The organism is Streptomyces sp. NPDC079020 (assembly GCF_044542225.1).
Taxonomy (GTDB): Bacteria; Actinomycetota; Actinomycetes; order Streptomycetales; family Streptomycetaceae; genus Streptomyces.
The window spans coordinates 452589-495199 of sequence record NZ_JBITUB010000005.1 but is presented as its reverse complement, the minus strand read 5'-3'; the positions used below and the strand labels follow the sequence as shown (position 1 = coordinate 495199).

Below are 42611 nucleotides of genomic sequence, written 5' to 3'. Positions count from 1 at the left end.
GGCACCACACACAGCACCACAACAGCACCACCCACAGCACCACCCCGGCCGGGGCCGCACGGTGACACCCACCGCGCGGCCCCGACCCATTCCCGACACCATTGACGCAGGTTCTACGGCCTTATAACTTCACTATGCGGATTCTTGATTCCGTGAAGCGGAAGATGCGAGAGTGTGGAGGGTACGGGAATGGGTCAGCAGGAGCAGGTGGCAACGAGCCTCGCCGGTACGGTCAGCGAGGCCATCAGCGCCTCCCTCACGGCGGTGGACGCGGAACTCGCCCGCCGCTATCCGGGGGACCCCGGTACCCGCCAGCCCGTGCACACCGTCTACGTCCCCGCCGACGTGTTCACCGCGGGCACCATCCGCTCCTGGGGCGGCCGGGCGCTGGCGGCCCTCGACACCCACGCTCCCGACGCCCCCTCCTTCGCCGCCGTCCTCGGCATTCCCGAGGAACTGGCCGGGCCCGTCCACGACCGCGTACGCGCCAAGCTGGAGCGCGAGCCCGTGGAGGACCTGCGCATCGACTTCGAGGACGGCTACGGTCCGCGCTCCGACGCCGAGGAGGACGAGGCCGCGGCCCGCGCCGCACAGCTCGTCTCGCAGGCGTACGCGGACGGCACCGCGGCCCCGTACACGGGCATCCGGATGAAGTGCATGGAGGCCGCCGTACGGGACCGCGGAATCCGTACCACGGACGTGTTCCTCACCGGACTGATGCGGGCCGGCGGGCTCCCCGACGGGCTCGTGCTGACGCTGCCGAAGGTGACGTACCCGGAACAGGTCACCGCGTTCGTCCACCTCCTCGAAGCCTTCGAGGAGGCCCATGGCCTCGACGCCGGCCGGCTCGGGTTCGAGATCCAGATCGAGACCAGTCAGTCGATCCTCGCCTCCGACGGCACGGCGGCCGTGGCCCGCATGATCGACGCCGCTCAGGGCCGGGCGACCGGTCTGCACTACGGCACCTTCGACTACAGCGCCTGCGTCGGCGTCAGCGCCGCGTACCAGGCCAGTGACCACCCGGCCGCCGACCACGCCAAGGCCGTCATGCAGGTCGCCGCCGCGGGCACCGGTGTGCGCGTCTGCGACGGCTCCACCAACGTTTTGCCCGTCGGGCCCACCTCTCAGGTCCACGACGCCTGGCGGCTCCACTACGGACTCACCCGCCGCGCCCTGGCCCGCGCCTACTACCAGGGCTGGGACATGCACCCGGGGCATCTGCCCACCCGTTACGCGGCCGTCTACACCTTCTACCGCGAGGGCCTGGAACAGGCGGCGGCCCGTCTCGCCGCGTACGTCGCCAGGGCGGGCGGTGACGTCATGGACGAACCGGCCACCGCCAAGGCGCTCAGCGGCTACCTGCTGCGCGGCATCGACTGCGGCGCCCTGGACACCGCCGAGGTCACCCGGCTCACCGGTCTCGCCCGCGCGGACCTCGACGCCTTCGCCTCGCCGCGCCGGGGCGGGCTGACGGTCACCGCGCCCTGAGGGCTGTCCCGCAGGCGTCTTCCGGAAGGGTGCCGGACGGCGCCGGGCGGCGGCCGGTGGTGCCGGGCGGCCTCAGGCGGGCGGGAGTTCGCCGGAGCCGCGGGCGATGAGCGTCGTCGGGAGCTCCACCCGGACCGGGGCGTGGTCGACGCCGTCCAGACGGCGGAACAGATGCTCGGCGGCGGTGCGGCCCACCGCCGCCGCGTCCTGCGAGATGACGGTGATGCCGAGCAGATCGGCCAGCTCGATGTCGTCGAAGCCGACCAGGGCCACGGGGCGTTCCCGCTCCGCCAGGACGCGTACCGCGGTCACCGTCACCCGGTTGTTGCCCGCGAACAGCGCGGTGACCGGTTCCGGTCCGGCGAGCATCCTCTCGGCCGCCGCCCGGACCCGCCCGGGGTCGGTGGAGCCGAGCGAGACCCAGCCGTCCCCGACCTCGATGCCCGCGTCCGCCATCGCCGCGTGGTAACCGCGCAGCCGCTCGGTGGCCGTGTGGATACGGGGCTGGTCGCCGATGAAGCCGATCCTCCGGTGGCCGTGCGCGATCAGATGGGCGACGCCTTCGCGGGAGCCGCCGAAGCTGTCCGAGAGGACCATGTCGGCGTTGATCCGGCCCGCCGGGCGGTCCACGAAGACCGTGGCGATGCCCGCCTTCATCTCCGGCTCCAGATAGCGGTGGTCATCGCCCGCGGGGATCACGATCAGTCCGTCCACCCGGCGGGCGCACAGCGCGAGGACGAGTTCCTGCTCGCGCTCGGGGTCCTCGGCGCTCGAACCGTTGATCAGGAGCGCGCCGTGTGCGCGGGCCACCTCCTCCACCGCGCGGCTCAGCGGGCCGTAGAAGGGGTCGGCGAGGTCTTCCAGGACCAGGCCGATGGAGGCGGTGCGTCCCTTGCGCAGCACGCGCGCGCTGTCGTTGCGGCGGAAGCCGAGGGCGTCGATCGCCTCCTGGACCCGGCGTTCGGTGTCGGGGGTGACACCCGGCTCACTGTTCACCACCCGCGAGACCGTCTTGAGGCCCACTCCGGCGCGGGCCGCCACGTCCTTCATGGTCGGCCGGTTGCCGTAGCGGGGCTCGGAGTGACGGGTGGTCTCGGCCACGTGCGCTGTCCTGTCGTCGATGAGGTCGGGTCCGGCGGGTCCGGGCGGTCCCGTGAACGGTGCCGGGAAGAGCCGGAAGGCTGTGGCGTCGAGCATAGGCCCTGGACAACGTTGTCAGAAGAATGGAGACTGTGCGGACCATCGACTGAACCCGCAGGTCCCGCCCCTTCACTTCACCCGGAGAGCCCACACCGATGCATACCGACCTCGTCGCCGCGCTCGACATCGGAGGCACCAAGATCGCCGGTGCGCTGGTGGACGGCGGCGGAACCCTTCTCGTACGGGCGCAACGGCCGACGCCCGCCCGGCAGGACGCCGGGACGGTGATGGATGCCGTCGGCGAGGTGCTGTCCGAACTGATGGCGTCGCCGCTGTGGAGCAGGGCGGCCTCCGTCGGCATCGGCAGCGCGGGTCCCGTGGATGCCTCGGCCGGTACGGTGAGCCCGGTCAACGTCCCGTGCTGGCGGGACTTTCCGCTGGTGGAGCGGGTGCACAGGGCGACGGGGGGACTGGCCGTCACACTCGTGGGCGACGGGGTGGCGATGACGGCGGCCGAGCACTGGCTCGGTGCGGCGCGCGGCTACGACAACGCGCTCTGCCTCGTCGTGTCCACAGGCGTCGGCGGTGGTCTGGTCCTCGGCGGCAGACTGCACCCGGGCCCCACCGGCAACGCCGGTCACATCGGTCACCTCAGCGTGGACCTGGACGGCGACCCGTGCCCGTGCGGCTCCCGCGGCTGCGTCGAACGCCTCGCCAGCGGGCCGAACATCGCCCGCCGGGCCCTGGAGAGCGGCTGGAGCCCGGGACCGGACGGTGATGCCACGGCCGCCGCCGTGGCCGCTGCCGCCCGTGCCGGGGACCCGGTCGCCATCGCCTCGTACGAACGGGCGGCCCAGGCGCTGGCCGCCGGGATCGCCGCGACCGCCACGCTCGTCGAGATCGGGATCGCGGTGATCGGCGGAGGCGTGGCCGGTGCGGGAGACGTGCTCTTCGCACCGCTGCGCCGGTCCCTGCGCGACTACGCCACCCTCTCGTTCGTCCGTCAGCTCGTGGTGGCGCCCGCCGTGATGGGTACGGACGCGGGGCTGGTGGGAGCGGCGGCCGCCGCCGCGACGGCGGCGCGGCGGCCGACGGCCCCCTGACTTCCAGGGGGTGCCCGGTTCGTCAGGCCGGACACCCCCTGGACGATTCCCGGCGGCACCGCGGGCGGCCGGCGGGTCGTCTCCGGCGGGGCCCGTCCCCGGCGCCGGCCCCGGTCTTCCGCCCATGGCCACGGGCCCCGACGGCGCCCGGCCGCCCGCCGCTACGGCGCCCGGGGAGCCGGGCCTCGTACAGTGGTATGCCCGGCGACGGGCATCCGGCCGCCAGGTCCCGGCAACGGCATCGCCACATCGGGGTTTCCGCAGCAGGGTGTTGCGGGCAAGCCACAGGGGGCTACGGAAGAGGGGGAACCGTGATCGTCTGGGTCAACGGTGCGTTCAGTGCGGGCAAGACGAGCGCCGCGTGCGAACTGATCGATCTGATCCCGAACAGCACGTTGTACGACCCCGAGCTGACCGGCGCCGGGCTGCGCGGCCTGCTGCCCCAGAAGAAGCTGGCCGAGGTGAGCGACTTCCAGGACCTGCCGATCTGGCGGCGGCTGGTGGTGGACACGGCGGCCGCGTTGCTCGCCGAGGTGCCAGGGGTGCTCGTGGTGCCGATGACGCTCCTGCGTCAGGAGTACCGCGACGAGATCTTCGGCGGGTTCGCCTCCCGGCGCATTCCCGTGTGCCATGTACTGCTCTCACCTGAGGAAACGATCCTGCGAAGCCGGATCGCGGACCGGGAGGTGGTGCCGGCCGACCCCGAGCACAGCGAACGCGTCCGACGGTGGGCGTACGAGCACATCGATCCCTATCTGGCGGCCCTCGACTGGATCGCGGCGGACGCCCACGCGATCGACACCAGCGCGCTCACCCCGTACGAGACGGCCGAGCGGATCGCCGAGGCGGTACGCACCGGGGCGGCCGGGGCGTGCGAGATCGTCCAGACCCCCGATCCGACCGCGGAGACCGTCGCGTCCGGAGTCCTGCTCTTCGACGAACAGGACCGTGTCCTGCTCGTCGATCCCACCTACAAGCCGGGCTGGGAGTTCCCCGGCGGAGTGGTGGAGGCGGGGGAGGCTCCGGCGCGGGCGGGGATGCGGGAGGTCGCGGAGGAGATAGGGATCCGGCTGGACCGGGTGCCGAAGCTCCTGGTGGTCGACTGGGAGTCGCCGAAGCCGCCCGGCTACGGGGGGCTGCGCTTCCTCTTCGACGGCGGCCTGCTGCGCGGTGAGGACGCCGAGCATCTGCTGCTTCCGGGGTCGGAGCTGCGAGGCTGGCGGTTCGTCACCGAGGCGGAGGCGGCGACGATGCTGCCGCCCACCCGCTACGAGCGGCTGCGCTGGGCGCTGCGGGCGCGCGAACGGTCGGTCGTGCTCAATCTGGAGGCCGGCGTGCCGGTGGGCTGAGGGGCCGGTGGGCCGAGGGGCCGGGGCGCGGTGAGCGCACCCCGGCCCCTCGGCCGGACACGAAGGGCCCTAACTCTTCTTGGACTCCGCGTAGTTGCGCAGGAACAGCGCCTCGGCCACCGAGAGGCGTTCCAGTTCCTCCGGCGACACACTCTCGTTCACCGCGTGGATCTGGGCCTCGGGCTCACTGAGACCGATCAGCAGGATCTCCGCCTCCGGGTACAGGCCCGCGAGCGTGTTGCACAGCGGGATCGAGCCGCCCATGCCGGATGACTGCATCTCCTCGCCCGGGTACGCGACCCGCATGGCATCGGCCATCGAGGTGTACGCCGGGCTCGTGATGTCGGCGCGGAACGGCTGGCCCTGGCCCACCCGCTCCACCGAGACCCTCGCTCCCCAGGGGGCGTGGGACTCCAGATGGGCGGTCAGCAGCTTCGTCGCCTCGGCGGCGTCCTGGCCGGGCGGCACCCGCAGGCTCACCTGCGCGCGGGCGCTCGCCTGCAGGGACGGCGTGGCACCGACCACCGGCGGGCAGTCGATGCCGATGACCGTGACGGCGGGACGCGCCCAGATCCGGTCCGCGACACTCCCCGTACCGATCAGTTCCACACCGTCCAGGACCTTCGCGTCCTTGCGGAACTCCGCCTCCGGGTACTGCAGCCCCTCCCACTCCGTGTCCGTGGTGAGACCGTCGACCGTCGTCGTGCCGTCCTCGGCGCGCAGCGAGGCCAGCAGCTGGATCATGGCCGCCAGCGCGTCCGGGGCCGCCCCGCCGAACTGCCCCGAGTGCAGGTTCCCTTCGAGCGTGTCGAGCGTCACCCGCAGCATCGTCATCCCGCGCAGCGTCGCGGTGACGGTCGGCAGCCCGACACGGAAGTTACCGGTGTCGCCGATGACGATCGTGTCGGCGGCCAGCAGTTCGGGGTGCGCCTCCGCGTACCGCTCCAGGCCGCCGGTGCCCTGCTCCTCCGAACCCTCGGCGATCACCTTCACGGAGACCGGCACGCCGCCGTTGGCCTTCAGCGCACGCAGCGCGAGCAGGTGCATGATGAACCCGCCCTTGCAGTCGGCCGCGCCCCGGCCGAACCAGCGGCCGTCGCGCTCCGTCAGCTCGAACGGCGGGGAGAGCCAGGCGGACTCGTCCAGCGGCGGCTGCACGTCGTAGTGCGCGTAGAGCAGCACGGTCGGCGCACCGGCCGGGCCGGGCAGGAAGCCGTAGACGGACTGGGTTCCGTCGGGGGTGTCGAGCAGGGCGACGTCCTGGAAGTCCTCGGCGCGCAGTGCCGAGGCGACCCATTCGGCCGCCCCTTCGCACTCGCTCTTCGGGAACTGGGCGGGGTCCGCCACCGACCGGAACGCCACCAGCTCGGCCAGCTCCGCCCTGGCGCGGGGCATCAGCGAGGCGACGGTCTCGGAAATCGGACGGGCGGTCATGGGCACGCTCCTCGTGGGTGCGACGTTATGAAGACGGCGCGTTGTGTACGCGACCGTGGGCGACGCCTTTTGTCCGGCGTTGTTCGTACGACGAAATCATGGCCGATCCTCCCACAGAGGGGCTTGGCCGAATCGCGCCGTAGGATGCCGTGAGCAGCTTGGGGCCACTGGTTGATCGGGAGCAGAAGCACATCGTGAGCAGCGAGAACGCAGACGCCGGACGTGAGTCGGAAGAGCCGTCCATTTCGGAGGAATCGTCCGTTCCGGAGGAGTCGTCCGTGTGGGACGTCGTCGTGGTCGGCGCGGGTCCGGCCGGAGCATCGGCGGCATACGCGGCCGCTGTCGCGGGCCGACGGGTGCTGCTGCTGGAGAAGGCGGAACTGCCCCGCTACAAGACGTGCGGCGGCGGAATCATCGGGTACTCCCGCGATTCGCTGCCCCCGGGCTTCGAACTGCCCCTCAGGGACCGCATCCACGCGGTGACGTTCTCGCTCAACGGGAAGCTGTCACGTACACGTCGGTCCAAGCGCATGCTCTTCGGGCTCATCAACCGCTCCGAGTTCGACGCGGGTCTGGTCGAGGAGGCGCAGAAGGCCGGCGCCGAACTGCGCACCGGAGTCGCGGTGGCGCGGGTGGAGCAGCACGGTCCCGCCGTCCCCGACCGGCGCACCGTCGCCGTGGTGCTCTCCGGGGGCGAGACCGTTCTCGCGCGGGCCGTCGTCGGCGCGGACGGCAGCGCGGGCCGGATAGGAGCTCATGTCGGGGTCAAGCTCGACCAGGTGGACCTCGGGCTGGAGGCGGAGATCCCCGTCCCGGCGACGGTGGCGGAGGACTGGGCGGGGCGGGTGCTCATCGACTGGGGCCCGCTGCCCGGGAGTTACGGCTGGGTGTTCCCCAAGGGCGACACCCTGACCGTCGGGGTGATCTCGGCGCGCGGTGACGGTGCGGGGACCAAGCGGTATCTGGAGGACTTCATCGCCCGGCTCGGTCTCGCCGGGTTCGAGCCGAAGATCTCCTCCGGCCATCTGACCCGCTGCCGCAGCGACGACTCCCCGCTCTCGCGCGGCCGGGTCGTGGTGTGCGGCGACGCGGCGGGGCTGCTGGAGCCGTGGACGCGCGAGGGCATCTCCTTCGCGCTGCGCTCCGGACGGCTCGCCGGTGAGTGGGCGGTGCGGATCGCCGAGTCCCACGACGCGGTGGACGCCCGCAGGCAGGCCCTCAACTACGCCTTCGCCATCAAGGCGGGGCTGGGCGTGGAGATGGGCGTCGGGCGGCGCATGCTGAGGCTGTTCGAGCGCCGCCCCGGACTGCTGCACGCGGTGCTGACCGGCTTCCGGCCCGCCTGGAACGCGTTCGCCGGAATCACCCGGGGCACCACGTCCCTGGCCGAGCTCGTCCGGACGCACCCGCTGGCGCAGCGCGCGCTGAGCGCGATGGACCGGTAGAGGCGCTTCCGCAGGGCGTGGGCGGGGCGTCCGGCCGCCCCGCCCGGACGACGTACTCCCCGGGGAGTACGGGCGACCACCACGCCCGGCTGACGCCGGCGCGGCGGTGGCCCGTCTAGCGTTGCCGTCATGGACGAACAGCAGCCGGCACGCACGGGCGGTGCCTCCCCCCGGGGGCGCGGCGGCCTCCGGGGGCGCGGCGGCCTCCGGGGGCGCGGCGGCCTCCGGGGACACGGGAACGCACCGCACTGGCTGTCGGCCCTGGGGGAGCGGTCCGCCGCCGGGCTGCCCTGGCCCTCGACCGTCGCGCTGCTGGTGTTCGTCATGGTCGGCACGGGCTTCGCGGCGCACAGCCAGGACCGGCAGCCGTTGGACCTCTTCGCGCGGCTGCTGCTGTTCGCCGCGGTCGCGGTGCTGCTGGTGCGCCACCGGCACCCCGTGGTGGCCGTCGCCACGACCTCCGCCGTGACCCTGCTCTACATGGGGGCGGGCTATCCGTACGGACCGGTCTTCGTCGCCGTCGCCGTGGGCTGCTTCAGCGCCATCGTGTCCGGGCACCGCAAGGCCGCCTGGTGGTCGCTCGGCGGACTGTGGGCCGGCCACGTGCTGGTGGGCCACTGGCTCTACCGGTGGCTGCCGCCCGCAGGGGACGGCGCCGCCCCCTGGGGACAGGAGGCGTTCATCACCGCCTGGGTGCTCGCCATCGTCGCCGCCGCCGAACTGCTGCGGGTACGCCGCGAACAGTGGGCGGCGGCCAGGGCGGAACGGGAGGCCGCGGAGCGGCGGCGGGCCGACGAGGAACGGCTGCGCATGGCCCGCGAACTGCACGATGTGCTCGCCCACAGCATCTCCGTCATCAATGTGCAGGCCGGTGTCGGGCTCGCGCTGCTCGACTCCGATCCCGAGCAGGCCCGCACCGCGCTCATCACCATCAAGGGGGCCAGCAAGGAGGCGCTCGGCGAGGTGCGCCAGGTCCTGGCCGGCCTCCGTACGCCCGGCGACGCCCCCCGTGCCCCGGCCCCGGGACTGGGCCACCTGCCCGAACTCGTGGAGCAGGCGGCGGGCGCCGGTCTCACCGTCACCGTCGAGACCGAGGGCGTGCCCGCCCCCGTTCCGCCCGGCACCGATCTGGCGGCCTTCCGGATCGTGCAGGAGGCCCTGACCAATGTCGTACGGCACTCGGGTTCCCGTACCGCACTGGTCCGGATCGGATACGGCACCGGGCGCCTCGGGCTCCGGATCGACGACGAAGGACCGGCGACCGGCGGCGACGCGGGCGGCAGCGGCAGCGGACTCGTGGGCATGCGGGAGCGGGCGGCGGCGCTCGGTGGCACGATCGAGGCGGGCCCCCGGCCCGGCGGCGGCTTCCGGGTACGGGCGGGACTTCCGCTGCCGGCCACCGCGCCGGACCGTGAGGCCCCGCCCCGGGACCCCGGGGCACACCCGGAGGAGACCCCGTGATCCGAGTACTGCTCGCCGATGACCAGCTGCTGGTCCGGGCCGGCTTCCGGGCGCTGCTGGACGCCCAGCCGGACATCGAGGTGGCCGGGGAGGCCGCCGACGGGGAGGAAGCGGTCCGGCTGGTGCGCGAGCTGCGGCCCGACACCGTACTGATGGACATCCGGATGCCCCGCCTGGACGGCCTGGCCGCCACCCGGCGGATCACCGGGGATCCCGGGCTCGGCGACGTGAAGGTGGTCATGCTCACCACCTTCGAACTGGACGAGTACGTCTTCGAGGCGATCCGGTCCGGTGCCTCCGGATTCCTCGTCAAGGACACCGAGCCCGAGGAACTGCTGCGCGCGGTACGGGCGGTGGTGCACGGGGACGCCCTGCTGTCGCCCGGAGTGACCCGCCGGCTGATCGCGGAGTTCGCCGCCCGGTCCAAGGAACCCGCGGCGGTCACCGCCCTCGGCCGGCTCACGGAACGGGAGCGGGAGGTGATGGCGCTGGTCGGTATCGGGCTGTCGAACGAGGAGATCGCCCGCAGGCTCGTGGTCAGCCCGCTCACGGCCAAGACCCATGTCAGCCGCACCATGGTCAAGCTGGGGGCCCGCGACCGGGCCCAGCTCGTCGTGCTCGCCTACGAGTCGGGGCTCGTACGGCCCGGTTGGCTGGGCTGAACGTCGGGCACCCTGAGGCCCTCGTCCGGACGGGGGAAACGCCGGAGCACATGGACGACCCGGGCGAGGAACACCAGAGCGGCGAACCCCATGGCGATCGTGAACAGCGGCTGTCCGCCGGTGCGTGTGAGACCGAGGAACACGGCCGGCAGGTAGATGCCCGCGCAGGTGAGCGCGGCGACCACGACACCGCTCACCACCGCGTAACCGATCTCGATGGTGATGGCGTCCCGTTCTGCCTGCGTGCGTCGCCCCATGCCCGGATTCTCACAGGGGTGCCGGGCGGCGGCAAGGGAACCCGGCGTGCCGCGCGGCACACCGGGTTCCCCGTGGCGCGTCAGCTCCAGGTGACCGCGGAGTTGTCCGCCCACAGCCGTGCCACCGCGCGGTCGCCGGTCAGGGTGACGGCGGAGAGCGGCAGCCGGTTCCACAGCGTCAGATAGATTCCCTCGGCCGTCCCGCTCAACTCGCAGTCGGCGGACGGCGGATGGCCGCTCCCGTGCTCCCGTACCGCCTTTGGCGGCTCGGCCGACAGCTGTACGGTCCACACCGCCTCCGTCCGCGCCCCGGCTCCCTCGGCCGCGTCCGTGGCCCGCAGCCGCAGGGTGCGCGGAGTGCCGGTGCGCACCTTGCTCGCGGTGCGGGCGTGGAACCCGGTCAGCAACTCATCGATGCCGTCCAGCGCGTGCTCCGCGGCCACCGGCGTGAGCGGCCCGCCGAGCGCCGACTCGGCGTCGACCCGGTGCACCGTGGTCTCGTGCAGCTGACGGCGCGCCCAGAACGCCAGCGGTGAGGGGGCGGGCAGGAAGGTCCAGCAGTCGAGGTCGGCGGGTGCGGCCTCCAGGGCTTCGACCAGATGACGATGGCCCGCGCGGAACCAGTCGAGCAGCTCGTCCCCGTCGAGATCCGGCTCACCGCCGCCGGGCCGGTACTTCCTGTGCCCCTCGGCCACCAGATCCGCCGCCCAGCGGTGCACCATGCCGGTGTGCCGCAGCAGATGACGTACCTGCCAGCCGGGGCAGGTCGGGACCGAGGCGCCCGGACCCGCCGCTTTTGCCGCCGCCGCGAGCAGACGGCCCTCCGCGGCCAGGGCCGTGATGTTCTCCGAGATCGCCATGAGGCCGATTGTGCCAGGGGCCCGACGGCTCGGGGGCGCAGGTTTTCAGACGCCCCGCAGGTGTGCGGACCGGGCCCCGCCGCCCCGGCGCAGCAGCCGCGCGAACCAGCCGAGCGCCAGTGACTGCGCCAGTACCGACACCACGAGGGCGAGATACATGAACCAGGCGGGCCCGCCCGATTCCGCGCCCGCCAGGGAGCTTCCGACGAAGAAGGCGAACACGGTGGGCGCGGCCAGCAGGAACAGCCAGACCCCGGCGAACGAGGCGTCTTCGTGCGTGACGAACAGAGTGTCCACGGTCACGAAGACCGCTGCCGCGAGCACCAGGGCGAGGTAGCACAGCGAGACGGCGTTGCCGAAGGTCAGCCGGAGCAGTGCGCGCAGGTGCGGATGGTTGATGAGCTGGTTCTTCACTGTCGGCTCCCGGGTGAATGGTCGAGACGTCCATCGTGCGCCGGGACGGCCGGTCAGGCCTGAGTACACCTACTCAATCGCTCACGTGTACGTACGCTCAGGTGTGCGTCGCGTTCCGGGCGCCGTACCCCAGCGCGGCTGCCGCGGCGGCCAGCAGGGCCACGGTCGTCAGCGCCACCGGCAGGGAGGACCAGTCGGCCAGGAAGCCGATCGCGGGCGGGCCCAGCAGCATTCCGCCGTAGCCGAGCGTCGAGGCGGCGGCGACCCCGCTCGGCCCTGCCAGCTCCCCGGCCCGGCTCACCGCGACGGGGAAGATATTGGCGAGGCCCAGGCCCGTGACGGCGAAGCCGACGAGGGCGAGCCAGGCGCTCGGCGCGAGCGCGCCGAGCAGCATTCCGGCCGCGGCCGTCGCGCCGCCCATGACGAGCGTCCGGGTCTGGCCGAGCCGTTCGAGCAGCATGGTGCCGCTGAGTCTGCCGATGGTCATGGTCAGGGCGAAGAGCGAGTATCCGGCGGCGGCCGGACCGGGATGGGTGTGGAGGTCCTGTTCCAGGTGCAGCGCGCCCCAGTCGGCGAGCGCGCCCTCGCCGTACGCGGTGCACAGGGCGATCACCCCGAAGAGCAGCACGACCCGGCGGGCCCGCCCGTCCAGCCGCCGCTTCGCGGCCGAGGGGGTGCGCGAGGCGGCGGGCGCCGCGGATCGCGAGGGGTGGCGCAGCAGGGCCGGCCCCACCGCGGCGGTGACGGCCAGCCCGACGCCGGTGAGGACGAAGAGGTGCGTGGCGGGGGAGAGCCCGCCCGCGACCAGTCCGCCGAGCCCGGCGCCGATCATTCCGCCGAGGCTGAACGCGGCGTGGAAGCTCGGCATCACCGGCCGGCGCAGGGCGGCGACCAGATCGACCGCGGCGCTGTTCATCGCCACGTTCATGCCGCCGTAGGCGGCGCCGAAGACCAGCAGCACCAGACCGAGCGAGGTCGCCGAATGGGTCTGCGCGGGAAGCGCGATGCTCAGGGAGAGGAGGACTCCGCAGACCACCGTGACCGCATGGCTGCCGTAGCGGCGGCAGAGCCGGCCGGTGAGCATCATGGTGATCACCGCACCCGCGGAGACGCCCAGCAGGGCGAGTCCCAGGGTGGAGGCGGAGGCGCCGGTCTGCTGCTTGATGGCCGGGATACGGACCACCCAGCCGGCGAAGAGAAAACCGTCGAGGGCGAAGAACACGGTCAGCGCGGTACGGAGGCGGGCCGACGGGGGTGGGGCGGTGTCTCCGCCAAGTCCCCCCGGTAGGGCCGTCCGCAGTTTGTTTAGTTGCGGCACAAACTCAGCATAGGGGCGCGCGGCCGAGGGACGCAAGACGACCGGCAGGGGCGCCCGGCGATGCGGGGACGGACGGCGGGAGAGCTGTGGTCACCGGTCCCGGGGGCGTCGGCAACGCCTCCGGATCATGGGAGACTCGCCCCCATGAACGGCAAGGTGACCACCACTCGGACGAAGTTGGAGAGGGGCCGCAGCGCGCTCGGGCCCGCACTGGAACTGGTCCACACCGGACGCGCGCCCACCCGCGCCGTGCTCACCTCGGAGCTCGGCGTCACCCGTGCCACCGCCGGCGCGGTCGCCGCGGAACTGGAAGCGCTCGGGCTCATCCGGGTCGACTCCAGCCCCGGTTCCGCGGCCGGTTCGCAGGGCCGCCCCTCGCACCGGCTGGCCGTCCGCGAGACCGGACCGGTCGCCCTTGCCGCCCAGGTGCACGCGGACGGCTTCCGTGCCGCGCTCGTCGGGCTCGGCGGCCGGATCGTCTCCACCGCACCGGGCTGCGTCGCCGTGATGGCCGACCCCGCGCAGGTGCTCGGGGAGGTCGTCGCGGAGGGGGCCCGGCTGCTGCGCGAGAGCGGGCTGCGCTGCGTCGGCGCGGGGCTCGCCGTGCCCTCGGCCGTGGCCGAACCCGAGGGCACGGCCCTCAACCCGCTCCACATCGCCTGGCCCGCGGGATCGCCGGTCCGCGAGATCTTCGCCTCGTGCGTTCGCGAAGCGGGCATCACCGCCCCGGCGTTCACCGGCAACGACGTCAACCTCACCGCGCTGGCGGAGCACCGGCACGGCGCGGGGCGCGGGGCGCAGCATCTGCTCTGCGTCGCCACCGGCCACCGCGGTGTCGGCGGCGCTCTGGTGCTCGACGGCCGCCTGCACAGCGGGAGTTCGGGGCTCGCCCTGGAAGTGGGGCATCTCACGGTGAATCCGGAGGGGCGCCCCTGCCACTGCGGCGGACGTGGCTGCCTCGACGTCGAAACGGATCCGCTGGCCTTTCTCACCGCCGCCCGCCGGGAGCCGGGGCCGGAGGAGTCGCTGCTGAAGCAGGCCGGTGATCTGCTGCGTACGGAGTACGAGGACGCCGCCGTGCGCAACGCCGCCGAGGAGCTGATCGACCGCCTCGGTCTCGGCCTCGCCGGGCTGGTCAACATCCTCAACCCGGACCGCATCATCCTCGGCGGGCTGCACCGGGACCTGCTCGAAGCCGACCCGGAGCGGCTGCGCGCCGTCGTCGCCGACCGCAGCCTCTGGGGGCGCAGCGGCAGTGTGCCGATCCTGCCCTGCACGCTTTCCCACAACAGCCTGGTGGGCGCCGCCGAACTGGCCTGGCAGCCGGTGCTGGACGACCCGCTCGCCGCCCTCGCCTGACCGTCGCGGGTGATGTGGGAGCAGCCGGGAGCGCGCCGGCTGCTCCCGAGGGGGTACACACACTGCCGCCGGCCGTACGACGCGCCGGACCCCTCGCCGGGGACAGTCTCGTAAGCGTCAGGAAAGCACGACAACACCCCCTGAACGAGGGAGCTGACCGAAGATGAACACCCTGGCGTACAACGGCGGACCCGGACCCTGGATCCTCCTCTTCCCGATCATCTGGGCGGCGGTCGTCGTCGGCGTCGTCACCCTGCTGCGGCGCACCGTGTGGCGCGGCCGGCGCGGCCCCTGGCAGGCCGCCGCCCGGCCCCCGCACACCGCTCCCGGCGAGCCCTCGCCGATAGCCCTGCTGGGCCGCCGCTTCGCGACGGGCGAGATCGACGAGGACGAGTACTGGCGCCGGCTCTCCGTCCTGGACGAGCAGTTCGGCCCCGGCTCCAAGGGCGGTGCGGTATGACGGACCGCGTGTAGCGGCCGGAGCGGCCCGCCCGACGGCGGGCCGCTCCGGCCGCTGCGGTCAGCCGACGACGGCGGGCCGTACGGCGACCGCGGCTGCCCCCGCGGGGCCGGCGCGCTCGGCGCCGAACGGCCCGTCGGTCATCGACCCGTACACCGGGAGCGGTGGCAGGGTGGAGGTGCCGCACGGCGCCGGCAGGGTGAACCAGACGGCTTTGCCGGACCGGCCGCTGGGCCGTACGCCCCAGCTCTCGCTGACCGCGGCGATAAGGGCCAGGCCCCGGCCCGAGGTGGCGAAGGAGTCCGCCTCGTTCACGGTGGGCAGCCGTGGGTCGTGGTCGTGGACAGAGACCGTCAGCCGGTCGAGCAGCAGCTCGATCTCGACGGTGCATGACTTGTCCGGCTGTGCGTGCCGGTGGACATTGGTCAGCAGTTCGGTGACGCCCAGTGCTGCCTGGTCGATCAGAGGATCGAGATGCCAGTAGCGCAGTTGCGCCGAGATGATTCTGCGGACCTGACCGATCCGCGACGGCAGGGCCTGGAGCTCCACCGTGCAGTGCCTGCTTGGCTCGCTGATCACGGCTGCGACTCCCCGAAATAGGTCCGGAAGAAGACGAAGGAACGGATCCAGCATGTGGCTGGCTGCTGTTTCTGGTCTGCTTTATTGCTGGGACTGCTGGGACTGCCGCGTCTCCTGATTGCTGCCGACCGGCGGACTGGATCGCAGTGTCACCGCCGGTACACCATCAGTGACGTATGTCCAGAGTGGACCAGGGGTTACCGCCCCGCAACTCGCGGTGCCCGGCCGACGGATCCCCGTCGGCCGCCCTTCCCCTTCTCCGGCCTTCGCCGGGCCTCGCTCAGTCGCGTCGGCCACCCGTGCTGCGCAGCACCTCCAGGAACCGGCTCACCGGAGCCGCGCCGTCCCGCAGGTGGCTGCGCTGGCCCATCGTCAGCCTGTACCGCACCCCGTTGACCCGCGCGATGGTCGAATCGGCGGCCGCGAACCAGCGTTTGCCCGCACTCACCGTCCCCAGCGGGGCGCTGTCGATCTCGCGCCCATTGCTCGTCAGAAGAGCCACCCGGCCGTCCTTGACGATCACCTGTCCTGCATGGGTGAGCGACCTGGTCCATCGCTCGATCCTGACCCCGGTCGCACTGAACTCGACGTCCGCCATTGTGGCTTCGCCCCCCTTCGTACCGACTCCTGCTTGGGCAGTCTGCCCAAACCGAGCCGGATCCGCCAGGTGGCATCCGGACCGAATCGCGCTCCGGCGGCGCCGCGCGCCACAACCGCCCCACCGGTCAACACCAAGGCAGTGCTATGGACCATCAAAGTCAATGTTTGCGCAGGTGGGGGGAATATCGTTGGTGGGTGGGCAACACCGATGACATGAGGAGGCACGCGCTGATGGACACCAGTGAGCACGGGCGTGACAGTGGGGCCACGGCGACCCTGGACATCGACCGCAGCGACCCGGAGTACCGGGCCTGGCTCAAGGAAGCCGTACGCAAGGTCCAGGCCGACGCGAACCGCTCGGCCGACACCCATCTGCTGCGCTTCCCGCTGCCCGAGCAGTGGGGCATCGACCTCTACCTCAAGGACGAGTCCACCCACCCCACGGGCAGTCTCAAGCACCGGCTGGCCCGTTCGCTGTTCCTCTACGGGCTCTGCAACGGCTGGATCCGCCGGGGCAAGCCGGTCATCGAGGCGTCCAGCGGTTCGACCGCCGTCTCGGAGGCGTACTTCGCGAAGCTGATCGGCGTACCGTTCATCGCCGTGATGCCGCGCACCACCAGCCCGGAGAAGTGTCGCCTGATCGAATTCCACGGCGGACAGTGCCACTTCGTCGACGCTTCGTGGAAGATCTACGAGGAGTCCGCCGCCCTCGCCGCCGAGACCGGTGGGCATTACATGGACCAGTTCACCTACGCGGAGCGGGCCACCGACTGGCGCGGCAACAACAACATCGCGGAGTCGATCTACCAGCAGCTGCGGCTGGAGCGGTATCCGGAGCCCGCCTGGATCGTCGCCACGGCCGGGACCGGCGGCACCTCGGCGACCATCGCCCGCTACGTCCACTACATGCAGCACGACACCCGGATCTGTGTGCCCGACCCGGAGAACTCCTGTTTCTTCGACGGCTGGACCCAGCACAACCCGCTGGCCACCAGTGACTGCGGCTCCCGGATCGAGGGCATCGGCAGGCCCCGTATGGAGCCGAGCTTCGTGCCGGGCGCCATCGACCGGATGATGAAGGTGCCCGACGCCGCCAGCGTCGCCGCCGTACGCGCGCTGGAGCGTGCCATCGGACGAAAGGCGGGCGGCTCGACGGGCACCGGCCTGTGGAGCGCGTTCAAGCTGGTCGCCGAGATGGTGGAGCAAGGGCGCACCGGCAGCATCGTCACGCTGCTCTGCGACCCGGGCGACCGTTACCTCGACAAGTACTACTCCGACAGCTGGCTGACGGAACAGGGCCTGGACATCGCCCCGTACACCGCGACCATCGACCGGTTCCTCGATACGGGAAGCTGGTCCGGCTGACCGTCCCGGGCACGGGTACGCCGGGGTGCCGCGTCGGTCTCAGGCCGGTGCCCCCGCCAGCCGTTTGTCGAGCCGGCGCACGGCGTCGCGGAACGAGCGGCCCACTCCGGCCCGCCCCAGCCCGAGAGCGAACCGGAACAGGGCACTCCCATCGGCGGCGAACGTCCACTGGACATGCGTACCGGTTCCGGAGGGGGTGAGCCGCCACTCCTCCAACAGGGCGGTGAGGCCAGGTGTGTTGGCGTCGTCGACCCGGTAGGCGTACCGCTCGTCGGGTTCCGCAGCGACGATCGTCTCGCGCAGCATCGCGCCGCCCTTGAGCCGTACTTCCCGGCCCGCCCCCGCATCGGTGGACGCCGCGCTGGTCACCGCAGTGAACCAGCGGGGCCAGGACTCCACGTCGTCGGCCAGGGCCCGGTACACGGCGTCGGGGGGTGCGGCCACCTGGGCGGCGAAGACCAGGCGCAGCGGCGCGGACTCGGTGAAGTCCAGTCCCACGGTACGGAGTCGGCGTGCCATGAACGCACCTCCCGGGCGATCGGCGGCGGACGGGCGGGGCATACCATAGCCGCCCGGCAATCAGATGTCTGTACCAATAGACCGATCGGTTCGTATCACCTGCCGGACATCGTCACTCCCGTCCCGTGCTGTATCTCCCGTCCCGGACGGGACGTGTGCGGTGCCCGCCGCGGCGGGCGGATCCGGGACGGATGGTGCGGTACGGAGGAGCCGGCAGGTCCCTCAGCGGTCCCGCCGGACCGGCTCGTCCAGCAGACGGTCGAGGACCCCGCCGAACACCCGTCGCCCGCACGAGGCGAGCAAGGGGTCTCCCCAGCCCGGCAGCAGCCGGACGTGCAGCTCCTCCACCCACACCACATGGGATCCGGAACTGGTCGGCAGCACATCGATCGAGGCCCGGCCCAGCACCACCGACCCCCGTTTCTCCAGTCGGCAGACCCCGGCGCGCCCGACGGCCGGCGGAGTCCACCGCACCACTTCCATCGGATCGTCGAAGCCCAACGGGCCCATGCCCGTCCGGGCCACGAACAGGGTGCCCATCGCGGTCGGCAGGCCGGTCGGGACGGTCACCGAGGTGAGCGGGACATGCGCGCCGTGCCGTTCCCAGTCGGTCACCCGCCGCCAGGACTCGGCGGCGGGAAGGGGAGTGAAGCGCTCGATCCGGAAGACGGCCACAAGTGAATTCTAGGACGCCCGGGTCATATGGCGAGCCGAGCGGAATCCCGGCAGCGGCCCAAGGCCCGGTACGGGCGCACGCCGGCGCACGGGGCACCTGCTGACGCACGGGGCACCTGTCGGCGCAGGCGTACCGGCCGCAGCGGGGACATCGGCCGGTGCAAGGGGCATCGGCCGGCACAAAGTCGGAACCGCGCCCCGGGTCAGCCCTCCGGGGCCGCCTCGTCACACGTCTCGCCCGCCACCACGAGACCCGGCAGATGCTCCTCGATCTCCTCGCGCGCACCGGCCGAGAGGCCCGAGTCCGTGACGAAGACGGCCACCTCGTCCAGCGTTGCGAAGGAACTCAGCCCGACCGTGCCCCACTTGGTGTGATCGGCCACCACCACGACGCGCCGCGCCGCCCGCACGAAACGGCGGTTGGTCTCCGCCTCCGCGAGATTCGGTGTCGACAGACCGGCCTCGACCGAGATCCCGTGCACGCCGAGGAACAGCACGTCGAAGTGGAGTGATCCGATGGCCCGGTCGGCGACGGGACCCACCAGGGAGTCCGACGGAGTGCGTACACCGCCCGTCAGTACCACCGTCGCCGCCCCCGCCCGCGGGGCGCCGCCCGCCGCGGGGCGCTGCGCGCCGTGGAACACATCGGCGACCCGCACCGAGTTGGTCACCACCGTCAGATCCGGTACGTCCAGCAGATGCTGGGCCAGCGCGTACGTGGTGGTCCCGCCGGACAGGGCGATGGCGCTGCCCGGCACCGCCATCGCCGCGGCAGCCCGCGCGATGTCCTCCTTGGCGCTCAGTTCGAGCGTCGACTTCGCCTCGAACCCCGGTTCATGGGTGCTCGCCTCGACCACCGGCACCGCGCCGCCGTGCACCTTCTCGATGACGCCCTGGCGCGCGAGCGCGTCCAGATCCCGGCGGATGGTCATGTCGGAGACGCTCAGCTTGCGGGTCAGCTCATTGACCCGGACCCCGCCGCGCCTGCGCACCTCGTCGAGGATCAGGGCGCGCCGCTGCTCCGCGAGCAGGTTCTGATTCTCGCTCAACGCCGGGTCCGGTCCTTCCTTGTGGCCTTCTTGTGGCCTTGCGGTTCCGCATCGGGCCACAGAACGTGGTTCATCCTGCCACGCAGGAATGTTGGCCGCGTCACTGGGGAGATTCGGTGAGACAACTGCCGTATCCGGCCCGGGTCCGGGATTCTGGTGACCGCGCTTCGGCTCGTGTCCCCGCGCGCCGCCCCAACCCCTGTCGCGCCACTCCTCCTTGTCCGGCTTCCCGCGTCCTCGCCTTTCCGGTTCTCCCGGTCCATCCTGCTCCTTTCCTTCCTTCCACCCCCCCCGGCCGTGAGGCCGAACGGCCCAGAGAGCGAGTCACCCCATTGCCCCCTGCCACCCAGGCCCCGCAGAGCTCCGGGGCAGCGCTCGAACTGCTGGTCCACGGTGTCGGCGGCACCACACCGCAGGAGATGCTCGACGATCCCCGGGCGGTCCGGGTCACCGGTGACGCGACGGCAGCCGTGTACCGGCGTCCCGAGGACATCGACGGCGAGCGCCATCCGGAGCGCTACCGGGCGGAACCCGTCGCGGAGGCGTACTGCTGGTCCAACCTCACCTCCGGCAACGCTTCCCGCGCCCTGTGGCTGCTCCTGCTCCCGTTCATGGTGGTCAACCTCGCCCACTGGATGCGGCCCACCGCCTCCGGCCGCACCCGCGCCGTCCGGCTGTACGGCGTACTGGTGCGGCTCCTCGCGCTCAGCCTGACCGTCCTGCTGACGGCCGCGGCCTGCGAAGTGGCCCTGGATCTGGTGGCCTGGCAGTGCGCGGGCACGTCCGGCTGCTCCGGCCGGCGGTCCTGGCTGGGCTTCCTGTCGACCGAGCAGGGTGGCTGGTGGTCCCAGCCGGGACGCCGCCTGGCGGTCGCGGCCCTCGTGCCCGCCTCGCTGGTGGGGCTGCTGTGGTACCTGTCCAACCGCACCTGGAGCGCGTACGAATCGCAGCGCCCGCTGGACGGGGCGGAACCGGACGAGGACACCCCCGACACATCCCGCACTCCCGACACGTCCGACACCCCCGATGCCACTCACACCCCCGCGGACCCGCCGCCGGCGGCCGGTCATGTCCGGCCCGCGCTCGGCCGGCCCGGATTCTGGTACGGGCGCAGGATCGTCGCCCGGCTCCGCGCCGCCCACACCGCGGCCGGGTTCCTCACCGTCGCCTCCTGCGTCGCGGGTGCCGCGGTCCGCCACGACCGGGCCGCGGACGGCCCCGTCCCGGAGGTTCTCGGCGGCCTGATCGCGGCGGCCGTCGGGGCGTGCGCGCTGGTGGCGGTCTGGGTCGTGTGCCGCCGGGGCCGCAGTGAGCGGCGCCTGGACCAGCGGCTCGACAGCGCCCTCATCACCTTCCTGCCCGGCACCGCGCTGGCCCTGCTCGTTCTCGCCGCCGGATACGCCGCCTGGTCACGTCCGGCCTGGGAGTCCACGGGCTCCCTGCCCGGCGAGACGGCCTTCCGCGCCCTCGCCCTCGGCCAGGGCGCGCTCGTCGTCGTGCTCGGCGTCGTGGCCCGCACCCTGTACCGCCGCGCCCCGGAACCCCGCACCACCATGTACGGACTGGGCGGGCCCGCCGTCGCGATGCTCGCCTGCGCGCTCGGCGGCGTCATGACCGGCGGGGTCGCCCAGCGCGTGGCCGACTGGCTCGACGGGCCCGGCACACCGGGCATGGGCCGCGACGCCGCCATCGCGGGCCCGCCCGTGCTGCTCAGCTGGCAGGCCTCGGTCATCCCGGTCCTTCTCCTGCTCCTGCTCGTCCCGGTGATCGCGCTGGTCGCCCGCACCGCCCGCGAGGCCCGCCGCGCGGGCCCCGGCATCGAGGCGGAGTACGGGGCCGAGCGGCCCGAGCCCGGCCGCACCCGGCGGATCGCGCGGACCCGGGCACTGGCCGCGCTCACCGACTCCGCGCCCTGGATCGTCGGCGTGGTCTCCGGCGCCTCCCTGCTGCTGGGAGCCGGTGCGGTGGCCGGGGCCTGGCTGAGCGGACAGGTGCCGGGACTGGCGATGGAGGGATCCAGTCCCTTCGTCGAATCGCTCGCCGAGACCGCCCAGTCGACCGGCTCCTGGCTGGTCGGCTTCGGGTTCGTCCTGTTCGTCGCCTGCGGGCGCCGCGCCTACCGCGACGCCTCCGCCCGGCGCACCATCGGCATCCTCTGGGACGTGGGGACGTTCTGGCCGCGTGCCGCCCACCCCTTCGCCCCGCCCTGCTACGCCGAGCGGGCCGTCCCCGACCTGGCCTCCCGGATGTCCGCCTGGACCGGCGCGAACACCCGCGGCCGGCTCGTCATCTCGGGCCACTCCCAGGGCAGCGTCCTCGCGGCGTCCGCGGTGTGGCAGCTGCCCGACGCGACCCGCCGCCGGGTCGCCCTGCTCACCTACGGTTCGCCGATCGAGCGGCTGTACGGGCGTTGGTTCCCGGCCTACTTCGGTCCCGTACCCCTGCACGGGCTGCACCGCTCCGTGCACTGCTGGCGCAATCTGTGGCGGGCCACCGACCCGATAGGGGGCCCCGTCCGTCTCGACGAGGGCCGGCGCACCGAGGTCGACCGGGGGCCGCTGAAGGACCCGCTGGCCTACGGGCGTACCCCCGAACTCCCGCTGCCCGAACCGATCCTGGGGCACTCCGACTACCAGGCCGACCCGGTCTTCGCGCAGGAACGGGCCGCGCTGCTCGAACAGCTCGGGCCGCTCCTGCCGAGGCAGGCCGGCGGGGCGGCTCAGACCGGCTCCGGGAGGTCCTCCGGGTAGAGGAGGGTGAGGTCGTCCGTGCTCGTCTCGACGAGCTGGGCGACCCGGCCCGCATGCCGCTCCACCATCGATTCGAAGGTCTGGCGGGCCGTGCGGCCATTACCGAAGGCGGGGCCCTTGGGCAGCTCCGAGAAGTACGTGAGCAGGGCCTTCCCGGTCCCGTCCGCGAGGCTGTACTCCTGCTCCTCGGCCTGCTGCTCGACGATCCGCAGCAGTTCCTCGGGCAGATAGTCACTGAAGGTGATGGTCCGGGAGAAACGGGACGCCACACCGGGATTGACGGTGAGGAACCGCTCCATCTCGTGGGTGTATCCGGCGACGATCACGACGACCGCGTCCCGGTGGTCCTCCATCAGCTTCACCAGCGTGTCGATGGCCTCCCGGCCGAAGTCCCGGCCCGAGTCCTCGGGCGAGAGCGCGTACGCCTCGTCGACGAACAGCACCCCGCCGCGCGCCCGGTCGAACGCCTCCTGGGTCCGGATGGCGGTCGAGCCGATGTGCTCGCCGACCAGGTCGACCCGGGACACCTCGACGAGATGGCCGCGTTCCAGGACTCCGAGGGAGGCCAGGATCTCCCCGTACAGCCGGGCCACCGTCGTCTTGCCGGTACCGGGGGAGCCGGTGAAGACGAGATGGCGGCGCACCGAGGCGGCCTTGAGCCCGGCCTCCCGGCGGCGCCTGCCGACCTCGATCATGTCGGTGAGCGCCCGCACCTCGCGCTTGACGCTGTCCAGGCCCACCAGCGCGTCCAGCTCGCCCAGGACGGCCGCCGAATCGCGTGCGGCCCCGGCCGCCGCGGGTTCCGGGACCGGGACGCTCTGCGCGGCCGTACGCTGCCCCGGCATCGCCCCCAGCAGCCCGGGGGTCGACTGGGCCGCCGTCAGGACCGCGGGCGCCGGGGGAGCGGCCGCTCCGCGCAGCCCGCTCTCGTCGCTCGTGCAGTCCTCCACCACGGGGCCCGTCCCGCTCCCGTCGCCGCCCGGGAAGCCGCCCTCCGCGAACTCGTAGCCGCCCCGTGCGCACCGCTCGGTGCGGCAGCGGGTGAGGGTGGTGCGGCAGCCGTCCATCACGTGGAAGCCGTAGCCGTCGCTGCCCGTGACGCGGCAGCCGTGGAAGGTGCCGCGGCCCTCCGCGGAGACGTAGAACCCCGCCTCGGCGGGTGAGGTGACCGTGCAGCGCTCGATGGTCGGGTCGGCCCCCTTGGTGACGATGACTCCGGTCTGGGCGGCGTCGATGGTGCAGTTGTTCAGCGTGCCGCCGCTGCCGTGGTCGCGGAACCAGGCGCCCGTGGACGCCTCCCGGATCCGGCAGTCGTCCAGCTGGGCGGTGGCTCCGTCGCTCACGGAGACCGCGGTGTTGCGGATCTGGGAGAGATCGCTGTCCACGACATCGGCGCGCGAACCCCGGTCGAGGACGAACAGCGCGTCGGGCACGTCGTGGACACGGCACGCGTCGAGTATCACCGTCGCCCCGTCGCTCACCCAGACCGCCGGATAGTCGCCCGTGCTGTCGTGGATCTCGCACTGGTTGGCGTCGACCCTGGTGCCGGGGTCCCAGACCGAGAGGCCGTTGCGGCCGAAACGGCGCACCGTGGAGCGGGTCAGGGTCAGCACGGAACGGGACCGCAGATCCACCGCGTTCTCGGGAATGTCATGGATGTCGCAGTCGGCGAGCGTCAGCACCGCGTCGGTGTCCAGCGTGACGCCGTCCGCGGACGTGCGGTGCACGGTGCAGTCGGTGAGATGCGCGGAGGCCCGCGCGGTGACCTGCACCCCGCTGCCCTTGATCTCGTACACCTCGCAGCCCACGGCCTCCAGGCCGCTGCCCTCGCCGGTGATGCTGAGGCCCGAACCCGAGGAGTGGTGGATCCGGCACCGGTCCAGGCGGGGATGCCCGCCGTCGCGCACGGCGACACCGGACTGCCCGGCGGAGACGACCTCGCACTCCTCGAAGACCCCTCCCGCACCGTCCAGTACGGCGATGCCGACGCCGGCCGGATTGTCCACGGTGCAACGCCGCACGGTGGGCCGGGCGGCGCCGCGTACCTCGATTCCGGCGGCCGACCGCGTCACGATCCGCAGATCCGTGAACTCGGGTGCCCCGTCCTCGACGAGCAGGGCGGGAGCCGCGGAGTCCTGGCCCTCCACATGCAGGTCCTGGACGATCGCGGAGGCCCGCACGGTCAGCGGCACGCCGTCCACCGGCGCGATGCGCACCGAGCCGACCGAGCCCTCGGGGCCGCGCAGCGTCACCGCGCGGTGGACGACGAGATTCTCCCGGTAGGTCCCGGGCGCGACGGTGAGGACGTCACCGTCGGCCGCCGCTTCCAGAGCCGCGGAGAGGGAGGCGTATTCGCCCGTGCGGCGCCGCCATCGAGATGTGCCGGTGTGCGTCACCTGGACGGTTCCCTGTGCCATGGCGCTGCTGTGCCCCCACCTCGTGCTGTGTGCGATCCCCCGGGTACGTCCGCGTGCGGCGGGCGATGCGCCGGTGCCGCCGTCCGGGGGACGGCGACAGCTCCGGGTCCGCCTGCCGAGGGGGCGGGCGGCCGGTCCACCGTAGCGCGCGCGAGGCGCGGGAGTTGACGGGTCTGCCGCTGATCAGCCCGATGGGCGGCCCCGTGTGACGGTCCGTGGCCCGCTGGTCACGGACGTGTCCGGCGGGATGGGACGCCACCGGGGGCGGGAGCCGCGTGCGGGGAGGCGCGGTCAGGTGCCGGTCCCCGTTCTGCCCCAGTCCGGACCGGCCCTGGCCCAGGCCCGGTCCAGCTGTGCGTAACGCCGGTGCGCCATGCGCCAGACGATCAGCCGCCTGCACACTTCGATGAATCCGGTGGCGAGCAGGAACACGCCGACTCCGGCCAGCACCGCGTGGGTGTGGGCCGTGGGCACGTCCATGGGGCGCATCGCCGGGTGCCCCGCGGCGTCGGTCCAGATCCGGACCCGGGATCCGGGGCCCCCGACCTTGGAGGTCGTGGACACCGTGCCCTTGCGGGGTCTGCCGTCGGGGGCCCGCCACTTGGCGACCACAGATGTGTGTGCGGCCCGTCCGGAGGAGCCTTCCTGCTCGCCGGCGAAACGCGGCGGTCCCGCCGCCCGGCGCACCACGACGGCGGTCGTGAGATGGTGCTGGGCCCGCTGGGCCCGGACCGACTCCTGGAGGGAGTCGTCGGTGAGCGCGCCGCACACCCAGCCGAGCACCGGCGCCACCAGCACCACCAGCAGCAGGGCGGCCAGCGCCAGCCAGGCTTCGCACCGGTCGGTGGCACGGCGCAGGGGATTGTGGCGCCAACGCCAGACTCCCGAGACGGCTCGCATCACCGCGCACCCCCTTCCGTATCCGTGGCCCACCGAATCCGTGATACCCCGGTATGGCACGGATCGCCTGCCCAGGAAGCGAGGAGAGAGCAGCCCCACTGCTCCAACGTCCGGCCTGTCCGGGCGAGTTCCCGGTTCCCGGGCCGGGCGGATTCCCGCCTCCCCCTGAAGGCTGTCCGTCCGGGCCGGGGGCCGGTCGCTCCAGGGCCGACCCGCAGCCGATACCGGGAACGGGCGGTCTGCCGGTGATACGGACAGGATCCCCGACCCGGTCCGCCGCGGTCCGCCCGGGGGTCCGATTCCGGCCGAAGAGAAGGTTCTTCCCGGCTGCGGTGATCACGCCACGCCCGCGCGGCCCGGTCGTCCGGGAGGAGAGCCCGCCGATGGCGGTCTGTTTCCGGGGTACGGCTGACACCCGCGTCATGCACGGCTGCTGACATGGCGTGACGGCCTCGCCCGCACGGCCGGCCGGTATCCGGAGGCGGTCGCCGTCGAGTCCCCATGGCTCGACGGCTTCACCGGTGGCACCTGTGGCCGGCGGGCCGGCCGTGCGGCACACACGCCGGCGTCCAGGAGCGGCCGTGCGTCCACCCCGCCGGTCCCCTCGGCGCGCACGGCCGTCCGCGACCGGGCCTGCGCCACGGTCGTGTGCCGCCGCGGACCCGCTGCGCCTTGTCGTCCGGCTGTCAGTACCCCCGGCCCTGGTACGGGCGGTTGTACGGGTCCTCGTAGGGGGACGGCGCCGGTGCGGGCCGGGGGGAGGCCGGCCGCATCGATTCGTACCCGGTCCCGGGGGCGGGCCGCTGCGGCTGCGGCTGGGGCTGATAGCCGCGTGCCGGGGCCGGCTGCTGGGGGATGTACGGCGCCGGGGCGTGCTGCAGATGAGCGGGCTGCATCGGGGCGTGCTGCACCGGGGCCTGCTGGTACTGAGGGGCCATCGGCTGCTGGTAGCCGTACGACGGGCCCGGCTGCGAGGGGGCGGCCGGAAGGGCCGGCAGTGCCGAAGGCAGCGCGGGCAGATAGCTGTTGCCGGTGTCATAGGCGGCAGGCACTCGGATCGGAGCGATCTGAGGGGTGCCCCGCTCCGCGACCAGGGAGTCGTAGATCGGAGTGTCGGCGAACGACGGTGCGGCGTAGTAGCCGCCGCCGTAGGTGGAGCGAGGGGAGGTCATGGCACCTAAGTTAAGCCCACGATGAGCTGGTTGGGGAGCCCGATAAGAGGGTTGTTTTACGTGTTGTGAGTGAACCACGATCCCCAATGCGAGCGAACTTGGCAAAAAAGGGCGCCTGGTGGCGTAGTGATCGTGTAAAGGGCGAGTTCACGGCAGGTTACCGGCGATCGCCGCGCGGGTCCCCGCACCCGCCGGGGTCTGCGGGGGCGGCCGGGGGATTAGGTTTGACGGGAAAAGCTTTTGGGCAGCCGGACTCGCGATGGGGGCGAGCATGACCATGCTAAAAGGAACCAATGTTCCGGTGCCGGCTCGGGCCGTGCGGGTCGAATTGGGTTGGCGGGCCTCTCCGGGGGCGCCGGATGTCGATGCCTCGGCACTCCTTCTGGTGTCGGGAAAGGTCCGCGACGACGCGGACTTCGTCTTTTACAACCAGCCCGCGCACGCCTCCGGCGCCGTCCGTCACGAAGGCAGGACGACCGGTGACGGCGGTGTCACCGACACCCTCACCGTCGACTTCGCACGGATCGAACCCGCGATCGACCGCGTCGTCGTCACGGCGTCGGCGGACGGCGGCAGTTTCGGACGGGTGAGCGGTCTGTATGTACGGGTCGTGGACGCGGCGGACGGCGCCGAGATCGCCCGCTTCGAGAGCTCGGACGCCACGGTCGAGACCGCCTTCATCCTGGGGGAGCTGTATCTTCGTCAGGGCGCCTGGAAGTTCCGTGCCGTCGGCCAGGGGTACAGCACCGGGCTCGAAGGCCTCGCGACGGACTTCGGCATCTCCGTCGACGAACCACCGCGGCAGCCGGCACAGCCCCAGCAGCCGCGACCCCACCAGTCCCAGGGGTCACGTCCGCGCCCGTCGTCGCCCGCTGCTCAGCCCTCACCCACCCGGTCCGTCCCCGCGGCCCCACCGGCACCGCCCGCCCCTCCTACGCCGCCCGCCCCGCAGCCGGTCAGGCTGACCAAGGTCACCCTGACGAAGGAAGCCCCTTCCGTCTCTCTCGCCAAACAGGGCGGTTCCTCCGGAGCACTTCGCGTCAATCTCAACTGGGAAGTGCGCAAACAGTTCAAGGGCTGGGGCGCCAAACTCGGCAGGGCCATCGCCATGCACGCCGACCTCGATCTCGATCTCTGCGCCCTCTACGAACTCACAGATGGCAGCAAGGGAGTTGTTCAGGCACTCGGAAACGCCTTCGGCTCACTCCGGCAGCCGCCCTATATCCATCTGGACGGGGACGACCGCACCGGAGCCGTCTCCGCCGGTGAGAACCTCACCGTCAACCTCGACCACAAGGACCGGATCCGCCGTGTTCTGATCTTCGTCACCATCTATGAAGGCGCCCGGAGTTTCGCCGATCTCCACGCCACCGTCACCCTGCGGCCGCAGAACGGCGCGCCGATCGACTTCTCGCTCGACGAATGCACCGTTCCCTCCACCGTCTGCGCCCTCGCCCTGATCAGCAACGACGGGGGAGACCTCACCGTGCGGCGCGAGGCCCGCTATCTCGTACCGGAGCGCGGAGTGAGCCCGCAGCGCACCATCGACGCCGCCTACGGATGGGGCATGAACTGGACCCCGGGCCGGAAGTAGCCGGCCGGGGCAGGGACCGGGTCACAGGTCGGGGGTGGCCTCGGGGCGGGAATAGGTACGCCCCTTCCAGGCCGCCCCCCGGCCCCGGTAGTGCCGCACCGCCGAGTCCACGGTCATCAGGAGGTACAGCACCGCGGTGAACGGCAGCAGCGGCGCGAGCCACAGCGACTGCCGGTAGTACGCCAGCATCGGCAGATACGTCCCCGTCATCACCGCCCACGCCGCACCGCCCGCCCAGGCCGCCGCCGGATCCCCCGTCAGCAGCCCGGCCACCAGCGTGACGGGCGGCGCGAGATAGACGAGCGCCAGCCCCGGTACGGTACCGGCGAGCAGCAGAGGGCTGTGCCGCAGCTGCGCGTACGCACTGCGCGAGACCATCTGCCACAGGTCCCCGAGCCGCGGATACGGCCGCACGCTGTCCACCCGCTCCGCGAGCCCCAGCCAGATCCGCCCGCCGCTGCGCTGCACCGCACGGGCCAGCGACACATCGTCGATCACCGCCTGCCGGATGGACTCCGGGATCCCGGCCCGCTCGGCGGCCTCCGTGCGCAGCAGCACACAGCCGCCCGCCGCGGCCGCGGTCCGGGCACCCGCCCGGTTCACCCGCCGGAACGGATACAGCTGCCCGAAGAAGTACACGAACGCGGGCACCACCAGACGCTCCCAGGCGCTCACCACCCGCAGCCGCGCCATCTGGGACACCAGGTCGAATCCGTCGGCACCGCCGCTGCCGGCCGCCGCCACCAGATCCCGCAGGCTGTCCGGCTCATGGGCGATATCGGCGTCCGTGAGCAGCAGGAACTCGGGCTTCCGCTGCCGGGCCAGCGCGATCCCGTGCCGTACGGCCCAGAGCTTGCCCGTCCACCCCGGCTCCGGCTCCCCGGGCGAGACCACGGTCAGCGGCAGCCCGCCGTACCGCACCGACAGGGCCGCGGCCAGCCGCCCCGTACCGTCCGTACTGCAGTCGTCGACGAGGATGACCTCCGCGTCCCCCGGATAGTCCTGGGCCAGCAGCGAGGGCAGACTCACCGGCAGCATCTCCGCCTCGTCGCGCGCGGGCACGACAACGGTGACGGACGGCCAGCGCGCGGGTTCGGCCTGCCGGGGCAGCCGCTGGTCGGTGCGCCAGTAGAACCCCTGGCCCAGCAGCAGCCACACCCACGCGATCAGCGAACCCACGGCGATCCAGGCAACGGCGCTCATCCGCCGAAGTCTGCCCCACTTCGGGCGGGCCGCAAGGGCTGTCGACTATGGTGACTGGGTGAAGATCGCGCTCATGGACTCCGGAATCGGCCTGCTCCCGGCGGCCGCCGCGGTACGCCGACTGCGGCCCGACGCGGATCTCGTGCTCTCCTCCGACCCGGACGGGATGCCCTGGGGGCCCCGTACGCCGCAGGATGTGACCGCCCACGCGCTGGCCGTGGCGCACGCCGCCGCCGCGCACCGGCCGGACGCACTGATCGTCGCCTGCAACACCGCGTCCGTGCACGCCCTGCCGGCCCTCCGCGCCGCCCTGGAACCCGCCCTGCCCGTCATCGGCACGGTCCCCGCCATCAAGCCCGCCGCCGCGGGCGGCGGACCCGTCGCCATCTGGGCGACCCCGGCGACCACCGGCAGCCCGTACCAGCGGGGGCTGATCCAGCGGTTCGCCGACTCCGTGGCGGTCACCGAGGTCCCGTGCCCCGGTCTGGCCGACGCCGTGCAGAACGCCGACGAGGCGGCCATCGGCCGTGCCGTCGCCGCGGCCGCCGCCCTCACCCCGCCCGATGTGAAGGCCGTCGTCCTCGGCTGCACCCACTACGAGCTGGTCGCCGAACGCATCCGGGCCGCCGTGCAACGGCCCGGCCGGCCGCCGCTCGCCCTGCACGGTTCCGCGGGAGCTGTCGCCGCCCAGGCGCTGCGCCGGATCGGTGCCGTGCCCGCGCCGTCGGACGGACCGGCCGGGGCGCTCGACGTCATTCTCAGCGGACGGGCCGCCGCCCTGCCCGAGCCCGCAATGGCCTACGCCGAGGGGCGCCTCCTGAAGGCGGTCAGCCCCGCGTTCTGAGCCGCTGCGACCGCCGGTCGCGGCGGCTCGCCGCCCTCCCGGCGGCGCGCGACGTGAGTACGCTGCTTGACATGACGCACCACGACGACAGTGCGGGGCACGGTTCGAGCCAGGCACCGTCCAGCGTATGGACCGGCCGGGCCACCAATCGTGTGCAGTGGCTGCTCGCCGCCGTGGGCGCGGGATGCATGGCCCTGGGCATCCAGCTGGCCGTGGGCTCCACCTGGACCTCCGGCATCGCCCCGCTGCTGATGTCCGTGATCGGCTGCGTCGCCGCGGGACTGCTCATGCTGTTCGGAACGCTCGCCTTCGTCCATGTGGCCGTCAAGGTCGACGGGGACGCGCTGGAGGTGCGCTGCGGCCACGCGGGTCTGCCGCGCCGCCGGATCCTGCTCACCCATGTGGTCGGCGCGGAGTTCGCGCCCACGGTCACCCCACGCCAGTGGGGCGGCTGGGGCTACCGCTGGCGGCCCGACCAGGGCACCGCCGTGGTGGTGCGCAAGGGCGAGGGCCTGGTGCTCAGACTCGGCGACGGCCGGACCTTCACCGTCACGGTGGACGACGCGGAGGCGGCCGTACGGTTCATCCGGGACCGCCTGCACCTCCAGGGCACAGGAACGCGCGCCGGAGCCTGACCTCCAGGGCGCCGTCCCGGTGCCGCGCCCGGCCCGGCCGCCAGGGCCCGCGTTCCGCCCCGCCCGATCCGCCCCTGACCTGTCTGACCTGCCCGCCGTCGCCGCTCAGGCCGGTGGCGCGGCGGTCGCGGGCTTCCGCCCCGCCGGGCTCCCGCCCACCGGGTACCGCGCGGAGGCGAGACCGGCGAGCAGCCCGGCGCCCGCCGTCACCGGGGTGAAGCTCAGCGCGTTGCCGACGACGGCCAGGGCCGCCAGCGCGGTCAACGCGGCGCCGGCCGCCAGGACCACCGCCGTCGTGCGGGGCGAACGCCACAGGACGTACAGCAGCCAGCCGAACGCGGCCCCCAGCAGCCCCACACCCACCACGCCCTGCTCGGCGGCCTGCTGCAAGGGGGCGGAGTGCGGCTTCCCGTCGGAGCCCAGCGTCTCCTGCGCGGTGGAGCTCAGTTCACCGAACCGGTCGGGCCCCACTCCCAGCAGCGGATGCTCCCGCGCCAGCTCCGCCGCGTCGCGCCAGAGCAGCACCCGGTTCCGGGTGAGCTGACCTTCCAGGGAGACCGACAGACCCCGTGGCAGGGCGTCCTCGGCCACCGCCCAGGAAACCCCGGCCATGAGACCGGCGATCAGGGCGAGGCCCGCCAGACCTGCCAGCCGGTGCCGCGTCCGGACCGTGGCCAGCGAGCAGAGCAGCACCCCCACGGCCGCGGCGAATCCGACGGCCGAGCCGAGTGTCAGAGCGGCACAGGCGGAGCCGAGGGCCGGCAGCCGCAGGGCGACCCGCAGCGAGGCCTTCCCCGCCGCCGCGGAAGCACAGCAGGCGGCGCCCGCCGCCAGCACCAGCAGGGCCGCGGCCGCCCCGGTGTGACCGGGGGCGATGTCCGCCGCCGCCGTGGCGCCCGGCATGCCGTGACGCGACACGAGGGCCATGACCAGTGCGGCGACGGCGACCGCGGTGGCCGCCGCGACCGGCAGCAGCGTTCCGCAGATCCTGCCGCAGGTGAAGCCCGCCGCGACGGCCAGCAGCGCGAGGAGCACGCCTTCCGGCCGGGTGTCCCGCCCGGCGGCGCTGACCAGCGACCAGACCGCGCAGGCGGCCAGGATCACGGCTCCCGCCGCGTCGGAAGCACTGCCGCGTTCCCTGGTGCGGACCCGGCCCGCCGGTGCAGTCATCCCGTCGACCCCCGACCTGTGACCGTCCCGCCCACGACGGCCGGACCGGCCGGTCCGCGGGGGACTGGCGCACACCGTAACGGCCGGAGGCCACAGATGTGAAGGAATGGCGCAGAGACGTTGTGGCCGGAGACGTCGTACCAGGCCGGGCGCACGGGCCCGTTCACGGCGGGCTGGTGCGGGCCCGTTCACGGCCCACCGGATCAGGCCGCACCGCGCCGCGCGCCGGGCCGCACGGAACCGGCCCGCGCCGCCCCGCACAGGCGCCCACCGTAGACTCCGCCGGGTGAGCGCCACCATCACCACCGTCGACGACCCGTCGCCCGCCGTCACGCCCTCCGGCCGCAGGCTGCTGCCGGGGCTCGTCAGGCCGTCCGCCGCCGTACTCTCCGGCCTGCTGCTCTACGCGAGCTTCCCGCCGAGGCCGCTGTGGTGGCTGGTGCTTCCCGGTTTCGCCCTGCTCGGCTGGGTGCTGCACGGACGCCGGCTGCGCGCGGCCCTGGGCCTCGGACTCCTCGCGGGACTCGGCTTCATGCTCCCGTTGCTGCACTGGACGGGTGAGGAGGTCGGCCCGGTTCCGTGGCTGGCGCTCGCCGTCGCCGAAGCGCTGTTCATCGCGGTGGGCTGCGTCGGGATCGCCGCGGTGTCCCGGCTCGCGTACTGGCCCCTCTGGGCGGCCGCGGTCTGGACGCTGGACGAGGCGCTCCGGGCCCGGGTGCCCTTCGGCGGCTTCCCCTGGGGCAAGATCGCCTTCGGCCAGGCGGACAGCCTGTTCCTGCCGCTCGCCGCGCTGGGCGGCACCCCGCTGCTCTCCTTCGCGGTGGTGCTGTGCGGCTTCGGGATCTTCGAAGCGGTACGCCGGTTCCGTATCCACCGCACCACCGGAGGGGTGTCCCGCGCCGCGGCCGTGGCGGCGGCGGCGACCGTACTGGCGCCCGTGGCCGCCGCGCTCGCCGCGCTGCCGCTGGTCGACGACTCGGCACAGGACGGGACCGCCACCGTCGCGGCGATCCAGGGCAATGTGCCGCGCCTCGGCCTCGACTTCAACTCCCAGCGCCGCGCGGTACTGGACAATCACGCCAAGCGCACGGAGCAGCTCGCCCGTGAGGTGAAGGCGGGCAAGGTGCCGCGGCCCGACTTCGTGCTCTGGCCGGAGAACTCCTCCGATCTCGACCCCTACCGCAACGCCGACGCCCGCATGGTGATCGACGAAGCGGTGAAGGCGATCGGCGTCCCCACGGTCATCGGCGCGGTCGTCGAGCCCGCATCGGAATCGGGCAACCTCCGCAACACCCTCATCGAGTGGGAACCGGACAAGGGTCCCGTCGACACGTACGACAAGCGGCACATCCAGCCGTTCGGCGAGTACATGCCGATGCGGTCCTTCGTCCGTATTTTCAGCAAGGACGTCGACCGGGTCCAGCGGGACTTCGGACCGGGGAAGAAGGTCGGAGTCTTCGATCTGGCCGGTACGAAGGTCGGCCTGGTCACCTGTTACGAGGCCGCGTTCGACGACGCCGTACGCGACACGGTGAAGCACGGCGGGCAGCTGATCGCCGTACCGAGCAACAACGCGACGTTCGGCCGGAGCGAGATGACCTACCAGCAGCTGGCGATGTCCCAGGTGCGGGCCGTCGAGCACGGGCGCTCCGTGGTCGTCCCGGTGACCAGCGGGGTCAGTGCGGTGATCAGGCCGGACGGGACGATCGTCGAGAGAACCGAGATGTTCACGCCGGACGCTCTCGTCGACGAGGTGCCGCTGCGGTCCTCACTGACACCCGCGACCCGGATGGGACCGCTGCCCGAGGGCATCATCGCCCTGCTCGCCGTGGCCGGCCTCGGCTGGGTGGCCGTCCGTGCGGCGCGCACCCGGCGGGGAACACACGGGAACACACCGTCGCAGGGCCCGGGAGCGGCCGCGTAGGCTCGCCGCATGACTACCCCCGACTTCATCCGCGACATCCGTGCCACCTCCGGCCACCAGCTCCTTCTGCTGCCGGGGGTCACCGCGGTGGTCTTCGACGACGAGGGCAGGCTGCTGCTGGGGCGGCGCGCGGACACGGGCAAGTGGGCGCTCGTCGGCGGAATCTGCGAACCGGGCGAGGAGCCCGCGGAGACCGCCGAGCGCGAGGTGTTCGAGGAGACCGCCGTGCACTGTGTGGCCGAGCGCGTGGTGCTCACCAAGGCACTGAAGCCGGTGCAGTACGCCAACGGCGACCGGTGCCAGTTCCTCGACATCACCTTCCGCTGCCGGGCGACGGGCGGCGAGGCGACGGTCAATGACGAGGAGTCGCTGGAGGTGGGCTGGTTCGCGGCCGACGCGCTCCCCCCGCTCTCCGAGCTCCATCTCTTCCGGATCAAGCAGGCCATCGCGGACGGACCCACCTGGTTCCAGCCCACGAACCGGACCTGAGACCGCCGCCGCCCGTCCCGCACGGACGTTGCTTCCCGTCATACGGTCCCGGTGCAGCTCCGGTTCGCCGGGGTCCATGACCGGCATCGGGGCGGTGACCGGTGACCGGTGCACGGGGGCACCCGCACGGACGCGTGCCCGGAGGAGCCGTCACCGATGCGCTGCCGGCTTCGAGGGGCGATCCGTCAGGCCGGGTTGCCGCGCAGCTTGCGCCGTTCCCAGCGGCCGGGGTGGCGGATGACGACGCCCGCCATGCCGCCGGACCCGGTGAGCCGGATCAGCGGAGTCCCGGGGAGCCGGTCGGGAGTGGTCCTGTCCTTCAGACCGCCGACGCCGGGATCCATGCCGGTGGTGTCCGCGGCCCAGGAGTCGGGAATGACGATGGTGACTCCGGCCATCTCCCCGTGCGCCTCCACCGCGACCTCGGCGAGGCGGCACCGAGTCCGGGTGAAGTCGAGCTTGACGCCGCCCATGCCTCCGCGAGCGACCACGTGCCCAGGAACATCCCAGGCCCCAGGGCCCCGGGACACACCGTGCAGGCCGCCCTTGAGCACCAGCGGCGGCAGGCTCTCGGGAGAACTCACCCTGGGCAGGTCGGAGGTCAGCTCGGCCAGCTCCGCGTAGGTCCTGGACGTCAGCGCCTGTTCCAGGCGCGTATCCAGCTCGTCAAGATCTATTCGTCCCTCGGCCGCGGCGTCGCGCAGCTGCTCCACCACCGCTTCGCGGTCGTCATGAGAGGCGCGGAGAGCACCGGGGGGAGCGGGGCGCGGAGAGGGCTCCGGAGGCTTGGCGGTCATGGCCACAAGAATAGGCAAGTCGTGCCGTGGCCGGCCGACGGCACCTGAGATGGGGGACCGGGGGCCTCAGCCCGCATGGGCGGCCTTTCCGCCGGACTCCCGTACCGTGGGCGCGCGTTCGTATCATCTGAGGCTCTAGAGTGAATCCGTGACCTCTCTGCCGGAAGACCCGAAGCGGCTGATCAGAGAAGACGACCGTGACACGGCTGTACAGCGTCTGCAGGACGCGTACGCCGAAGGGCACGTCTCCCACGAGGAGTTGGACGAACGGCTCCATCAGGTGCTCATCGCCGGGACACACGGCGCTCTCGCATCGGCTCTGGACTCGCTCCCCGCGCGGAGCGCGGGCACCACGTCCACGATCGCCGTCGCCGGAGGACGGATCCAGCGGCGCGGCGTATGGCGGGTACCCCGCTTCCTCAAGGTCGAGTCCGCCTTCGGACGGGTGCACCTGGACCTTTCCCGGGCGGTCATCGAGCACGCGGCGGTCGACATCGAGCTGCAGCTCGGCACCGGCAGGGCCAAGATCACGGTGCCGCGCGACGCGACCGTCGACTTCGAGGATCTGCGCACCGGGTGGAAGGACTCGGTCTACAGGAACCGGCGGCACTCCCACTCGGACGGGCCGAGGATCCGGATCTCCGGGACCATGGGGTTCGGACGGCTGAAGATCCGCCACGCACGGCGCTGAGGCCCTGTCAGGCACCAGTGCCCCTGTCAGGGCACCAGCAACCCCTGTCAGGCACCGGTAGCTCCCGTCCGGCATCAGCTCTCCTCGCCGCCTCAGCGGGCCCCCGCCCTCAGCGGCACCCATCGGAACGCACGGAGTGTTCCAGGGCGTCGGTCAGCCACAGGTGCGACACCCCGGGTGTGGCAGTGCCGCCGCCCGCCTCGGCCACGAGATGCCAGTAGCGGCGCATCCGCGGGACGCGGTCGGCGGCCACGTGGCTCAGCAGCCGGCTTCTGAACCGCGGGGTGTCGTCGCCTCCGCGCACCGAGGCGTGCGCCGCCACGAACCGGTCGAGCGCGTGGCCCGCGCGGGGCGGGGCACCGGCCCGCACCAGTGGCTCCGCCAGCACGCACGCCTCCTCGATGCCCGTCAGCAACTCCTGCTCGTCGGCGACCAGTTCGGCGTTGTCCCGGGCCATGGCGAGCAGGCCGCGCGTCAGTTCGCGGTCACCGGCCAGCGCGAACAGCTCGGCGTACGCGACCACCTGCGGCGGGGTCGGGTCGTCGGGCGGCCCGGGGACCGCCATGGTCACGAACGCCGAGAACATCACCTCGGACACGGGGACCACCATCGCCCGCCTCCAGAAGCCGGTCAGCGCGTCGCGGGCGGCGTTCCCGTTCTCCACGGCGGCCAGCAGCTCCAGTCTCGCCGCCCGCTCGGCCGGTCCGGCCTCCTCGATCGCGCGCAGCGACGCCCGCTGCCACGCCAGGTCCGCGATCCGCAGATCGAGCGCGGCCCGTTCGGCCGTGGCGGCCTCGGCCACGGACCGTTCACCGGCGAGCACCAGCCTGACCGAGGGGAGCCCGATCCCCAGCCCGCGCAGCCGTCTGACCAGGCTCAGCCGCTCCACGGCGAGCCGGCCGAACCTGCGGTGCCCACCCGTGCTGCGTACGGAGTCGATGAGGCCCTCGTCGCAGTAGAAGCGAATGGTGCGCACGGGCACGCCCGTCAGCCGGGCCAGGTCGCCGATCCCGAACGTCTCGTCGAGCAAAGGCACTTGAATCTCCACTGGACTGGAGTTCCTAGCGTACCGGCGTACCCCTTGAGAGGAGCTTTCGTGATGACGAAGACACTGGGAATGGCCCGGCTCGTGGAGGGCCTGCGGGAGCAGACCGGAGAACTCGCCCGCGTGGTCGCCGGAAAGGACCCGGAGATTCGGGTGCCCACCTGCCCGGAATGGCGGCTGCGCACCCTGGTCGGGCATGTCGGCCAGGAGCTCCGCTGGGCGGCCGGACTCGTGCGCACGGGCGAGCGGCTGCCCGTACCCGACCCGCGGCAGGCCGACCCCGGCGCGCCGGACGGGTGGGCCGAGTGGCTGCGCGAGGGTGCGGAGGAACTGGTCCTCGCGGTCCGGGAGGCCGGCGCGGACGCCCGGACGCATACCTTCCTGGGCCCGCGGCCGCCGGTGTTCTGTCTGCGCAGGATGCTGAGCGACATCTGCGTCCACCACTACGACGCGGCGTTCGCGCTGGACGCCGCGTTCGGGATCGCGGACGACCTCGCGGCAGAGGTGATCAGCGAGAACCTGGACCTGCTGTCGACACCCGCCTTCGCGTCGGCCCGGCCGGAGGTCACCGGACCGCGCGGCCGGGGCGAGCGGATCGGATTCCGGCCGGGTTCCGGGGAGGGCTGGGTGATCACGGGAGCGCCCGGGGCACCGCGCTGGGAACGCGGGCCGGTCGTGGCCGACGTGGTGGTGTCGGGGGCGGTGGCCGACCTCATGCTGGTGTTCTCCCGCCGCCTGCCGCCGGAGGGCGGCCGGGTGACGGTGACGGGCGACAGGGCATTGCTGGACCGCTGGCTGGCCCTTACGGCGTTCTGAGGGCTGTCTGTGCCCCTCCCCGCCCCGCGATCGCTGACCGGCCGCCCGGAACCCGTTCAGCGACTGAGCGCGTCGACCTCCGCATAGCCGGGGATACCGGTGGGCAGCGGCCCGCCCTCCCGGACCGCGAGGGCCGTGGTGACCGTGGCGTGCAGGGCCGCGCGGAAGAGGAGGGAGCCGGTGCTGACCCGCCGTACGCCCAACTCCGCCAACCGGTCGAGGCCGAGCGCGGGCAGGTGCAGCACATTGACCGGCACCGGCACGGCGGCGGTCACGGCGGCGATGTCCTCCTCCCTGGCCAGGCCCGGTACGAAGATCCCGTCGGCGCCCGCGTCCACGTACCGTCGCGCGCGGTCCAGCGTCGCGGGCACCGTGGCGTCCACCCCCAGCCAGTAGGTGTCCACGCGGGCGTTGAGGAAGACGCCGGGTGCCCGGCGTCCCACCTCGCGGAGCAACGCCGCCTGCGCCGTGGGGTCGGCCAGCCGGTCGCCACGCCCGTCCTCCAGGTTGATCCCGGCGACCCCGAGGCCGGCCAACCGCGCCACCAGGTCACCGACTTGCTGTGCGTCGGGGCTGAAGCCCGCCTCGATGTCCACGGTGACGGGGCACGGCAACCGGGCCAGCATCCTCGCCAGCGCGACGGTTTCCTCGCGGGCCAGCCCCTCGGCGTCGGGCAGGCCGTTGGCCGCGGCCACACCGAGGCTGGTGGTGCCGACGGCGTCGAACCCGGCGGCGGCCAGCGCGGCGGCCGAAGCGAAGTCCCAGGCGTTGGGCAGCAGCAGGGGCCGGTCCGCGTGATGCAGTGCGTGGAATACGGTGTTCAACGGGTCGTCCTCGGTTCGATCGGGCCGGCCGTGGGCGCGAAGGTGTGCGCACGGCCGGGGCAGGCGTGGGGGCCGGTTCCGAAAGGTACTTCTCCGAGGCCGCGATCCGTGAGTGTGCCGTCCGGCGAGCCGAGCCCCGTGTTGCCGGAACCGGGTGCGGCCATGTCCCGGGGGCGGCGGCCGCCCCCGGGCATGATCCCCCCTCACACGGATCGGCTCAGCGCGTGATCACCCGGAACGTGCTGAGTACGGCCTTGTGGTCGGTCGGCCAGGTCCAGGTGGGCTCCCAGAACCTGTCCCCGCCCGACTCCTCCACCCTCTCGTTGCGCACGATGGAACCGGACGGCCCGACGATCACGCTGTCGAGCAGGCGGATCCGCCGGTCCGGGTGGTAGAAGACGAAGTCGATCCGGTCCCGCTCGTCGGCCTTCGGCGCCCAGGTGAGCTGTCCGACATCGGAGCCCGGGTTGTCGCTCGGCCAGGTGAAGCCCGGCCTGCGGACGGGGTCCGGGTGGATCACGCGGTAGCTGTCGCGGAAACCGGCGTCCTCGATCGCCTTGGTCGTCGACCACTTGATGACGGTGCCGTTGTGGTCGAACAGGTTCCGGGTCCGGTGCGTCCAGTCCCGGTGCGAGGGCTCGTTGAAGTCACCGGCCAGCAGCGTGAGCCGCCCCTTGGCCCGCTCCTTCGCGGCGTCGGCGAGCACGGTCCTCGTCACCTCCGTGCGCCCCGAGGCCGCGTTGAGCCGCGTCATCAGGCCGACATCGGTGATCGGGCCGGCCGGGATCTCGCCCCAGCCGTACTCGGAGGTCTCCAGGGGCGGCGGTGTGCCGCCGCCGTAGCCGCGCGGCAGATAGTTGACGTAGTAGCGGTATTCCAGGTGCCCGGAGTAGGCCGCGACCTCGGTGCCGTCGACCGAGACGACCGCCTTCGACCATGACGGGAACGACGCGTGCTCGATGATCGGGTAGCGCGAGATCACCGCGGGATCGGCAGGGTTCTCGTTGTCGAAGTAGGTCAGTCCGCGCTCGGCGAGATCGGCCAGGAGGGCGGACACCCGCTCGGGGTTCGACTCGCTGAGCATCACCACGTCCGGCTCGACCGCGGCGATGGTGTCGGCGATGCCCGCCCGGCCGCCCGGAACGCGGCTGCCGCCGAGCCAGATGTTGAACTGCATGACCCTGAGCGTTCGCTGCGGGGGACGACGGTGGTTCCGCGCACCCTGTGGGGCGGCCTCGGCCGTGCCCATTGCCAGAACTCCCGCTCCGACGGTCGCGCCGACCATTCCGAGCAGTTCGCGACGCCTGACCATCCATGACCTCCAGTAGGTGCCCTGTATCCATGGCCCGGTCACGATTCGACACGGGCCGGGACAAAGTGTCGAGGCGTCTTGTGTATGACACATGAACCCGGGCGCAACGGTAGATGTTGAATGATCAATGGCGTCCTGCGGTACGGGGCGGCCGTTCCTGCGGCGCTCCGCTCCTGCCGCACGTCAGGCGCCGTGCGCCGGCCCCGTACCGATCAGGTCGCTCAGCGGGCGTCCCGGCGAAGGGCGCTCCGTGCGCATGGTTTCCCGCGCGAGCTCCACCAGTTCCCCGGGGGTGAGTCCGGCGAGTGTGGTCCGGAAGTGCGCGATGAGGCCGGACGCCGCCGTGTGCAGGGAGGCGTCGTCGTTGGGGCGTGGCGCGATCTCGTCGCCGGTCAGCAGCAGGGCCCGTGCCAGCGCGTAGAGCTGGGCGGTGCCAGCCTCCCGTACGGTCAGCGACAGGTGCGCCGACGGGGTGTCGCCCACTGCCGCGGCGGCATGCGCGAACGCCCGCGGCACATAGAGGACTTCCCCCTCCTCCAGCACCGTGTCCAGGCGCGGCTCGCCCAGGTCGCCCTCCGCCCGTTCGGGCTGCCATTCCCCGTCGGCCGGTCCGCCGTACACCCGCCAGCGCTTCGCTCCGTGGATCTGGACCGCGAGGATGTCGGCGTCGTCGCGGTGCACGGGGCGGCCCTGCGTGCCGGGCGGGGTGAGGAAGTAGAACGCCTCGACCTGCCGCCCGAACCGCTCGGCGAGCCCGTCCGCCAGTTCGCGTACGCCCGCGTGCCACTGGTCGACGTAGCGGAGGAGCAGGGTGGCCCGCTCCTGCGCGACGATCCGGCGGACCGACCCGGCGTCCACGTACCGCTCCACGATCTCGCCGAGGACCACGCGTGGAAGGCAGAAGCGTTCCGGCGCCACCACGCCCTCCTCGTGGACGAGTTGGGCATAGGGGGTCGCCAGGGCCCCGGCGTCCAGGAGACGGTCCACCTCGGCGACCGTCAGCACATCCACGGGAGGATTTTCAGGGCGCAGTACGACGGGCTCCTTCCGCCAGTGCTCGGCGAGGAACGTCTCGGGCTCCGGTACGCACCGGGTCAGCCAGTCCATGGTCGTTGTTCTTCCTTTCACGCCGTGGTGGCGCGCGATGGCACCGGCGGTGCGGGGGAGGGGTGCTGCCGCCGGGACGGTGTCAGGCGGTCGGGCGGCTGCTGAAGGCGTGCGGCCGGGCCCGGGCCACGAGGTCCTCGGGTGTCACGTCGGCCAGCCGCTCCCGGAGGTGTCCGATCAGGGAGGCCGCGGCATTGAGCAGGCCGTCGTCGTCCAGGGGGCGGCCCGGGAGGGTGATTCCCCCGGAGATCCGGGACAGCAGGGCGTTCCGCAGATGGCCGGTGCCCGCCTCGCGGATCACCACCGTGAGATGGGCCGAGGGACCGTCCCCCACCGCCGCCGCCGTGTGTGCGAAACCCCTGGGTACGTAAAGGATTTCACCGGTGCGTACGACGGTGTCGAGGAGCGGCGGCCCCGGTTCGTCCGCCCGGACCGGCTCCCAGTTCCCGTCGGCGGGCCCGGCGTGCACCTGCCACCGTTTGGCGCCGCCGAGCTGGATCGCCAGCAGATCGCCGTCGTCGCGGTGCACCGGCCCGTGGCGGCCGGGCTGGGAGAAGAAGTAGAACGCTTCGACCAGCCGCCCGAGCTGTTCGCCGATGCCGGCCGCGAGCGCGCGTACCGGTGGGTACCACTGGTCGACGTATCGCAGTTGCAGCGTGGCGCGTTCGTCGCGGATGAGGTCGCGGACGGCCTGTCCGTCCACATAGCCCTCCACGGCACGTCCGGTGACGAGGCGGGGCGGGCAGAACCGTTCGTCGGGAATCTGCCCGTCCGCCGTGTAGAGGCCCGCGTACGGGGTGCGCAGCAGGCCGCCGTCCAGGATCGCGTCGAGCCCCGCGCCGGTCAGCAGTTCGAGCGGCGGCTCGGCGGGCCGGAGGACCACCGGGGCCGTACGCCAGTGAGTGTGCAGGAACGTCCCGGTGTCCGGTACGCATCGTTCGAACCAGTTCATGGCCCGCCTCTCGCTGGGGTGGGCCCACCGCTCCGGTCGCCGGTGGGCCCACGGGGTCGTGCCGGAAGGTCAGATGACGTCCGGGTAGCAGTCGCCGCAGCCCGCGGTGGTCCGCTGTTCCGACGACGACGGCCCCGTGTTCGCGACCGCGGACGGCGCGAAGGCGGCACCGCCTATGACGGCGGCCGCGGCCACGGAGAGCGCGGCGCGCTTGGTCAGCCGAGCGCGCTTGGTCGGCTGCGGTGCGGCGGCATCCTGGCGGACGTTCATGAACTCTCCTTGTTCCCGGTGGATCCGGGCGTCGCCGGGCGCCGGCCGTCGGCCGGTGCCCGGTCATCGATTGCGGCCCCGAAATCCGGTGCCGTGATCAATGGTTGCTGCATGCTTCACCTCGTGGACAGGCCCCATACGTGTTCGATACGGCCCTGACGG

Annotated in this window: 40 protein-coding genes; 17 read left to right on the top strand and 23 right to left on the bottom strand. The window is 72.7% G+C overall.

Features of this window, described 5'->3' with window-relative positions:
* Positions 1 to 189 precede the first annotated feature (189 nt).
* A complete protein-coding gene (locus ACIGJO_RS13980) occupies positions 190 to 1488 on the top strand; it encodes a DUF6986 family protein (protein ID WP_399956908.1) in 1299 nt (432 codons plus the stop codon).
* Positions 1489 to 1560: 72 nt separating this feature from the next.
* On the opposite strand, the gene ACIGJO_RS13975 is transcribed toward ACIGJO_RS13980, so the two are convergent.
* Entirely contained in the window at positions 1561 to 2589 is a 1029-nt protein-coding gene (locus tag ACIGJO_RS13975) for a LacI family DNA-binding transcriptional regulator (RefSeq protein WP_399956985.1), read from the bottom strand.
* Between the two features lie 194 nt (positions 2590 to 2783).
* Here ACIGJO_RS13975 and ACIGJO_RS13970 point away from each other — a divergent pair, with 194 nt between their 5' ends.
* Positions 2784 to 3731 (top strand): ROK family protein, encoded by a 948-nt coding sequence (locus ACIGJO_RS13970; protein ID WP_399956905.1) that lies wholly within the window; start codon positions 2784 to 2786, stop codon positions 3729 to 3731.
* A gap of 311 nt (positions 3732 to 4042) precedes the next feature.
* Positions 4043 to 5080: an NUDIX domain-containing protein gene (locus ACIGJO_RS13965; RefSeq protein ID WP_399956903.1), complete on the top strand. Its 1038-nt coding sequence runs from the start codon at positions 4043 to 4045 to the stop codon at positions 5078 to 5080.
* 69 nt (positions 5081 to 5149) lie between these two features.
* Here ACIGJO_RS13965 and ACIGJO_RS13960 read toward each other — a convergent pair whose 3' ends face one another.
* Positions 5150 to 6514, bottom strand: a complete 1365-nt coding sequence (locus ACIGJO_RS13960) for a dipeptidase (RefSeq protein WP_399956900.1) — start codon at positions 6512 to 6514, stop codon at positions 5150 to 5152.
* Positions 6515 to 6708: 194 nt separating this feature from the next.
* Here ACIGJO_RS13960 and ACIGJO_RS13955 point away from each other — a divergent pair, with 194 nt between their 5' ends.
* From ACIGJO_RS13955 to ACIGJO_RS13945, 3 genes are all read left to right on the top strand, one after another.
* Complete coding sequence (locus ACIGJO_RS13955; protein WP_399956897.1) at positions 6709 to 7959, top strand: geranylgeranyl reductase family protein; 1251 nt, start codon at positions 6709 to 6711, stop codon at positions 7957 to 7959.
* Positions 7960 to 8088: 129 nt separating this feature from the next.
* Entirely contained in the window at positions 8089 to 9420 is a 1332-nt protein-coding gene (locus tag ACIGJO_RS13950) for a sensor histidine kinase (RefSeq protein WP_399956894.1), read from the top strand.
* On the top strand, positions 9417 to 10082 hold the full coding sequence (locus ACIGJO_RS13945) for a response regulator (RefSeq protein ID WP_399956891.1): 666 nt from the start codon (positions 9417 to 9419) through the stop codon (positions 10080 to 10082). The genes ACIGJO_RS13950 and ACIGJO_RS13945 overlap by 4 nt, the downstream gene beginning before the upstream one ends.
* On the opposite strand, the gene ACIGJO_RS13940 is transcribed toward ACIGJO_RS13945, so the two are convergent.
* From ACIGJO_RS13940 to ACIGJO_RS13925, 4 genes are all read right to left on the bottom strand, one after another.
* Positions 10043 to 10339 carry a DUF6332 family protein gene (locus ACIGJO_RS13940; protein WP_399956888.1) on the bottom strand — a complete coding sequence of 99 codons (297 nt, stop codon included), beginning with the start codon at positions 10337 to 10339 and terminating at the stop codon, positions 10043 to 10045. The two genes, ACIGJO_RS13945 and ACIGJO_RS13940, sit on opposite strands and share 40 nt — an antisense overlap.
* Before the next feature lie 80 nt (positions 10340 to 10419).
* Positions 10420 to 11199, bottom strand: a complete 780-nt coding sequence (locus ACIGJO_RS13935) for a maleylpyruvate isomerase family mycothiol-dependent enzyme (protein WP_399956885.1) — start codon at positions 11197 to 11199, stop codon at positions 10420 to 10422.
* Between the two features lie 45 nt (positions 11200 to 11244).
* Entirely contained in the window at positions 11245 to 11613 is a 369-nt protein-coding gene (locus ACIGJO_RS13930; protein ID WP_399956882.1) for an SCO4225 family membrane protein, read from the bottom strand.
* 97 nt (positions 11614 to 11710) lie between these two features.
* Positions 11711 to 12931 carry an MFS transporter gene (locus ACIGJO_RS13925; protein WP_399956879.1) on the bottom strand — a complete coding sequence of 407 codons (1221 nt, stop codon included), beginning with the start codon at positions 12929 to 12931 and terminating at the stop codon, positions 11711 to 11713.
* A gap of 144 nt (positions 12932 to 13075) precedes the next feature.
* Between ACIGJO_RS13925 and ACIGJO_RS13920 the strand changes: the two genes are divergently transcribed.
* Together ACIGJO_RS13920 and ACIGJO_RS13915 are read left to right on the top strand one after the other, a co-directional pair.
* A complete protein-coding gene (locus tag ACIGJO_RS13920) occupies positions 13076 to 14290 on the top strand; it encodes an ROK family protein (protein ID WP_399956876.1) in 1215 nt (404 codons plus the stop codon).
* Positions 14291 to 14453: 163 nt separating this feature from the next.
* A complete protein-coding gene (locus ACIGJO_RS13915; protein ID WP_399956873.1) occupies positions 14454 to 14750 on the top strand; it encodes an SHOCT domain-containing protein in 297 nt (98 codons plus the stop codon).
* Positions 14751 to 14810: 60 nt separating this feature from the next.
* Here the strand turns inward: ACIGJO_RS13915 and ACIGJO_RS13910 are convergent, their stop codons facing one another.
* The gene (locus tag ACIGJO_RS13910; protein WP_399956870.1) at positions 14811 to 15329 is read right to left on the bottom strand and encodes an ATP-binding protein; all 519 of its coding nucleotides are present in this window, start codon (positions 15327 to 15329) and stop codon (positions 14811 to 14813) included.
* 280 nt (positions 15330 to 15609) lie between these two features.
* Positions 15610 to 15927: a hypothetical protein gene (locus tag ACIGJO_RS13905; protein ID WP_399956867.1), complete on the bottom strand. Its 318-nt coding sequence runs from the start codon at positions 15925 to 15927 to the stop codon at positions 15610 to 15612.
* Between the two features lie 233 nt (positions 15928 to 16160).
* Here ACIGJO_RS13905 and ACIGJO_RS13900 point away from each other — a divergent pair, with 233 nt between their 5' ends.
* Positions 16161 to 17294: a PLP-dependent cysteine synthase family protein gene (locus tag ACIGJO_RS13900; RefSeq protein WP_399956982.1), complete on the top strand. Its 1134-nt coding sequence runs from the start codon at positions 16161 to 16163 to the stop codon at positions 17292 to 17294.
* 39 nt (positions 17295 to 17333) lie between these two features.
* Here the strand turns inward: ACIGJO_RS13900 and ACIGJO_RS13895 are convergent, their stop codons facing one another.
* From ACIGJO_RS13895 to ACIGJO_RS13885, 3 genes are all read right to left on the bottom strand, one after another.
* Positions 17334 to 17813 carry an SRPBCC family protein gene (locus ACIGJO_RS13895; RefSeq protein ID WP_399956864.1) on the bottom strand — a complete coding sequence of 160 codons (480 nt, stop codon included), beginning with the start codon at positions 17811 to 17813 and terminating at the stop codon, positions 17334 to 17336.
* Positions 17814 to 18035: 222 nt separating this feature from the next.
* Positions 18036 to 18488, bottom strand: a complete 453-nt coding sequence (locus ACIGJO_RS13890; protein ID WP_399956861.1) for an SRPBCC family protein — start codon at positions 18486 to 18488, stop codon at positions 18036 to 18038.
* A 203-nt stretch (positions 18489 to 18691) separates the two neighbouring features.
* Positions 18692 to 19537 carry a DeoR/GlpR family DNA-binding transcription regulator gene (locus tag ACIGJO_RS13885; RefSeq protein WP_399956858.1) on the bottom strand — a complete coding sequence of 282 codons (846 nt, stop codon included), beginning with the start codon at positions 19535 to 19537 and terminating at the stop codon, positions 18692 to 18694.
* A gap of 332 nt (positions 19538 to 19869) precedes the next feature.
* Here ACIGJO_RS13885 and ACIGJO_RS13880 point away from each other — a divergent pair, with 332 nt between their 5' ends.
* A complete protein-coding gene (locus ACIGJO_RS13880; protein ID WP_399956855.1) occupies positions 19870 to 22287 on the top strand; it encodes a hypothetical protein in 2418 nt (805 codons plus the stop codon).
* Here the strand turns inward: ACIGJO_RS13880 and ACIGJO_RS13875 are convergent.
* The 3 genes from ACIGJO_RS13875 to ACIGJO_RS13865 all read right to left on the bottom strand — a co-directional run bounded on the left by ACIGJO_RS13875 (position 22257) and on the right by ACIGJO_RS13865 (position 26776).
* Positions 22257 to 24704 (bottom strand): right-handed parallel beta-helix repeat-containing protein, encoded by a 2448-nt coding sequence (locus ACIGJO_RS13875; protein WP_399956852.1) that lies wholly within the window; start codon positions 24702 to 24704, stop codon positions 22257 to 22259. The two genes, ACIGJO_RS13880 and ACIGJO_RS13875, sit on opposite strands and share 31 nt — an antisense overlap.
* A gap of 291 nt (positions 24705 to 24995) precedes the next feature.
* The gene (locus tag ACIGJO_RS13870) at positions 24996 to 25604 is read right to left on the bottom strand and encodes a hypothetical protein (RefSeq protein WP_399956849.1); all 609 of its coding nucleotides are present in this window, start codon (positions 25602 to 25604) and stop codon (positions 24996 to 24998) included.
* Positions 25605 to 26290: 686 nt separating this feature from the next.
* Positions 26291 to 26776 (bottom strand): DUF6643 family protein, encoded by a 486-nt coding sequence (locus ACIGJO_RS13865; protein ID WP_266928845.1) that lies wholly within the window; start codon positions 26774 to 26776, stop codon positions 26291 to 26293.
* Between the two features lie 259 nt (positions 26777 to 27035).
* Here ACIGJO_RS13865 and ACIGJO_RS13860 point away from each other — a divergent pair, with 259 nt between their 5' ends.
* Positions 27036 to 28370, top strand: a complete 1335-nt coding sequence (locus tag ACIGJO_RS13860) for a TerD family protein (protein WP_399956846.1) — start codon at positions 27036 to 27038, stop codon at positions 28368 to 28370.
* A 21-nt stretch (positions 28371 to 28391) separates the two neighbouring features.
* Here ACIGJO_RS13860 and ACIGJO_RS13855 read toward each other — a convergent pair whose 3' ends face one another.
* Entirely contained in the window at positions 28392 to 29573 is a 1182-nt protein-coding gene (locus ACIGJO_RS13855; protein ID WP_399956843.1) for a glycosyltransferase, read from the bottom strand.
* Between the two features lie 58 nt (positions 29574 to 29631).
* Between ACIGJO_RS13855 and ACIGJO_RS13850 the strand changes: the two genes are divergently transcribed.
* Entirely contained in the window at positions 29632 to 30417 is a 786-nt protein-coding gene (locus tag ACIGJO_RS13850) for a glutamate racemase (protein WP_399956840.1), read from the top strand.
* A gap of 71 nt (positions 30418 to 30488) precedes the next feature.
* Positions 30489 to 31052, top strand: coding sequence for a hypothetical protein (locus tag ACIGJO_RS13845; RefSeq protein ID WP_399956837.1), 564 nt, complete (start codon positions 30489 to 30491; stop codon positions 31050 to 31052).
* 105 nt (positions 31053 to 31157) lie between these two features.
* Here ACIGJO_RS13845 and ACIGJO_RS13840 read toward each other — a convergent pair whose 3' ends face one another.
* Positions 31158 to 32222, bottom strand: coding sequence for an O-antigen ligase family protein (locus tag ACIGJO_RS13840; RefSeq protein ID WP_399956834.1), 1065 nt, complete (start codon positions 32220 to 32222; stop codon positions 31158 to 31160).
* Positions 32223 to 32508: 286 nt separating this feature from the next.
* On the opposite strand from ACIGJO_RS13840, the gene lnt reads away from it, so the two are divergent.
* Positions 32509 to 34146 (top strand): apolipoprotein N-acyltransferase, encoded by a 1638-nt coding sequence (lnt, locus tag ACIGJO_RS13835; protein WP_399956832.1) that lies wholly within the window; start codon positions 32509 to 32511, stop codon positions 34144 to 34146.
* A 9-nt stretch (positions 34147 to 34155) separates the two neighbouring features.
* Positions 34156 to 34635 carry an NUDIX hydrolase gene (locus ACIGJO_RS13830; RefSeq protein WP_399956829.1) on the top strand — a complete coding sequence of 160 codons (480 nt, stop codon included), beginning with the start codon at positions 34156 to 34158 and terminating at the stop codon, positions 34633 to 34635.
* 185 nt (positions 34636 to 34820) lie between these two features.
* Here ACIGJO_RS13830 and ACIGJO_RS13825 read toward each other — a convergent pair whose 3' ends face one another.
* On the bottom strand, positions 34821 to 35432 hold the full coding sequence (locus tag ACIGJO_RS13825; protein WP_399956826.1) for a DUF1707 domain-containing protein: 612 nt from the start codon (positions 35430 to 35432) through the stop codon (positions 34821 to 34823).
* A gap of 148 nt (positions 35433 to 35580) precedes the next feature.
* On the opposite strand from ACIGJO_RS13825, the gene ACIGJO_RS13820 reads away from it, so the two are divergent.
* Complete coding sequence (locus ACIGJO_RS13820) at positions 35581 to 36123, top strand: DUF1707 domain-containing protein (RefSeq protein ID WP_399956823.1); 543 nt, start codon at positions 35581 to 35583, stop codon at positions 36121 to 36123.
* Positions 36124 to 36232: 109 nt separating this feature from the next.
* On the opposite strand, the gene ACIGJO_RS13815 is transcribed toward ACIGJO_RS13820, so the two are convergent.
* Positions 36233 to 37159 carry a MerR family transcriptional regulator gene (locus tag ACIGJO_RS13815; RefSeq protein WP_399956820.1) on the bottom strand — a complete coding sequence of 309 codons (927 nt, stop codon included), beginning with the start codon at positions 37157 to 37159 and terminating at the stop codon, positions 36233 to 36235.
* Positions 37160 to 37222: 63 nt separating this feature from the next.
* Here ACIGJO_RS13815 and ACIGJO_RS13810 point away from each other — a divergent pair, with 63 nt between their 5' ends.
* Complete coding sequence (locus ACIGJO_RS13810) at positions 37223 to 37984, top strand: maleylpyruvate isomerase family mycothiol-dependent enzyme (protein WP_399956817.1); 762 nt, start codon at positions 37223 to 37225, stop codon at positions 37982 to 37984.
* 56 nt (positions 37985 to 38040) lie between these two features.
* Here the strand turns inward: ACIGJO_RS13810 and ACIGJO_RS13805 are convergent, their stop codons facing one another.
* The 5 genes from ACIGJO_RS13805 to ACIGJO_RS13785 all read right to left on the bottom strand — a co-directional run bounded on the left by ACIGJO_RS13805 (position 38041) and on the right by ACIGJO_RS13785 (position 42449).
* Positions 38041 to 38808, bottom strand: a complete 768-nt coding sequence (locus ACIGJO_RS13805) for an isocitrate lyase/phosphoenolpyruvate mutase family protein (RefSeq protein ID WP_399956814.1) — start codon at positions 38806 to 38808, stop codon at positions 38041 to 38043.
* Between the two features lie 217 nt (positions 38809 to 39025).
* Positions 39026 to 39985: an endonuclease/exonuclease/phosphatase family protein gene (locus ACIGJO_RS13800; RefSeq protein ID WP_399956811.1), complete on the bottom strand. Its 960-nt coding sequence runs from the start codon at positions 39983 to 39985 to the stop codon at positions 39026 to 39028.
* Positions 39986 to 40303: 318 nt separating this feature from the next.
* The gene (locus tag ACIGJO_RS13795; RefSeq protein WP_399956807.1) at positions 40304 to 41227 is read right to left on the bottom strand and encodes a JmjC domain-containing protein; all 924 of its coding nucleotides are present in this window, start codon (positions 41225 to 41227) and stop codon (positions 40304 to 40306) included.
* Between the two features lie 82 nt (positions 41228 to 41309).
* On the bottom strand, positions 41310 to 42179 hold the full coding sequence (locus ACIGJO_RS13790) for a JmjC domain-containing protein (RefSeq protein WP_399956803.1): 870 nt from the start codon (positions 42177 to 42179) through the stop codon (positions 41310 to 41312).
* 69 nt (positions 42180 to 42248) lie between these two features.
* The gene (locus tag ACIGJO_RS13785; RefSeq protein WP_399956800.1) at positions 42249 to 42449 is read right to left on the bottom strand and encodes a hypothetical protein; all 201 of its coding nucleotides are present in this window, start codon (positions 42447 to 42449) and stop codon (positions 42249 to 42251) included.
* Positions 42450 to 42611: the final 162 nt, after the last annotated feature.

What these genes read in the sequence shown, in the direction of transcription:
- ACIGJO_RS13935 (WP_399956885.1), bottom strand. Translation starts at nt 11,199, where the DNA reads ATGGCGATCTCGGAGAACATCACGGCCCTGGCCGCGGAGGGCCGTCTG.
- ACIGJO_RS13825 (WP_399956826.1), bottom strand. Translation starts at nt 35,432, where the DNA reads ATGACCGCCAAGCCTCCGGAGCCCTCTCCGCGCCCCGCTCCCCCCGGT.
- ACIGJO_RS13845 (WP_399956837.1), top strand. Translation starts at nt 30,489, where the DNA reads ATGACGCACCACGACGACAGTGCGGGGCACGGTTCGAGCCAGGCACCG.
- ACIGJO_RS13940 (WP_399956888.1), bottom strand. Translation starts at nt 10,339, where the DNA reads ATGGGGCGACGCACGCAGGCAGAACGGGACGCCATCACCATCGAGATC.
- ACIGJO_RS13830 (WP_399956829.1), top strand. Translation starts at nt 34,156, where the DNA reads ATGACTACCCCCGACTTCATCCGCGACATCCGTGCCACCTCCGGCCAC.
- ACIGJO_RS13905 (WP_399956867.1), bottom strand. Translation starts at nt 15,927, where the DNA reads ATGGCGGACGTCGAGTTCAGTGCGACCGGGGTCAGGATCGAGCGATGG.
- ACIGJO_RS13855 (WP_399956843.1), bottom strand. Translation starts at nt 29,573, where the DNA reads ATGAGCGCCGTTGCCTGGATCGCCGTGGGTTCGCTGATCGCGTGGGTG.
- ACIGJO_RS13950 (WP_399956894.1), top strand. Translation starts at nt 8,089, where the DNA reads ATGGACGAACAGCAGCCGGCACGCACGGGCGGTGCCTCCCCCCGGGGG.
- ACIGJO_RS13810 (WP_399956817.1), top strand. Translation starts at nt 37,223, where the DNA reads ATGACGAAGACACTGGGAATGGCCCGGCTCGTGGAGGGCCTGCGGGAG.
- ACIGJO_RS13915 (WP_399956873.1), top strand. Translation starts at nt 14,454, where the DNA reads ATGAACACCCTGGCGTACAACGGCGGACCCGGACCCTGGATCCTCCTC.
- ACIGJO_RS13860 (WP_399956846.1), top strand. Translation starts at nt 27,036, where the DNA reads ATGGGGGCGAGCATGACCATGCTAAAAGGAACCAATGTTCCGGTGCCG.
- ACIGJO_RS13900 (WP_399956982.1), top strand. Translation starts at nt 16,161, where the DNA reads ATGGACACCAGTGAGCACGGGCGTGACAGTGGGGCCACGGCGACCCTG.
- ACIGJO_RS13800 (WP_399956811.1), bottom strand. Translation starts at nt 39,985, where the DNA reads ATGCAGTTCAACATCTGGCTCGGCGGCAGCCGCGTTCCGGGCGGCCGG.
- ACIGJO_RS13980 (WP_399956908.1), top strand. Translation starts at nt 190, where the DNA reads ATGGGTCAGCAGGAGCAGGTGGCAACGAGCCTCGCCGGTACGGTCAGC.
- ACIGJO_RS13840 (WP_399956834.1), bottom strand. Translation starts at nt 32,222, where the DNA reads ATGACTGCACCGGCGGGCCGGGTCCGCACCAGGGAACGCGGCAGTGCT.
- ACIGJO_RS13920 (WP_399956876.1), top strand. Translation starts at nt 13,076, where the DNA reads ATGAACGGCAAGGTGACCACCACTCGGACGAAGTTGGAGAGGGGCCGC.
- ACIGJO_RS13875 (WP_399956852.1), bottom strand. Translation starts at nt 24,704, where the DNA reads ATGGCACAGGGAACCGTCCAGGTGACGCACACCGGCACATCTCGATGG.
- ACIGJO_RS13960 (WP_399956900.1), bottom strand. Translation starts at nt 6,514, where the DNA reads ATGACCGCCCGTCCGATTTCCGAGACCGTCGCCTCGCTGATGCCCCGC.
- ACIGJO_RS13790 (WP_399956803.1), bottom strand. Translation starts at nt 42,179, where the DNA reads ATGAACTGGTTCGAACGATGCGTACCGGACACCGGGACGTTCCTGCAC.
- ACIGJO_RS13785 (WP_399956800.1), bottom strand. Translation starts at nt 42,449, where the DNA reads ATGAACGTCCGCCAGGATGCCGCCGCACCGCAGCCGACCAAGCGCGCT.
- ACIGJO_RS13795 (WP_399956807.1), bottom strand. Translation starts at nt 41,227, where the DNA reads ATGGACTGGCTGACCCGGTGCGTACCGGAGCCCGAGACGTTCCTCGCC.
- ACIGJO_RS13870 (WP_399956849.1), bottom strand. Translation starts at nt 25,604, where the DNA reads ATGCGAGCCGTCTCGGGAGTCTGGCGTTGGCGCCACAATCCCCTGCGC.
- ACIGJO_RS13970 (WP_399956905.1), top strand. Translation starts at nt 2,784, where the DNA reads ATGCATACCGACCTCGTCGCCGCGCTCGACATCGGAGGCACCAAGATC.
- ACIGJO_RS13895 (WP_399956864.1), bottom strand. Translation starts at nt 17,813, where the DNA reads ATGGCACGCCGACTCCGTACCGTGGGACTGGACTTCACCGAGTCCGCG.
- ACIGJO_RS13865 (WP_266928845.1), bottom strand. Translation starts at nt 26,776, where the DNA reads ATGACCTCCCCTCGCTCCACCTACGGCGGCGGCTACTACGCCGCACCG.